The sequence below is a fragment of the Rhodococcus sp. ZPP genome, assembly GCF_017656075.1.
Taxonomy (GTDB): Bacteria; Actinomycetota; Actinomycetes; order Mycobacteriales; family Mycobacteriaceae; genus Rhodococcus_F; species Rhodococcus_F oxybenzonivorans.
The window spans coordinates 6,484,031-6,541,701 of record NZ_CP058638.1 but is presented as its reverse complement, the minus strand read 5'-3'; the positions used below and the strand labels follow the sequence as shown (position 1 = coordinate 6,541,701).

Annotated in this window: 52 protein-coding genes and 6 tRNA genes (2 of these 58 running past the window's edge); 25 read left to right on the top strand and 33 right to left on the bottom strand. The window is 66.4% G+C overall.

The window, feature by feature from the left end:
• Window positions 1–115 carry the beginning of an acyl-CoA thioesterase II gene (locus tag HYG77_RS30195; RefSeq protein ID WP_208961423.1) on the bottom strand. The gene continues 707 nt to the left of window position 1, outside the view, so 115 of the gene's 822 nt are visible here — the first part of the coding sequence; the start codon lies at window positions 113–115; the stop codon falls past the left edge of the window.
• Between the two features lie 210 nt (window positions 116–325).
• Here HYG77_RS30195 and HYG77_RS30190 point away from each other — a divergent pair, with 210 nt between their 5' ends.
• A complete protein-coding gene (locus tag HYG77_RS30190; protein ID WP_208961422.1) occupies window positions 326–1,129 on the top strand; it encodes a UbiA family prenyltransferase in 804 nt (267 codons plus the stop codon).
• A 60-nt stretch (window positions 1,130–1,189) separates the two neighbouring features.
• On the opposite strand, the gene pdxS is transcribed toward HYG77_RS30190, so the two are convergent.
• The 10 genes from pdxS to HYG77_RS30140 all read right to left on the bottom strand — a co-directional run bounded on the left by pdxS (window position 1,190) and on the right by HYG77_RS30140 (window position 10,840).
• The gene (gene pdxS, locus HYG77_RS30185; protein WP_005565691.1) at window positions 1,190–2,092 is read right to left on the bottom strand and encodes a pyridoxal 5'-phosphate synthase lyase subunit PdxS; all 903 of its coding nucleotides are present in this window, start codon (window positions 2,090–2,092) and stop codon (window positions 1,190–1,192) included.
• 151 nt (window positions 2,093–2,243) lie between these two features.
• Complete coding sequence (locus HYG77_RS30180) at window positions 2,244–3,266, bottom strand: NUDIX domain-containing protein (protein ID WP_208961421.1); 1,023 nt, start codon at window positions 3,264–3,266, stop codon at window positions 2,244–2,246.
• The gene (locus tag HYG77_RS30175; RefSeq protein WP_208961420.1) at window positions 3,263–4,390 is read right to left on the bottom strand and encodes a glycosyltransferase family 4 protein; all 1,128 of its coding nucleotides are present in this window, start codon (window positions 4,388–4,390) and stop codon (window positions 3,263–3,265) included. Before HYG77_RS30175 ends, HYG77_RS30180 begins: the two co-directional genes overlap by 4 nt.
• A complete protein-coding gene (locus tag HYG77_RS30170) occupies window positions 4,387–5,292 on the bottom strand; it encodes a phosphatidylinositol mannoside acyltransferase (RefSeq protein WP_208961419.1) in 906 nt (301 codons plus the stop codon). Before HYG77_RS30170 ends, HYG77_RS30175 begins: the two co-directional genes overlap by 4 nt.
• On the bottom strand, window positions 5,289–5,954 hold the full coding sequence (gene pgsA, locus HYG77_RS30165; RefSeq protein ID WP_208963571.1) for a phosphatidylinositol phosphate synthase: 666 nt from the start codon (window positions 5,952–5,954) through the stop codon (window positions 5,289–5,291). The genes HYG77_RS30170 and pgsA overlap by 4 nt, the downstream gene beginning before the upstream one ends.
• Before the next feature lie 79 nt (window positions 5,955–6,033).
• Window positions 6,034–6,609, bottom strand: a complete 576-nt coding sequence (locus tag HYG77_RS30160; RefSeq protein WP_109330588.1) for an HIT domain-containing protein — start codon at window positions 6,607–6,609, stop codon at window positions 6,034–6,036.
• Window positions 6,610–6,614: 5 nt separating this feature from the next.
• Window positions 6,615–8,672 carry a threonine--tRNA ligase gene (gene thrS / locus HYG77_RS30155; RefSeq protein ID WP_208961418.1) on the bottom strand — a complete coding sequence of 686 codons (2,058 nt, stop codon included), beginning with the start codon at window positions 8,670–8,672 and terminating at the stop codon, window positions 6,615–6,617.
• 94 nt (window positions 8,673–8,766) lie between these two features.
• Entirely contained in the window at window positions 8,767–9,177 is a 411-nt protein-coding gene (locus HYG77_RS30150) for a TIGR02611 family protein (RefSeq protein WP_208963570.1), read from the bottom strand.
• Between the two features lie 226 nt (window positions 9,178–9,403).
• The gene (locus HYG77_RS30145; protein ID WP_208961417.1) at window positions 9,404–10,606 is read right to left on the bottom strand and encodes an RtcB family protein; all 1,203 of its coding nucleotides are present in this window, start codon (window positions 10,604–10,606) and stop codon (window positions 9,404–9,406) included.
• Window positions 10,607–10,768: 162 nt separating this feature from the next.
• Window positions 10,769–10,840: transfer RNA gene (locus HYG77_RS30140), tRNA-Val, on the bottom strand.
• Between the two features lie 231 nt (window positions 10,841–11,071).
• Here HYG77_RS30140 and HYG77_RS30135 point away from each other — a divergent pair.
• The 5 genes from HYG77_RS30135 (at window position 11,072) to HYG77_RS30115 (ending at window position 11,549) form a co-directional block, all read left to right on the top strand.
• Window positions 11,072–11,144, top strand: a tRNA-Gly gene (locus HYG77_RS30135).
• Between the two features lie 24 nt (window positions 11,145–11,168).
• A tRNA-Cys gene (locus HYG77_RS30130) sits at window positions 11,169–11,239 on the top strand.
• A 1-nt stretch (window position 11,240) separates the two neighbouring features.
• Window positions 11,241–11,312 (top strand) — tRNA-Val (locus HYG77_RS30125).
• A gap of 71 nt (window positions 11,313–11,383) precedes the next feature.
• Window positions 11,384–11,459: transfer RNA gene (locus HYG77_RS30120), tRNA-Gly, on the top strand.
• Between the two features lie 15 nt (window positions 11,460–11,474).
• Window positions 11,475–11,549, top strand: a tRNA-Val gene (locus HYG77_RS30115).
• A 75-nt stretch (window positions 11,550–11,624) separates the two neighbouring features.
• Here HYG77_RS30115 and HYG77_RS30110 read toward each other — a convergent pair.
• Window positions 11,625–12,113: a 2-isopropylmalate synthase gene (locus HYG77_RS30110; RefSeq protein ID WP_208961416.1), complete on the bottom strand. Its 489-nt coding sequence runs from the start codon at window positions 12,111–12,113 to the stop codon at window positions 11,625–11,627.
• A 537-nt stretch (window positions 12,114–12,650) separates the two neighbouring features.
• Here HYG77_RS30110 and HYG77_RS30105 point away from each other — a divergent pair.
• Entirely contained in the window at window positions 12,651–13,181 is a 531-nt protein-coding gene (locus tag HYG77_RS30105; protein WP_109330596.1) for a GNAT family N-acetyltransferase, read from the top strand.
• A 10-nt stretch (window positions 13,182–13,191) separates the two neighbouring features.
• On the opposite strand, the gene zapE is transcribed toward HYG77_RS30105, so the two are convergent.
• Window positions 13,192–14,208 (bottom strand): cell division protein ZapE, encoded by a 1,017-nt coding sequence (gene zapE, locus HYG77_RS30100; RefSeq protein WP_109330598.1) that lies wholly within the window; start codon window positions 14,206–14,208, stop codon window positions 13,192–13,194.
• 34 nt (window positions 14,209–14,242) lie between these two features.
• Between zapE and HYG77_RS30095 the strand changes: the two genes are divergently transcribed.
• The 4 genes from HYG77_RS30095 to msrB are packed head-to-tail and all read left to right on the top strand — an operon-like array spanning window position 14,243 to window position 18,475.
• On the top strand, window positions 14,243–15,031 hold the full coding sequence (locus HYG77_RS30095) for a pyrimidine reductase family protein (RefSeq protein ID WP_208961415.1): 789 nt from the start codon (window positions 14,243–14,245) through the stop codon (window positions 15,029–15,031).
• A 23-nt stretch (window positions 15,032–15,054) separates the two neighbouring features.
• Window positions 15,055–16,620, top strand: coding sequence for an alpha/beta hydrolase (locus HYG77_RS30090; RefSeq protein WP_208961414.1), 1,566 nt, complete (start codon window positions 15,055–15,057; stop codon window positions 16,618–16,620).
• 57 nt (window positions 16,621–16,677) lie between these two features.
• The gene (locus tag HYG77_RS30085; protein WP_208961413.1) at window positions 16,678–17,982 is read left to right on the top strand and encodes a glycosyltransferase family 87 protein; all 1,305 of its coding nucleotides are present in this window, start codon (window positions 16,678–16,680) and stop codon (window positions 17,980–17,982) included.
• Between the two features lie 55 nt (window positions 17,983–18,037).
• Window positions 18,038–18,475 (top strand): peptide-methionine (R)-S-oxide reductase MsrB, encoded by a 438-nt coding sequence (gene msrB / locus HYG77_RS30080; protein ID WP_109330604.1) that lies wholly within the window; start codon window positions 18,038–18,040, stop codon window positions 18,473–18,475.
• Here msrB and HYG77_RS30075 read toward each other — a convergent pair.
• From HYG77_RS30075 to hemE, 4 genes are read right to left on the bottom strand one after another with little or no spacing between them, the layout of a single operon-like run.
• The gene (locus tag HYG77_RS30075; RefSeq protein WP_244373312.1) at window positions 18,435–20,783 is read right to left on the bottom strand and encodes a molybdopterin-dependent oxidoreductase; all 2,349 of its coding nucleotides are present in this window, start codon (window positions 20,781–20,783) and stop codon (window positions 18,435–18,437) included. The genes msrB and HYG77_RS30075 overlap by 41 nt on opposite strands.
• Before the next feature lie 15 nt (window positions 20,784–20,798).
• The gene (gene hemQ, locus HYG77_RS30070; RefSeq protein WP_109330606.1) at window positions 20,799–21,494 is read right to left on the bottom strand and encodes a hydrogen peroxide-dependent heme synthase; all 696 of its coding nucleotides are present in this window, start codon (window positions 21,492–21,494) and stop codon (window positions 20,799–20,801) included.
• Window positions 21,495–21,498: 4 nt separating this feature from the next.
• Entirely contained in the window at window positions 21,499–22,860 is a 1,362-nt protein-coding gene (locus tag HYG77_RS30065) for a protoporphyrinogen oxidase (RefSeq protein ID WP_208961412.1), read from the bottom strand.
• On the bottom strand, window positions 22,857–23,924 hold the full coding sequence (hemE, locus tag HYG77_RS30060; RefSeq protein ID WP_204164972.1) for a uroporphyrinogen decarboxylase: 1,068 nt from the start codon (window positions 23,922–23,924) through the stop codon (window positions 22,857–22,859). Before hemE ends, HYG77_RS30065 begins: the two co-directional genes overlap by 4 nt.
• Window positions 23,925–24,085: 161 nt before the next feature.
• On the opposite strand from hemE, the gene HYG77_RS30055 reads away from it, so the two are divergent.
• Window positions 24,086–24,679, top strand: a complete 594-nt coding sequence (locus HYG77_RS30055) for a DUF3000 domain-containing protein (RefSeq protein ID WP_109330612.1) — start codon at window positions 24,086–24,088, stop codon at window positions 24,677–24,679.
• A 3-nt stretch (window positions 24,680–24,682) separates the two neighbouring features.
• Here HYG77_RS30055 and HYG77_RS30050 read toward each other — a convergent pair whose 3' ends face one another.
• Window positions 24,683–25,930 carry an alpha/beta hydrolase gene (locus HYG77_RS30050; protein WP_109335154.1) on the bottom strand — a complete coding sequence of 416 codons (1,248 nt, stop codon included), beginning with the start codon at window positions 25,928–25,930 and terminating at the stop codon, window positions 24,683–24,685.
• Between the two features lie 159 nt (window positions 25,931–26,089).
• Here HYG77_RS30050 and HYG77_RS30045 point away from each other — a divergent pair, with 159 nt between their 5' ends.
• The 4 genes from HYG77_RS30045 (at window position 26,090) to HYG77_RS30030 (ending at window position 32,355) form a co-directional block, all read left to right on the top strand.
• Window positions 26,090–27,484 (top strand): wax ester/triacylglycerol synthase family O-acyltransferase, encoded by a 1,395-nt coding sequence (locus tag HYG77_RS30045; protein ID WP_208961411.1) that lies wholly within the window; start codon window positions 26,090–26,092, stop codon window positions 27,482–27,484.
• A 49-nt stretch (window positions 27,485–27,533) separates the two neighbouring features.
• Entirely contained in the window at window positions 27,534–28,892 is a 1,359-nt protein-coding gene (locus tag HYG77_RS30040; protein WP_208961410.1) for a ribonuclease D, read from the top strand.
• A 145-nt stretch (window positions 28,893–29,037) separates the two neighbouring features.
• On the top strand, window positions 29,038–30,246 hold the full coding sequence (locus tag HYG77_RS30035) for a thiolase family protein (RefSeq protein ID WP_109330614.1): 1,209 nt from the start codon (window positions 29,038–29,040) through the stop codon (window positions 30,244–30,246).
• On the top strand, window positions 30,247–32,355 hold the full coding sequence (locus tag HYG77_RS30030; RefSeq protein ID WP_208961409.1) for a 3-hydroxyacyl-CoA dehydrogenase NAD-binding domain-containing protein: 2,109 nt from the start codon (window positions 30,247–30,249) through the stop codon (window positions 32,353–32,355).
• A gap of 50 nt (window positions 32,356–32,405) precedes the next feature.
• On the opposite strand, the gene HYG77_RS30025 is transcribed toward HYG77_RS30030, so the two are convergent.
• Genes HYG77_RS30025 through HYG77_RS30000 form a run of 6 tightly spaced genes read right to left on the bottom strand, consistent with a single transcriptional unit; the run spans window position 32,406 to window position 39,235 of the window.
• A complete protein-coding gene (locus HYG77_RS30025) occupies window positions 32,406–35,105 on the bottom strand; it encodes a fumarate reductase/succinate dehydrogenase flavoprotein subunit (protein ID WP_208961408.1) in 2,700 nt (899 codons plus the stop codon).
• Window positions 35,102–35,899: an ABC transporter ATP-binding protein gene (locus HYG77_RS30020; RefSeq protein ID WP_208961407.1), complete on the bottom strand. Its 798-nt coding sequence runs from the start codon at window positions 35,897–35,899 to the stop codon at window positions 35,102–35,104. Before HYG77_RS30020 ends, HYG77_RS30025 begins: the two co-directional genes overlap by 4 nt.
• Complete coding sequence (locus HYG77_RS30015) at window positions 35,896–36,705, bottom strand: ABC transporter permease (protein WP_244461395.1); 810 nt, start codon at window positions 36,703–36,705, stop codon at window positions 35,896–35,898. The genes HYG77_RS30020 and HYG77_RS30015 overlap by 4 nt, the downstream gene beginning before the upstream one ends.
• Window positions 36,706–36,752: 47 nt before the next feature.
• Window positions 36,753–38,183: an ABC transporter substrate-binding protein gene (locus tag HYG77_RS30010; RefSeq protein WP_208961405.1), complete on the bottom strand. Its 1,431-nt coding sequence runs from the start codon at window positions 38,181–38,183 to the stop codon at window positions 36,753–36,755.
• An 18-nt stretch (window positions 38,184–38,201) separates the two neighbouring features.
• A complete protein-coding gene (locus tag HYG77_RS30005; protein WP_109330625.1) occupies window positions 38,202–38,429 on the bottom strand; it encodes a ferredoxin family protein in 228 nt (75 codons plus the stop codon).
• Complete coding sequence (locus HYG77_RS30000; protein WP_208961404.1) at window positions 38,426–39,235, bottom strand: GntR family transcriptional regulator; 810 nt, start codon at window positions 39,233–39,235, stop codon at window positions 38,426–38,428. Before HYG77_RS30000 ends, HYG77_RS30005 begins: the two co-directional genes overlap by 4 nt.
• A gap of 295 nt (window positions 39,236–39,530) precedes the next feature.
• On the opposite strand from HYG77_RS30000, the gene HYG77_RS29995 reads away from it, so the two are divergent.
• Both HYG77_RS29995 and HYG77_RS29990 read left to right on the top strand, forming a co-directional pair.
• The gene (locus HYG77_RS29995) at window positions 39,531–40,538 is read left to right on the top strand and encodes an iron-siderophore ABC transporter substrate-binding protein (RefSeq protein WP_109330629.1); all 1,008 of its coding nucleotides are present in this window, start codon (window positions 39,531–39,533) and stop codon (window positions 40,536–40,538) included.
• A gap of 93 nt (window positions 40,539–40,631) precedes the next feature.
• The gene (locus HYG77_RS29990) at window positions 40,632–42,029 is read left to right on the top strand and encodes a sugar porter family MFS transporter (RefSeq protein ID WP_208961403.1); all 1,398 of its coding nucleotides are present in this window, start codon (window positions 40,632–40,634) and stop codon (window positions 42,027–42,029) included.
• Between the two features lie 65 nt (window positions 42,030–42,094).
• Here the strand turns inward: HYG77_RS29990 and dxs are convergent, their stop codons facing one another.
• On the bottom strand, window positions 42,095–44,050 hold the full coding sequence (gene dxs / locus HYG77_RS29985) for a 1-deoxy-D-xylulose-5-phosphate synthase (protein WP_208963568.1): 1,956 nt from the start codon (window positions 44,048–44,050) through the stop codon (window positions 42,095–42,097).
• A 251-nt stretch (window positions 44,051–44,301) separates the two neighbouring features.
• Here dxs and glsA point away from each other — a divergent pair, with 251 nt between their 5' ends.
• The 3 genes from glsA (at window position 44,302) to HYG77_RS29970 (ending at window position 48,015) form a co-directional block, all read left to right on the top strand.
• Window positions 44,302–46,122 (top strand): glutaminase A, encoded by a 1,821-nt coding sequence (glsA, locus tag HYG77_RS29980; RefSeq protein WP_208961402.1) that lies wholly within the window; start codon window positions 44,302–44,304, stop codon window positions 46,120–46,122.
• A 94-nt stretch (window positions 46,123–46,216) separates the two neighbouring features.
• On the top strand, window positions 46,217–47,179 hold the full coding sequence (locus HYG77_RS29975; protein ID WP_109330635.1) for an ATP-binding cassette domain-containing protein: 963 nt from the start codon (window positions 46,217–46,219) through the stop codon (window positions 47,177–47,179).
• Entirely contained in the window at window positions 47,176–48,015 is an 840-nt protein-coding gene (locus HYG77_RS29970) for an ABC transporter permease (RefSeq protein WP_109330637.1), read from the top strand. The genes HYG77_RS29975 and HYG77_RS29970 overlap by 4 nt, the downstream gene beginning before the upstream one ends.
• A gap of 27 nt (window positions 48,016–48,042) precedes the next feature.
• Here the strand turns inward: HYG77_RS29970 and HYG77_RS29965 are convergent, their stop codons facing one another.
• From HYG77_RS29965 to HYG77_RS29955, 3 genes are all read right to left on the bottom strand, one after another.
• The gene (locus HYG77_RS29965) at window positions 48,043–48,546 is read right to left on the bottom strand and encodes a MarR family transcriptional regulator (RefSeq protein ID WP_208961401.1); all 504 of its coding nucleotides are present in this window, start codon (window positions 48,544–48,546) and stop codon (window positions 48,043–48,045) included.
• Between the two features lie 76 nt (window positions 48,547–48,622).
• Window positions 48,623–49,879, bottom strand: coding sequence for a TRAM domain-containing protein (locus HYG77_RS29960; RefSeq protein WP_208963567.1), 1,257 nt, complete (start codon window positions 49,877–49,879; stop codon window positions 48,623–48,625).
• Between the two features lie 46 nt (window positions 49,880–49,925).
• Window positions 49,926–51,920 (bottom strand): APC family permease, encoded by a 1,995-nt coding sequence (locus HYG77_RS29955; protein ID WP_109330641.1) that lies wholly within the window; start codon window positions 51,918–51,920, stop codon window positions 49,926–49,928.
• Between the two features lie 163 nt (window positions 51,921–52,083).
• On the opposite strand from HYG77_RS29955, the gene HYG77_RS29950 reads away from it, so the two are divergent.
• Window positions 52,084–52,749, top strand: coding sequence for a TrkA family potassium uptake protein (locus HYG77_RS29950; RefSeq protein ID WP_109330643.1), 666 nt, complete (start codon window positions 52,084–52,086; stop codon window positions 52,747–52,749).
• 47 nt (window positions 52,750–52,796) lie between these two features.
• Window positions 52,797–53,456: a TrkA family potassium uptake protein gene (locus tag HYG77_RS29945; RefSeq protein ID WP_109330645.1), complete on the top strand. Its 660-nt coding sequence runs from the start codon at window positions 52,797–52,799 to the stop codon at window positions 53,454–53,456.
• A 31-nt stretch (window positions 53,457–53,487) separates the two neighbouring features.
• Here the strand turns inward: HYG77_RS29945 and HYG77_RS29940 are convergent, their stop codons facing one another.
• Window positions 53,488–54,213 carry a DUF3159 domain-containing protein gene (locus tag HYG77_RS29940; protein ID WP_208961400.1) on the bottom strand — a complete coding sequence of 242 codons (726 nt, stop codon included), beginning with the start codon at window positions 54,211–54,213 and terminating at the stop codon, window positions 53,488–53,490.
• Between the two features lie 28 nt (window positions 54,214–54,241).
• Entirely contained in the window at window positions 54,242–54,619 is a 378-nt protein-coding gene (locus tag HYG77_RS29935; RefSeq protein ID WP_109330649.1) for an OB-fold nucleic acid binding domain-containing protein, read from the bottom strand.
• 136 nt (window positions 54,620–54,755) lie between these two features.
• On the opposite strand from HYG77_RS29935, the gene HYG77_RS29930 reads away from it, so the two are divergent.
• Complete coding sequence (locus tag HYG77_RS29930) at window positions 54,756–55,469, top strand: alpha/beta hydrolase (RefSeq protein WP_109330651.1); 714 nt, start codon at window positions 54,756–54,758, stop codon at window positions 55,467–55,469.
• A 5-nt stretch (window positions 55,470–55,474) separates the two neighbouring features.
• Here HYG77_RS29930 and HYG77_RS29925 read toward each other — a convergent pair whose 3' ends face one another.
• Both HYG77_RS29925 and dut read right to left on the bottom strand, forming a co-directional pair.
• On the bottom strand, window positions 55,475–56,326 hold the full coding sequence (locus HYG77_RS29925) for a DUF3710 domain-containing protein (RefSeq protein WP_109330653.1): 852 nt from the start codon (window positions 56,324–56,326) through the stop codon (window positions 55,475–55,477).
• Between the two features lie 2 nt (window positions 56,327–56,328).
• A complete protein-coding gene (gene dut / locus HYG77_RS29920) occupies window positions 56,329–56,850 on the bottom strand; it encodes a dUTP diphosphatase (protein ID WP_201453471.1) in 522 nt (173 codons plus the stop codon).
• Window positions 56,851–56,885: 35 nt separating this feature from the next.
• Here dut and HYG77_RS29915 point away from each other — a divergent pair, with 35 nt between their 5' ends.
• Entirely contained in the window at window positions 56,886–57,401 is a 516-nt protein-coding gene (locus HYG77_RS29915; protein WP_109330655.1) for a DUF3093 domain-containing protein, read from the top strand.
• 119 nt (window positions 57,402–57,520) lie between these two features.
• Here the strand turns inward: HYG77_RS29915 and HYG77_RS29910 are convergent, their stop codons facing one another.
• On the bottom strand, window positions 57,521–57,671 hold the final stretch of the coding sequence (locus HYG77_RS29910; protein WP_109330657.1) for a DUF4193 domain-containing protein. 152 nt of this gene lie beyond the right edge of the window; the window shows 151 of its 303 coding nt (coding positions 153–303); its start codon lies off the right edge, out of view — the gene reads right to left on this strand; its stop codon occupies window positions 57,521–57,523.

Genomic DNA, 57,671 nt, shown 5'->3' with positions numbered 1-57,671 from the left:
CCTGCCCGGCCACCTGCCCGCCGAAGGTACGGGAAAGCGTGGTCTCGGTGGCGATGCCGCGGAAGATGTTCTTCTCGAGACGTTCCACCTCGAGAATTTCTTCGATCGTCGCCATCTAGTTTCCCTTCCCGATGTTGTTCCGCTGACACTCTCACATCCCGAGCAGAGGCCAACGCAGGAAGGTACTACCGCCGCTCACCGGCCAGCGCAGCGAAGAGATGGGCATCGTGCGCCGAGAACACCCGGACCCGCGCAGACGTCACGCTAGACGATGCCGGATTCGGCAATCCTGCCGTCGCACGCACCGTCGTGGCAGCGTTGGGCCATGCCCCTCTCCACTGCCGTGTCGCTCGTGCGCACCGCGCACCCCGGCCCGGCCGCCGCGGTCACCGTGCTCACTCTGGTGATTGCGGTCGGTATGGATGCGAATCCGGGCACCGTGATGGTCCTCGGAACCGCAGTTCTCAGTGGTCAGCTCGTCGTCGGATGGACCAACGACCTGCTCGATCGCACCCGCGACCAGGTGGCCGGCCGTACGGACAAACCTCTCGCCACCGGACGCATATCCCGGACCGCTGTCCGCCGGGCCGTCGGCATGGCGTCCGCGACATGCGTGGTCGCGTCCTTGCTCTGCGGCCTGGCGGCGGGGCTTCTTCACCTGGCGCTCGTCGGTGCTGCCCTGGCATACAACGCGGGACTCAAATCGACGGTGTGGTCCTGGCTCCCGTACGCACTGGCGTTCGGAGGGTTACCTGTCGTCGTGTCACTGGCGTCCGACCCGGCGCAGATTCCGCCTCTGTGGATGGTGGTGGCCGGCGCACTGTTCGGGATCGCGGCGCACCTACTCAATGTCATGCCCGACCTCGCCGCGGACGCAGCCACCGGCGTGCGGGGACTGCCACATCGCCTGGGCGCCCGCACCATTCGGATCATCGCGGCACTGATCCTGGTGGCCGCCTCGGCCACCGTCTTTCTCGGAACCGGTAACTCAGCCTCGGTGTGGCACCGGGTATTGCTGGGCGCCGTTCTCATTCTTGCCGCGTTGACCGTCCGGGCGCCGAACAGAATACCGTTCTACGCAGCGATCGCCGTCGCCGGCGCCAACGGCGTGATGCTCCTTCTCGAGTGATCCGGGCCGACGACCCAGAAAAGTCGTCGGCCCGGATCAGTCACCGGTCGAGCCTGCAAATCACCAGCCGCGTTCGGCGAGGCGGTGCGGAACCGGGATGTCGTCGACGTTGATCCCGACCATCGCCTCACCCAGCCCACGCGAGACCTTCGCAAGCACGTCCGGGTCGTCGAAGAACGTGGTGGCCTTCACGATCGCCGCGGCCCGCTCCGCCGGATTACCCGACTTGAAGATCCCCGACCCGACGAACACACCCTCCGCGCCGAGCTGCATCATCATCGCCGCATCCGCCGGGGTCGCGATGCCACCGGCAGTGAACATGGTGACCGGCAACTTCCCGGCCTTCGCCACCTCGACCACCAGGTCATACGGCGCCTGCAGCTCCTTCGCCGCCACATACAGCTCGTCCTCGCTCAGCGACGTCAACCGGCGAATCTCCCCACCGATGGTCCGCATATGCGTGGTGGCATTCGACACGTCCCCGGTACCGGCCTCACCCTTCGACCGAATCATCGCCGCACCCTCTGTAATCCGCCGCAACGCCTCACCCAGATTGGTCGCACCACACACGAACGGGACGGTGAACTTCCACTTGTCGATGTGATTCGCATAGTCGGCCGGCGTCAGGACCTCGGACTCGTCGACATAATCGACCCCCAGGGACTGCAGGATCTGCGCCTCGACGAAGTGCCCGATCCGGGCCTTGGCCATCACCGGGATCGAGACCGCGGAGATGATGCCGTCGATCATGTCCGGATCACTCATCCGCGACACCCCACCCTGCGCGCGGATGTCCGCGGGCACCCGCTCGAGCGCCATCACCGCGACCGCGCCGGCGTCCTCGGCGATCTTCGCCTGATCGGGGGTGACGACGTCCATGATGACCCCACCCTTGAGCATCTCGGCCATGCCCCGCTTGACGCGCGCAGTGCCGGTGGTGGGGGTGGTGTCGGGGGTGCTCACAGCGAACTCCTGGGTAGTGGCGGGGTGGAACTTCGATGGCGGCATGCGTGAGCGACGACGTTCACGCTGCTTTGTTCGATTCTAGGACGACGGCCCGCGATGCTCTGTAGCCAGTCTCGGATTGCTGGCCTCGTCGAGTCCGCTCCGCGACTTACGTGATGGCGCGCACTTCGGGGTTGTCGGCGGCGGCTGCGACGGCTGCGGCCTCCTCGAGCAGATCGGCAAGATCGCGGGGATAGACGGCTTCACCGGCAGCCGTCAGTTCCCGGACGCAGTCGGCAGTACACCACCGGTGGCCGGTGATGGTGCGCTCCTCGAGTTCGGTGAACCCGCCGTGGTGAGGTTCGAAACCCTCCGTCTGCAGGGCGAAGAACAGTTCCTCGGAACGAATCAGATCACCGCCCCAAGAGAAGATCGCCACCCGGCGCCACATCGGGCCGCGCAGCGACTCCGCGGAAGCGGTGTACCCGGTCTCCTCGGCGATTTCCCGGACCGCCGCAGCACGCAGGTTCTCCCCCTTTTCGACGGCGCCACCGATCGTGAACCAGTAGTAGGTGTCGGGAATCTCCGGATCATGGCCCCTCAGCAACAGCACACGGCCCCGCTCGTCGAGCAGCACCACCCGCGCGGACGTGCGGACGGAGTCGAGCGACAAACCGTCGGTGACCGCCGCAGCCGACGCGCGTTCCGTGATCTCGAAATAGGTCGGTAGCGGTGCGGTGCCGCCCAGGTGCAACCATCGAACGGGTCTGCGGGCACGTAATGCCAGGGTGTCCCGCACGGCGTCGTTGTGGAAGCGGCGCGCGATCAGGACCCTCGCCTCCGCGTCCGCGAGTTCCGCGACGAGCTGAGGTCTGAGATCTTCGGGATCGAGCAGCGAGAGCGCGCTGGACAACGCGTTCTCCGCGCTTTCGCGGTCGGTGCGCTCCGACCGCTCGGCGCGGGCGGCCAGGGCAGTGAGCCTCCTTGCCTCGGGTGGGTCCATCGCCGCAGCCGCAGCGCGCACGACCACCGCCCGACGGGCCAGCGCGGAGTCGAGGGCCTGCCAGGACAGATCGGAACGCACGTGCAAACGGTCGAGGCGGTTGGCCGTTCCGTAGGCCCACAACCCGATCGCCAGAACGACCACTGCCACGAGGGCCAGAACGAAGATGGTCAGCGCGGAGAAGGTCACGATCCGACCTCGTGGACGCCGTCGCGCCCGACGGTTACCGTCTCGTACACCCGCAGAATCTGTTCGGCCACCACCGGCCAGTCGTATTCGGTGACGACCGTCCTCCCGACCTCGGTCAGTGCGGCACTGCGCGCCGGGTCGCCGAGCACGGAATCGATACCCTCGGCGAGCGCCGCGGAATCACCCACCGGCACGAGCACACCCGCCTGCCCGTCGCGGAGGACGCGGCGGAACGCGTCGAGTTCACTTGCCACCACCGCGGCGCCGGCCGCCATCGCTTCCACCAGCACGATCCCGAAACTCTCCCCGCCCAGATTCGGGGCGCAGTACACGTCGGCACTGCGCAGAGCCGACGCCTTCTCGGCGTCGCCGACCTGGCCGAGGAGGCACAGGTGCCGGAACAGCGGGCCCGCCTCACGACGTAGGCGGTCCTCGTCTCCCCGGCCGACCACCAGCACCTGCAGTTCCGGGTACTTGTCGACCAGCGCGGGAAGCGCGCGCAACAGGACAGACATGCCCTTGCGCGGCTCGTCGTATCGCCCGAGGAACACGATCGTCCGGCCCGGGCGGGGGTAGCCCGGCAACGGTTCGGCGTTCGCGAAGGCCCCCACGTCGACACCGTTGGGGATCTCGACGGCGTCCGACCCGAGCGATTCCACCTGCCATCGGCGCGCCAGTTCCGACACCGCGATCCGTCCGCTGATCCTCTCGAGGTAGGGCTGGAGGACTCCCTGAAAGGTGCTGAGCACCAATGATTTCGTCGTCGACGTGTGAAAGGTCGCCACGATCGGCCCCTCGGCCACCCGCATGGCGAGCATCGACAGGCTCGGCGCATTGGGTTCATGGATGTGCAGGACATCGAAGTCGTTGTCGGAAATCCAGCGCCGCACCCGCGCGCTCGCGGCAGGTCCGAAACTCAACCGGGCTACCGATCCGTTGTACGGAATGGCCAGCGCCCGGCCGGCCGACACGACGAAGTCGGGCAATTCGGTGTCGTCCGAAGCGGGGGCCAGGACGCTGACCTTGTGCCCGCGTTCGATCAACACCTCGGCGAGATCCACGACGTGGGCTTGTACCCCGCCCGGAACATCGAACGAGTACGGACAGACCATGCCGATCTTCACGGGCTCTCCATACGCGTGAGTCTCGCCTGCGACAGGTCGGACAGCCAGAGCGGCTGCAGCATGTGCCAGTCCTCCGGGTGTTGTGCGATGTTCGCCTCGAACCGTTCCGCCAGCGCCTGGGTGGCCGCCGCCACCCCGACTGACGTATCGATCGGGGGATCGATCCGGAAACCCCACCCGTCCCCTGTGAACCAGCAGTGCACGGGCAGGAGCGGAGCACCGGTGTCGATCGCCAGCTTCGCCGGACCTGCGGGCATCCGCGTCGGTTCCCCGAAGAATGTGACGGGAACGCCCTTCTTCGCGAGATCGCGTTCACCGAGGAGGCACACGATTCCGTTGGCGCGCAGGCGCGCCGACAGTTCGACGAACGGGGGATGCTCTCCCCCGCTGAGCGGGAAGATTTCGAATCCCAGCCCTTCGCGGTAGTCGACGAAACGTTGATACAGCGACTCCGGCTTCAACCGCTCGGCCACGGTGGACAGCCCGCCCCAGTGCTGCACGCACCACACCCCGGCCATGTCCCAGTTACCGCTGTGCGGCAGTGCGAGTACCGCTCCGCGGCCAGCGGCTTTCGCGGCGTCCAGATGCTCCTGTCCTTCGATGAGGGCGTCGAGAGCCGCCCCGGTCTTCTCCAAATCCATGGCCGGCAGCCGGAACGCCTCCCGCCAGTACCGCGCATAGGACCGCAGCGACGCACGTACCAGCGACTCCGGAACCTCCGCCGGAGTCACTCGCAGCACGCGAGAAAGGTTGCGGCGCAGCTGCTCGGGACCGCCGCCTTTGCGTGCGGCGAAGTCGGCACTCGTGTCGAACAGGGTGACAGCGACTCGCTCGGGCAGGGCACGGACCAGCCGCCAGCCGGCCGCGTAGCCGAGGTCGGCGACCCGTTCACCGAGGCTCACTGCGCCGTCGCCTGTCCGTCTTCGGGCGTCGTGCCGGGTGCCGGCAGCGGGAGGACGTCCCGTGCGCCGGCCGACCCCCGCACCGCCAGAACCCGCTGGAACACCGTGAGCACGCTGCCCGCAGCGAGGAGCCACATGGCGAAGTGGATCGCCCACGGCACGCCGAGCCCGGTGACACCGGCCCCGATGAGGACGATGACCAATCGATCGGGCCGTTCGATGAGTCCGCCGTCCGCGGACAACCCGCTCGCCTCGGCGCGGGCCTTGGCGTAGGAGATCACCTGCGAGGTGACCAGGCACACCAGAGTCGCGATCACGAGCGGCTTGCTCGCCTCGTGGTACACGGCCCACCAGGCGAGACCGGCGAAAATCGCACCGTCCGCCACTCGGTCACAGGTGGCGTCGAGGACGGCGCCGAATCGAGTTCCCCCACCACGGGCCCGGGCCATCGCGCCGTCCAGCATGTCGAACAGGACGAACACGGTGATGACAACCGCACCCCAGAACAGATGTCCGCTGGGAAACAGCAAGACCGCCCCAGCCACGGTCGCGACGGTCCCTATCACTGTGACCGAATCGGGGGTCAGCCCGGTCTTGACCAGAGCCCTCCCCAACGGCGCGGTCACCTTGGACACCGGTGCCCGTCCGAAAAAGCTCAGCACCTGCCCACCCCGTTCATCACGTCCTGCCACCGACCCTGCACGGAGGAGTGTGCGACCCCCGCGTCATTCATCTATCGAGTCATTCATTCCAAGCCTTCGCCAGCAGACCGCGGGTCTCGCGCAACAACTGTGGCATGACCTTGACGCCGGCGAGGACCGTGATGAAGTTGGCGTCCCCACCCCACCGGGGGACCACATGCTGATGGAGATGTTCAGCGAGGGAGCCGCCGGCGGCGGCCCCCAGGTTCAGACCCACATTGAAACCGTCCGGCCGTGACACCCGCTTGATGACGCGCAGCGCCTGCTGAGTGAAGGACATCAGCTCGGCGCTTTCTTCCTCCGTGAGGTCCTCGAGCGCGGCGACCTTGCGGTAGGGCACGACCATCAGGTGACCAGGGTTGTACGGATACAGGTTGAGCACCGCGTAGACGTGCTCGCCGCGCGCGACGATCAGCCCGTCCTCGTCGTTCATCTTCGGGATGTCGGTGAACGGTTCGTTCGGAGTGTCCGGAGACTTCGGCGCCTCGGCGATGTATGACATGCGGTGCGGCGACCAGATCCGTTGAAGATGGTCCGGCTGACCTGGACCACGGTCGACGAGACTACCGGGACTGTCTCGCATCCCGTCGGCGGTCACATCATCCCCTCCTGCCATGTGTGTCACCCTCTCCCACCGGGTTGGAGCAGCTCCGCGGTCGGGGACGCGTTCTCACGGCGCTCGACCCATTCGGTGACGATCCGAACGGCATCGTCGACCGCCACACCGTTCACCTGAGTGCCGTCGCGGAAGCGGAAGCTCACGGCACCCGCCTCGACGTCGCGGGCACCCGCGAGGAGCATGAACGGCACCTTCTGCGCGGTGTTGTTGAAGATCTTCTTCTGCATCCGGTCGTCGCTCGCGTCGACCTCCGCGCGGATCCCCGCCGCCTTCAACTGCTTCACCACGTCGAAAAGATGATCGGCGAACGCCTCGGCGACCGGGATGCCCACCACCTGAACGGGTGCAAGCCAGGCCGGGAACGCACCTGCGTAGTGCTCGGTCAGCACACCGAAGAATCGCTCGATGGACCCGAACAACGCGCGGTGAATCATCACCGGCCGCTTCTTCGTGCCGTCGTTCGCCGTGTACTCGAGGTCGAAGCGCTCGGGCAGGTTGAAGTCGAGTTGGATGGTCGACATCTGCCAGGTTCGGCCCAGGGCGTCCTGCACCTGCACCGAAATCTTCGGACCGTAGAAGGCGGCACCCCCGGGGTCGGGCACGAGGTTCAGCCCCGACGCCTCGGCGACCTCGGCCAGTGTCTGCGTGGCCTCTTCCCACACCGCGTCGTCACCGACGAACTTGTCCGGGTTCTTGGTGGACAGTTCCAGGTAGAAGTCGTCGAGCCCGTAGTCCTCGAGGAGCCCGAGAACGAACTGCAGGGTGGTGGCCAATTCGTCGCGCATCTGCTCGCGGGTGCAGTAGATGTGCGCGTCGTCCTGTGTCATGCCGCGCACGCGGGTCAACCCGTGTACGACACCCGACTTCTCGTACCGGTACACGGAGCCGAACTCGAAGAGCCGCAACGGCAATTCCCGGTACGACCGTCCGCGGGACCGGAAGATCAGATTGTGCATCGGGCAGTTCATCGGCTTGAGGTAGTAGTCCTGCCCCGGCTTGCGCACGGTGCCGTCCTCGTTCAATTCCTCGTCGATGTGCATGGCGGGGAACATGCCGTCCCGGTACCAGTCGAGGTGACCCGACACCTCGTAGAGGTGCCCCTTCGTGATGTGCGGGGTGTTGACGAACTCGTAGCCCTCGTCGACGTGCCGCTTGCGCGAGTAATCCTCCATCTCGGTGCGGATGATGCCGCCCTTGGGGTGGAACACGGGCAGGCCCGAGCCGAGCTCGTCGGGGAAACTGAAGAGATCGAGTTCGGCGCCCAACTTCCGGTGATCGCGCCGTTCTGCTTCGGCGAGAAGCTCGAGGTGCTGTTCCTGGGCCTCGGCCGACTCCCAGGCGGTGCCGTAGATCCGCTGGAGATCGGCGTTGTCCTGATTACCTCGCCAGTAGGCGGCGGAACTGCGGGTGAGCTTGAACGCGGGAATGTGCTTGGTGGTGGGGATGTGCGGGCCACGGCAGAGATCGCCCCAGATCTTCTCCCCCGTGCGCGGATCCACATTGTCGTAGATCGTCAGCTCGTTGCCGCCGACTTCCATGACCTCCGGGTCGTCGATGCCCGACTTGTCGTCGATCAGTTCGAGCTTGAACGGTTCCTTCGCCAACTCCGCGCGAGCCTCGTCGAGAGAGTCGACGACACGACGAGAAAACCGCTGAGAGCCCTTGATGATCTTCTTCATCCGCTTCTCGAGGTTCGCCAGATCCTCCGGAGTGAAGGGACGATCGACCGAGAAGTCGTAGTAGAAGCCGTCCTTGATGGGCGGACCGATGCCGAGCTTGGCCTCGGGGAACTCCTGCTGCACGGCTTGCGCGAGGACGTGCGCCGCGGAGTGGCGGATGACGCTGCGCCCGTCCTCGGTATTCGCGGCCACCGGCTCGACGGCGGTGTCTACATCCGGCACCCACGACAGGTCCTTCAGCTGACCCTCGGCGTCACGGACCACGACGACGACGTCCGGACCCTTGCTCGGGTAGCCGGCTTCCCGAACCGCGGTTCCGGCCGTAGTCCCTGCAGGCACCCGGACAGGGGCGGCGGGGGCGACGGATGCGGGCGTGGTCACAGCGATGTTCTCCTAGGTGAGGTATGCGGTGCAGACATGAAGAATGTGCCAGCCCATGCTATCGGCCCAGCTGTGCTACCCAATCATGCGTCCGCTAGAGGGGGCTCTCCAGCCACGGGTAGTCGAGGCCGACCCACGTCCCGACCAGACCGAACGTTCCCAGTAACCACAGGGTGGCCAGCACGATCAGACCCGTCAGCACCGCGCCGGCACCCTTGACGAGCAGCGACTGCCGGGAGAACCAGTCCATGAAGGCGTCGTACTTCGTCCGCGCGAAGCGGAGCAGTCGATGGGCCCACTCGAACTCGGACGCCAGGATGCCGAGTCCGGCGAAAACGATCAGCCATCCGGGACCGGGATACGGAATTGCCAGCACGCCGGCGGCCAGCACCAAGGCGCCGATCACGCCGACGGCGATGCGGTAACCGAGGTTCAGACTCGGCTTGGCGGCGATCCGAGCACGCAACCGCTTCCAGCGGCTCTCCGCCTCCTGGAACGGCGACAGGTCGGAATCCTCCGTGTCGACAGGGTCCGGACCCTCGGTGTCGGCCTTGTCTGCACGGTCGGCCTCGTCCGGCCGGACTTCCCCGGTGCTCACGATCTACCTGCCCCTCGTGTGTCGACCCAGTGTGAACGGCAATCCGTGACGAAGCAGGCACGGAGGCGCGAGTGAAACTGCCATCGTCCACCCTACCCAGTGCCCGGGGCACGGTCGCGCCGTCAGGTCCGGTCTAGCCCTTCACACACACGACCTGCCGCAGGTGTGCGACGACCTCGACCAGATCGGCCTGCGCATCGATCACCTGCTCGATGTCCTTGTACGCGGCCGGGATCTCGTCGATTACCCCGGCGTCCTTACGCGACTCGACGCCGGACGTTTGACGCCTCAAGTCGTCGACCGTGAAACGCTTCTTCGCCTTCGTACGGCTCATGGTCCGACCGGCGCCGTGCGAGGCGGAGTTGAAGGACAGTTCCGACCCCAGTCCGCGCACCACGTACGAACCGGTGCCCATGGAACCGGGAATGAGACCGAGATCTCCCTTTCCTGCGCGAATAGCACCCTTGCGGGTCACGAGCATCGTCTCCCCGTCGACGACCTCCTCGGACACATAGTTGTGGTGACACGAGATCGGATCGTCGAAACGGACGGGCCGAGTCGGCAGAGCGTCCCGGAATGCCTGCATGATCAGGGCGAGCATGACGGCGCGGTTGCGGGCCGCGTATTCCTGGGCCCACGACAGGTCGTGGCGGTAGGCGTCCATCTCGGGTGTACCTGCGAGAAAGACCGCCAGATCACGATCGACCAGCCTCTGGTTGTGCTGCAACGTCCGCGCCACGGCGATGTGTCGCTCGGCCAGTTCCTTCCCGATGTTGCGGGATCCTGAGTGAAGCATGAGCCACACCTCGTCTGCGTCGGACAGACACACCTCGATGAAGTGATTCCCGCCGCCGAGCGTTCCGATCTGCTTCATCGCCTTCGATTCACGAGACTGGACGCCCGGGTGCAGATCGCGGAACTGCTGCCAGAATCGCGTCCATCCCTTGTGGACGCCGGCGCCGGACACCGAGAGGGCACCGGTGTCGAGAGAGTTCTCGTGCATGGCGAATCCCACCGGAACCGCACGCTCGATGCGCGCGCGCAGCGACCGCAGACTGTCCGGCAGGTCGTCGGCGGTGACATCGGTCCTGACCGCTGTCATGCCGCAGCCGATGTCGACCCCCACGGCGGCAGGTGCGACAGCCTGACGCATCGCGATGACGGAGCCGACCGTCGCGCCCTTACCGACATGGACGTCGGGCATGACGCGGACACCGTGGACCCACGGCAGGTCTGCCATGGTGCGGAGCTGGGCAAGTGCGGCCGGCTCTATGGACCGTTCCTCCGCCCACATCAAGGTCGGCGCGGCAGTGCCTTCGAGGGTGACGGGAAACATTCGACTTCGATCCTTCGACAGCGGCCACCGCGGGTGCGGTTCGGCCTGCCCTGTCATTGTTCGCCGTTTCCGGGTACCCGGACAACCGAATATCAGCACGTGAGGGCGCACGCAGAAGAGGGCGTCTCCGAATTCCCGGAAACGCCCTCTTCGTGTTCTCGGTGGTCCCGGCTGGGATCGAACCAGCGACCTCCCCGGTGTGAACGGGACGCTCTTCCACTGAGCCACGGGACCGAGGCACGCCACATGCTCGCGCTCGAACGAGTTGGAACATTAACACGACGGACCGGCCGAACGAAAATCACGTCGTGGTGATTCGCGGTCACCCGCACAGACCACCGCTTTCCGCATGCGCCCCGAAGCCCGGCAGCAGTCATGACCTGCAGATTTGTAACTAACAGGCATGGTCGGCTAATGTTCTCAACCGCACCACGGAGAACATTCTCCGCGAGTTACACGGTGCATGCGGACGTGGCGCAGCTGGTAGCGCACAACCTTGCCAAGGTTGGGGTCGCGGGTTCGAATCCCGTCGTCCGCTCGAGAGGTTGGACTCAACCTTCACGGTGGAGTGGCCGAGTGGTGAGGCAACGGCCTGCAAAGCCGTGCACACGGGTTCGATTCCCGTCTCCACCTCGCGCGATTAGCTCAGCGGGAGAGCGCTTCCCTGACACGGAAGAGGTCACTGGTTCAATCCCAGTATCGCGCACCGAGATAGATCGTAGGACTGTAGTACTTGCACGACAGTGAACTCCCCCGGACTCGGGGGTTTTCACGCATGCGGACGTGGCGCAGCTGGTAGCGCACAACCTTGCCAAGGTTGGGGTCGCGGGTTCGAATCCCGTCGTCCGCTCCATTTCTTCTCGATCTCGCGCGATTAGCTCAGCGGGAGAGCGCTTCCCTGACACGGAAGAGGTCACTGGTTCAATCCCAGTATCGCGCACCATCTCTTCGGTTCATCCGAAAAGACGTTCCCAGCGGTTCGGCCCCGGTCATACGACCGGGGCCGAACCGCTGTCTGTCACGCCGAGTGCACCCTATTCGCACCGGAAATCATCGCGCGCAGCGCCGACTCGGTGTCGGATTCACCGATTCCCATCGTCCACAGTCGCACTCCCCCCGCCTCGCACCTCAGGAACGTTGCCGTGCGGTGCCCGATTCGATGCTGGTGGAAGGCGAGGATCTCGATCGAACATCCGGCGTCGTAGAGCATCGACGTCATCGCGGACACCGGGCCCGGCGCGAGTGCGCTCATCGTGCAGATCGATTCTCCGATACCCAAGGTCGCCTCGAAGACCCACAGGCCTGGGGCGGCTTTCTTCTCGGACCATCGACCGAGACGGAACGGGCCGGACATCGGCGCATACAGGCTCTCGAACGCGGTCCAGCTCATCCCGGCTGCCTCGTCCGCGAAATCGCGGGGGAGCGGCTTTCCGTGACGCGTCGCGAAGGGATCGGCGGCGCTGCTCGACGTGCGACAAGTTGCGGCAAACGAAGTGGAGGTGCTCATTCTCGTGGTCTTCCTGAAAGTGAAGGGAGGACCAACGCGTAGCTCAACGACCCGCAGCGAGGGGTCGGTCCGTATCAGACCCCGCTACGGCGGAGAACTACGAGAATGCGCTGCATGGGAAGACACTCTAGGCGAGGATCGTCCCGAAGGACAACCTGCCACCTCATCGAGGAATTCGGCCGCGCATCTTCCCGGTGACGAAATTGTTATCCACGGGCCTGGAACGTGAGGAAATCCTCATGTATCGTCGAACGTGCCATCCACCCCCCCGATGGCAATGAGCCCCAGCCATGACCCCCCATCCAAGGCTGGGGCTCAGTCTTGTTCCGGGTCACCTCCGTCGAACAAAGTCCCCGGACGGTCACCGATTCGGGCTGTCGTTCTCGCCTTGCGCCGGACTCTGCGCAGTCGACGACGAAGCATCGCATACGGTCGGTTTCACACGCCGCGCAGGGCGTGGCAGATTGCGGTGAGCACGCAGCTGCGGGACAGTACGCACATAATGGTGACGAACAGGAAAGACGCGGTGACTGAACGGTGACGGTCGAAATAAATTCCGCGGGGATCTGGGACTCCGAGGCGATCGCCGACGTAGCGGCGGCGACGTTTCCGCTCGCCTGCCCACCTGGCGCCACCCAGGACGACATCGCCACCTTCATCGATGATGTGCTGTCGGCGGAACGATTTTCCGAGTACCTCACCGACCCGCGCCGAACCGTGCTCAAGGTGACCCACGAAGGCGCCATCGTCGGCTATGCAATGTTGATCGACGGCGAACCTGCAGATCCCGAGGTGGCCCGGAGCGTGTCACTGCGTCCCGTCACCGAGATCAGCAAGCTGTATGTGCTGCCGGGCAATCACGGCACCGGCGTCGCGTCCGCGCTGATGAACGCCATCGTCGAGCGCGCCGTCGCCGGGGATTGTGCGGGACTGTGGCTCGGAGTCAATCAGGAGAACCTGCGGGCTCAGCGGTTCTACGAGAAGCACGGCTTCGAGACCGTCGGGACGAAAACCTTCCTGGTGGGGTCGCAGCTACACCACGATTTCGTGATGCAGCGGGCCCTCTGAGCCTGCCGGCTCAGTTCGCGGCTACCTCGAAGCGCGACAACGCGAGGAGCCGTGAGGTGGCGCGGAGATACTTCTTGCGGTACCCACCGGCGAGCATCTCGGGCGTGAAGATGGAGTCGAGCTTCGCGCCCGCCACCGTCACCGGGATGCTGGCGTCGTACAAGCGGTCCGCGAGAACCACGAGCCGCAGGGCCACCGACTGGTCGTCGGCCGGATGGACACCGTCCAGGAACACGGCCGGGATGCCCTCGACCAGCTTGTTGTATCGCGACGGGTGCAGGGTGCTCAGGTGCGCACACAGCGCATCGAAGTCGTCGAGTGTGGCACCGGGGATGGCGTCGGCACGCTCGAGGAGCTCCTCCGAGGAGATCGGGTCGGGCGCCGGCGGCAGGTCGCGGTGCCGGTAGTCGGGGCCATCCACCCGGATGGTCTCGAAGATCGAGCCCAGCTTCTTGATCTCCCGCAGGAAGTCCTGCGCTGCGAAGCGGCCCTCACCGAGCTGGCCGGGAAGGGTGTTCGACGTCGCGACGATGGACACACCACGCGCGGACAGCTCGGACAGCAACCGGGACACGAGCATGGTGTCACCCGGATCGTCGAGTTCGAACTCGTCGATGCAGAGGACACTGTGGTCGGACAGCTGCTCGACCGCCTTGTTGAACCCCAGCGCGCCGACCACGTGGGTCAGCTCGACGAAGGTGCCGAATGCCTTCGGCGACGGGACGCTGTGGTAGATCGACGCGAGCAGGTGGGTCTTGCCGACGCCGAACCCACCGTCGAGGTAGAGACCGGCACCGGTGGACGGCGTCTTCTTCCCGAAGAGGCCACGTCGGCCGCCGCTGCGGATCTTGCCGACCTTCTTCGAGAACTCCTCGGCCTTCTGCACAGCCACGGCCTGGCTGGGCTCGGCGGGGTCGGGGATGTACGACGCGAAGCTCACCTCGTCGAACATGGCCGGGGGCACCATTTGAGCGACCAACTGATCAGCCGGCACCACGGGGCTGCGATCGACAAGACGTGCATGCATACAAGCAGGGTATCCACGTGTTGTGATCACTAACATGCAGCGTGTACATATTGCGACCTACCTCACATCGGACTCCGGGCAGTCGGGGACGGATACCGGTGAAGTGACCGGGGACGCCTTGCGTGAGCTGTATGCGTACCCGATGGAGATGCCGCGACCGTGGGTGCGGGCGAATTTCGTGTGCAGCATCGACGGAGCCGTCTCTGTCGGCGGTGTGAGCGGAACGCTGGGAACGCCCGCCGACAAGAAGGTGTTCGACACCCTTCGGGAGGCGGCCGACGTCGTCCTGGTGGGAGCAGGAACCGTCCGCGCCGAAAACTACGGTGGCGTGCGAATTGACGCGGGCGGCAGGCAACGCCGTATCGCATCGGGATTGTCCGCCGTCCCGCCGATTGCGGTCGTCTCGGCACGGGCACACCTCGACGCCGACGCCCGACTGTTCACCGACACCGAGGTCGCGCCCATCGTGATCACCTGCGCCGCCGCCGATCCGGTTCGGGTGGCCGCCCTCGTCGAGGCCGGTGCTCACGTCGTTCGCACCGGCGGTTCGGAGATCACAGGTCCTGAGGTGATCGCCGCAGTGGAGGGACTGGGACTGCGCAGAATTCTCTGTGAGGGCGGGCCGAGCCTGTTCGGACAGCTCGTGGCCGACGACCTCGTCGACGAACTCTGCCTCACCACGGCACCCGTCCTGGTGGGGGGAACCGCCGGGCGCATCGCCACCTCCCCCCACGTCGCCACGGTCTCGATGACACCTGCGCACGTCCTCGCCGACACCGACGGCACGGTTCTGACACGCTGGGTGCGGCTTCCCCGCCCGTGAAGGAACCTGGCAGGCTGTCCGGCATGCGCAGATTGGGGTTGCTCGCACTGATTCTCGTGGTGTGCAGTGCGTGCGGAGCCGGACCGTCGAACCGGCCGCACGTCGCCGTCGAACGCGAGGGCGGCGGCAGCGAACCCACCCCGACAGAATCCCAGAACGCCGACGCTCCCCCGCCCCAGTTGCAGGTTCCGAAGACGGACCTCACGTGGACAGACTGCACCCCGGGCACCCTCGAGACGCTGGGCCCCGGAGTGGTGGCGCCTTCGGGTCTGATCTTCGAGTGCGCGTCGTACGAATCGGCCGTCGACGAGAGCGGAGTCCTTCCCGGATCGTTCACAATGGGCGCGATGCGGGCGCGCCTCGCGGACACCCCGGCAAACGCTGCCCCCCTCGTCCTGACATCCGGGTCGGACCGGTCGTCGACGTCGACGCTCGCCGCGCTGAGCACGGGAGGGTTGTCGACTCTGCTCTCGACGCGTCCGGTTGTCGCCGTCGATCGCCGCGGAATCGCGTCGTCACAGAAAATCGAATGCCTTTCGCCGCCGACCTCCGACCTTCGGCGCAGGCTGGCCGACCTGGGACAATTCGATCCGGGTGCCGGCGACCAGGTCGACAAGGTGGCCGCTCTCGGGCGAGATGCCACCATCGCCTGTACCGATTATCTGCAACCGCAAGAACTCGCCTTCGACAGCACCCACGCCGCAGATGACATCGAAACGCTGCGCCGCACGTGGGAGGTCGACTCCCTCGGGATACTGGCCACCGGAAACGGGAGCGCCGTTGCATTGAGCTACGCCGCCGAATACCCGGGACGGGTCGGCCGGCTCGTCCTCGACTCCCCCGCGGTGACCACCGTGGACGCCGCAACCGTCACCGAGCAGCAGGTGGCCGGACAGGAAGCGGCGTTCGACGCCTTCGCCCGGCAGTGCACCGCACTGAACTGTTCCCTCGGCCCCGACCCGCGGGCTGCGGTCACCGCAGCCGTAGCCGCGGCCGCGGCCGGTCGGATCCCCGGGGTGTCGTCGAATGCGCTGCTCACGGCGATCTCGGGGGTGCTGGGTACGGCCGGAGGTGACCAGCAGGGCCGGGTACGCATGTTGTCCGACGCCGTGTCGGCCGCCACCGCCGGCAACACCGCGCCGCTGCTGGCCCTCGCAGCGCAGGCGGAGGCGGCCTACGAGTCCGACGGCCAGTTCATCACCCGGTGCACGGACGGACAGCAGTGGCCTGCCCCGGATCGCGTGCGCGAACTCCAGCGCGTGTGGGGTGAGCAGTTTCCGTTGTTCGGCCCCGATGCGGCCGTGGGCCTCCTGCTCTGCACGTCGTGGCCTGCGACCGCACCGCCCGCGCTCCCCGGTGACCTCTCGATGCCCGTGCTCGTACTCAGCGGCGCGGCCGACCCCGTCGTCGGTAACGCCGGCGTCGGCACCGTCACCGGAGCAGTGGGCAGCGCGGGCGCCACCACCGCCACCCTGACGTGGCACGGCCGGGGTCACCCGGCCACCCACTCGGACTGCGCGCAGAAGGCCATCGTCTCGTATCTCGCCGACGGAACACTGCCTCCCGACGGCAGCGCCTGCCCCGCCTAGCCGATAACCGGGCCCGACACCCGCAGGGGGTGCGTGACCGCATGTCACGGCTAGCCGGTGTACCGTGCCGTGGTGTTCCTTCGACATCTCGAACCGCGCACCGGGCGGACTCCTCACGAGGTCATCAACTTCGCGTTGTGGCCGATCGCCGTCATGACCGTGCTGCATCGAGTGGTTGTCAAGGCGGTCAACGGCTACATCACCGACGACTTCCGGCCGGTCTACAACGCTGCCCTGGCGTTCCTCAACCGCCGCCCCGTCTACACCGCCAACTTCGACTGGGTGGACCCGCACTACCTGTATCCGCCGTCCGGAACGCTGCTGATGGCACCGATCGCGATCATCGATCCCGAGAAGTCGCGGTGGCTCTTCATCCTGGCCAACACGATCGCCATCGTCATCGCGTTGTACCTGCTGTTGCGGTTGTTCGGCCTCGGCCTGAACTCGATCGCCGCCCCGATCCTTCTCTTCGCGACGTTTTCGTCGGAAACTGTCACGAACACGCTGGTCTTCACCAACATCAACGGTCTGGTGCTGCTCGGGGAGATCGCGTTCCTGGTGCTGCTCATGAAGCGACGGGACATGTGGTCCGGCGTCGCCATCGGCCTGACGTTCGCGGTGAAACCGATCCTGGCGCCACTTCTCTTACTTCCCCTCGTCCGCGGGCAGTGGAAAGTGTTCGTCACCGCCCTCGGCCTCCCCCTCGTCCTCACCGCCGTGGCGTGGCCGCTGTCGGCGGATCCGATGGACTTCGTTCACCACACCGTTCCGTACCTGATGGAGTCGCGCGACTACTTCAACAGCGCGATCGTGGGCAACGGCAGGTACTACGGTCTCCCGACGTGGATGATCTTCACGCTCCGTGGAATTTTCGCCGCACTGGTGGCGGGGTCCCTCTGGATGCTGTACCGGTACTACCGGCACGACGAACTGTTCTTCGTGGTGACCACGTCCGGTGTCCTGCTGACCGCGTCCTGGCTGCTCGGTTCGCTGGGCCAGATGTACTACTCGATGATGCTGTTCCCGCTCGTCATGTCGGTGGTACTGAAGAACTCGGTGATGCGAAATTGGCCGGCGTGGCTGGCGGTGTACGGGTTCCTCAGTTACGACAGTTGGTTGTCGGGACGGTTCGTCGAGGCGGGCCGCACCGCCGAATACATGAAGACCACCCTCGGGTGGAGTCTGCTGTTGATCGTCATTTTCGGGGTGCTCGCAGTCCGCTACGTCACCGCGAAGCGTGAGGGTCGGCTGGATCAGGGCATCGATCCGGCGTTCCTCCTCGAACCTCGCCCGAAGACCCCGTCGACGGAACCCGAGCTCGCACCGGAACCGGAAGCGGAGTCGGCTGTCGCCAAGTCGTAGCCGTCTCGCCGGGCGCTGACGGACCCGCGAACTCGAAACGTATTAGCGTGGAGCCATGAGTTCGCAGCAGAAGGATCCCACCCAGTCCGCACCGAAGGTCGTCCTCTCCGACAGTGAATGGCGGGAGAAGCTGACGCCCGAGGAATACGCGGTGCTGCGGCAGGCCGGAACCGAACGTCCCTACGTCGGTGAATACACCGACACGACAACCGAGGGTGTCTACCACTGCCGCGCATGCGGCGCGGAGTTGTTCCGCAGTACCGAGAAATTCGAATCCCATTGCGGGTGGCCGTCGTTCTTCGACCCCGCCGATTCCGATGCCGTCATTCTCCGCGAGGACACATCGCTGGGTATGCGCCGCGTCGAGGTCATCTGCAAGACGTGCCACAGCCATCTCGGTCACGTCTTCGAAGGCGAGGGCTACCCCACCCCGACCGACCAGCGTTACTGCATCAACTCCATTTCACTGGTCCTCGAGCCGACCGAGAAGTGATCGTCGGCGGGTCGAAGGCGCGAATCGGCGGCAGCTCGTCCAGATAGCGTTCGATCTGCACCAGCACGTGCTGGCCCGTGCAGCCGCGGGACAGTGAAGAACTGCCCACGTCCGCGGTCAGCACGTTCGGGTTGCCGTGCACGCACAGCGACTCCGGGTCGGTGGGGTCGAGCGGGTCGTACCAGGCACCCGTCGACAACTGCACCACGCCTCGCCGGACACCGTCGTCCACCACGACACCGGCGAGGCAGGAGCCGCGATCGTTGTAGACCCGGACGACGTCACCGGCGACGACGCCGCGAGCCGCGGCATCGTCGGGGTGGATCCGGAGCGGTTCGCGGCCCTTGATCTTCGATTCCCGGCTGGTCGCGCCGTGATCGAGTTGGCTGTGCAGCCGACTCCGCGGCTGATTGGCGATCAGGTGCAGCGGATACAGCTGTGCTCGATCGCCACCGAGCCATTCCTCCGGCTCGTACCAGCGTGGATGGCCGGCGCAGTCCGCGTAACCGAAGCTGTCGATGTCGGCCGAGAAGATCTCGATGCGACCGCTGGGTGTCGCGAGCGGGTACGTGGCCGGGTCAGCACGGAAATCGCCGAACAGCACGAGGTCGTCTTCGGTGCGCATCCGCACCTGCCCGTCTGTCCAGAAGTCGTCGAAGCTCGGCGCCGGGCCGCCGTCCGCGCGGACGTATCCGCGCCATTGTTCGTAGAGGTGCTCGAGCCATTGCTGCGACGAGCGTCCTTCGGTGAACTTCTCGCCGACGCCCAGCCTGCGGGCGAGTGCGCTGAAGGTGTCGTAATCGTCCTGGGCATCGGCGTACGGGCGCACTGCGGCGTGCATGGCGACGAGCAGCGGGTCGTTGCGGGTGCAGCTGATGTCGTCCCGCTCGAGCGACGTGGTGGACGGCACCACGATGTCGGCGTGCCGTGCCATCGGGGTCCAGTACGGCTCATGGACCACGATCGTCTCGGGGCGTGCCAGCGCCCGCCTGAGCCGGCCGAGATCCTGATGGTGGTGGAACGGGTTGCCCCCAGCCCAGTACAGCATCCGGATATCCGGATAGGTCAGCCGCTGACCGTCGTAGTCGAAGGGTGCTCCCGGATTCAGGAGCATGTCCGAGACCGCCGCCACCGGGATGAAATCCGGGACCGGGTTGAGTCCCTGCGGCAGGGTGGGCAGGGGGTACGGCACGGGTGCGAGGCCCGGCTCGTTCATCGAACCATAGCCATGGCCGAAGCCCCCGCCGGGCAGACCGACCTGTCCGAGCATCGCGGCAAGAGTGACGCCCATCCACGGCGCCTGCTCCCCGTGCCGCACGCGCTGCAACGACCACGTGACGGTCACCATGGTCCGGCTCGCCGCCATCCGTCGCGCCAGTACCACCAGTTCGTCCGCGGCGATTCCCGAAATCTGCTCCGCCCACGCCGGCGATTTGGGCACTCCGTCGGAACGTCCGAGCAGGTACTCCTCGAAACGGTCGTAACCGACGCAATGGCTTGCCAGGAACGCCGTGTCGTGCAGGCCTTCCGTCGCCAGAACGTAGGCGAGGGCGAGCATGATGGCGACATCGGTGCCGGGGACGGGTGCGTGCCGTTCCGCGGCACCGTGGAGGTCGTCACGCAGCGGACTGAAGGACACGATGCAGCCACCGCGACGTCGGAGCGCGTCCAGCGCGCCTCGTGTCGGGTGGTCGCTCGTGCCGCCGTGGTTCACTCCGGTGTTCTTCAGCGGGACACCGCCGAAGCACACCAGAAGTTCGGTGTGCTCGGCGATGACTTTCCAGGACGTCGACCGCGCGAACAACTTCCAGTGCGTACCGACGACGCGGGGCATGATCACGCCCGTCGCACCGAGTGAATAACTGTGGACGGACCGTGTGTAGCCACCGAGCGAGTTGAGGAACCGGTGCACCTGACTCTGCGCATGGTGGAACCGCCCGGCGCTGGCCCAACCGTAGGAGCCGCCGAAGATCGCGCTGTTGCCGTACGTGTCGATCACTCGGCGCAGTTCACCGGAAAGGCGCTCCGTCAGCTCTTCCCAGTCGACGGACACGAACTCGTCCGAGCCTCGGGCACTGCTGGGACCGGGTCCGTTCTCGAGCCAGCCGCGCCGCACGGCAGGGCCGGTGATGCGCGCCTTGTTGCGGATCGAACCGGCGATGTTACCCAGCGCCGGCGAAGGGTCCGAGTCACCCGAATACGGGTGAACCGCGACGACCTCGCCGTCCGACACCTGGGCCTCGAACATCCCCCAATGGGACATGTGCTGGTAGCGGACCCCGCGGTCCGCCTCGTCGACGTCACTCATGGACGGTGCGGTGAATCACGGAAGAGCCGTGACGAGCTTCTCCACATCCACCCGGGGACCGGTGAAGAACGGTACTTCCTCCCGGACGTGCAGGCGTGCCTCGGTGGCCCGGAGATCGCGCATGAGATCGACGATGCGGTACAGCTCGGGCGCCTCGAACGCGAGGATCCACTCATAGTCCCCCAACGCGAACGAGGGCACGGTGTTGGCGCGGACGTCCTTGTAGGCGCGGGCGGCCATGCCGTGGTCGGCGAGCATCTTGCGGCGTTCCTCGTCCGGCAGGAGGTACCACTCGTAGGACCGCACGAACGGGTACACGCAGATGTAGTTGCCCGGGTCCTCCCCCGCGAGGAATGCGGGGATGTGACTCTTGTTGAACTCGGCAGGGCGGTGACAGGCCACATTGCTCCACACGGGTGCGCTCGCCCGCCCGAGCGCGGTGGTGCGCCGGAAGTCGGAGTACGTGGCCTGCAGCGCCTCGATGCTCGGCGAATGGGTCCAGATCATGAAGTCCGCATCGGCGCGAAGACCGGCCACGTCATAGAGTCCGCGGACGACGACCCCCTTCTCCGCCTGAGCCTCGAAGAAGATCCGAGCCTCCTTGATCACAGCTTCCCGGTCGTCCCCGAGAACACCGGGTTCCACCTGGAACACGGAGAACATCAGGTAGCGGATTTCAGAGTTCAATGCGTCGAAGTCGAGGCGTGCCATGGGTCTATCGTGCCACTCGCTCGGCGAGGCGTGTAGCCGCCGTCGTCGCAGAGGCGACACAGGCGGGAACCCCCACCCCGTGGAGCAACGCGCCAGACACCTCGACACCCTCCAGACCTGCGATGTCGCGCTCGATCTCGGCCACCCGGTCGAGGTGCCCGGGGCCGTACTGCGGCAACCCGCCGTACCACCGCTGGACCCGTGCCACCACCGGTTCGTCCGTTACTCCGGTGACCGTACCGAGGTCGCGTCGCGCCGCCGCGACGAGATCCGCGTCGGGCGCATCGACGATGCCGGCGTCACCGAACCTGCCGAACGACGCGCGGACCACTGCCACGTCCCGACCGGCGAGATGGGGCCATTTCCGGCTCGACAGCGTGAAGGCCTTGGCGGCGAGCGACGCGTCTGTTGCGACGAGGACTCCCGAGTTCTGCGGTAGGTCCGCCGCGGCGGGAAGAGCCAACGCCACAACAGCAGAGGAGGCGAGGGGAATCCGCCCGGCGGCCGCAGCCGCACCAGGCGCGATCTCGGCGAGCAGGTCCGCCAGTTGCGGTGCGGGTACGGCGAGGACGATGCCGTCCACGAGCCCGACCGGATCGGCCGACCAGCCGTCGGACTCGTGGGTGATGGTCCGTATCTGTTCGTGGACGACGTGCGCGCGTGCGGCGGCTGCGAGCGCGTCGAGGAGAACGCCGTAGCCGTCGCGCAATGCCCCGAAGACCGGCCCGGCGGAGGGCGGAGGGAGCGCCTCCGCCACGGCGGCAGACAGGCTTGCCGCTCCGCGATCGAGGGCGGCGGCAAGTGTGGGCAGGGCGGCCCGCACTCCGATCGTGTCCGCAAGACCCGAATACACGCCGCCGAGCAGCGGATCGACCGAGCGCCGCACGACCTGCTCCCCGAACCGCTCGCCCACCAGCGAACCCACCGCGACGTCGGAGCCGGGAACCCAGCGCAGGGGCAGCTCCGACTCCTCCTCGATCCGGGCGAGTGTCGCGTGGTCGACCAGTCCGGCGAGGTCCTCGGGCCGGGCGGGGATGCCCATCAGCGTGTTCTGCGGCAACGGGTGCAGCGAATTCTGGGACCAGATGAGCGGACGCAGGCCCGCCGGATGCACAAGTTGCTCGGTCAGACCCAATTCGGTCAGTAGCGCAGGCACCTCAGGGCGTCGTGCGATGAAGGCCTCCGCCCCCAGATCGAGGGGCTCCCCCGCCAGTAGGTCCGTGCGCAGCTTGCCGCCGAGTCGCCCAGCACCCTCCGCGAGGGTGATGCGCGCTCCGTCGCCCAATTGCTGACGCAGGCGGTACGCCGCGACCAGCCCGGAGATGCCGCCGCCGACCACGAGCACATTCGGCGACGACACCGTCACAGCGAGTGCACCAACTCGACGACGGCGGTGAGGACTCCCGGGTCGGTGTCGGGCAGAACGCCGTGACCGAGGTTGAAGATGTGACCGGTCGTCCCGGATGCCATCGCGGCATCGGCCTCCGCCACGATCCGGCGGACCTGCTTCTCGACGGCCGCCGGTCCGGCGAACAGCACCGAAGGATCGAGGTTGCCCTGCAGCGCCTTACCCGGGCCGACGCGATGGGCCGCGACGTCCAGGGGAATCCGCCAGTCGACGCCTACCACGTCGGCACCCGCTTCACCCATCGCACCGAGCAGTTCGCCGGTACCGACGCCGAAGTGGATTCGCGGAACACCGGCGCTCTGAATCTCGGCGAACACTCGTTCCGAGTGGGGCAGGACGAACTCGCGGTACTCCGCCAGTGACAGTGCGCCCGCCCACGAGTCGAACAGCTGGACTGCGTCCACCCCGGCGCGCAACTGGGCCTGCAGGAACGTGATCGTGGTGTCGGCCAGGGTGCTCAGTAGTGCGTGCCACGTCTTCGGGTCGGAGTGCATGAGCGCCTTGGTGCGCTCGTGGTTGCGGCTGGGGCCGCCCTCGACCAGATACGACGCGAGGGTGAAGGGGGCACCCGCGAAGCCGATCAACGGGGTCGAGCCGAGTTCGACCGTGAGCAGCCGGACTGCCTCGGCCACCGCGCCCACCTCCTCGGGGACGAGCCGTGGCAGCGCTGCCACGTCCCCGATCGATCGAACCGGGTTGGCCACCACGGGCCCCGTTCCCGCCACGATGTCCAGGTCGATACCGGCCGCTTTGAGCGGCACGACGATGTCGGAGAAGAGAATCGCGGCATCGACACCGTGGCGGCGCACCGGCTGCATGGTGATCTCACTGACCAGGGCAGGGTCGAAGCACGACTCGAGCATTCCGATGCCCGCCCTGATCTTGCGGTACTCGGGCAGTGAGCGCCCCGCCTGCCGCATGAACCAGACAGGACGGTGACTCGGCGTGCGACCGTTCGCGGCCGCGAGGAACGGTGCGTCGGGAAGCACCCTCCTCGAGGTGAACGTGGCCCGCTCGGCCATGCCTGCATTCGTGCTTTCCAACCCGCTCATCGGTCCTCACGCTCTCTGCCGGCTCGTATTTCGGCAGCTCTCATGCTGCCATGTCCTCGCGCCGTCGCCGATCGGCCCTGCTCGGCGCGCCTCCGACGAGATGCGAACGTCCGGGTCTAACGTCCCGAGCTGTGACGACTTCGGGATCGCGCGCCGAACCCGCCGAGTTCCGCGCCGCCGTCGATGCGATGAACTCCGCGCAGGTTCGTGCGGACATCGAGCTGGGCCCCATCCGGCCCCCTCAGCGACTGGCGCCGTTCAGCTACGCCGTCGGCGCGGAAGTCGTGCACGAGGACACCGGTGTCGTTGCCGAACAGAGCGAGGGCGACGCGTTCGGCCGGCTGATCCTCCTCTACGACCCGGAGGGCGACGAAGCCTGGAACGGCACGATGCGGCTGGTCGCCTACATTCAGGCCGACCTCGATGCCGCTGTCGCGGCGGACCCGCTGCTTCCCGAGGTCGCGTGGAGCTGGCTCGTCGATGCCCTCGAGTCGCGGTCGGAACCACTCACTGCGCTCGGTGGCACGGTCACCGCCACCACGTCCGTCCGCTACGGCGACATCGCCGGACCACCACACGCACACCAATTGGAACTCCGCGCGTCGTGGACCGCGACGTCCGTAGAACTCGCGGCCCACGTCGAGGCGTTCTGCGAGGTGCTGGCCTACGCCGCGGGCCTGCCACCGGCCGGTGTCGCGCAGCTCAAGACCCAGAACGGCGACTAGCCGCTACGCCGGTTCCTCAGCCGCCGGAACGTCGGTGGTGGCACTTCGCGACCATTCCAGGAACCGCCCGACCGCCTGGGTCACCGAGATGCTGCGAATCGACGGAAAGATGTCGAAGGCGTGCTGGGCTCCCCGCAGTTCGGCGTAGGCGACAGGATTGCGGGACACCTTGCGTAACTCGTCGACGAAGAACCGTGCCTCCGCGACCGGCACGAGGGAGTCGCTCGCGCCGTGGATGACGAAGAACGGCGGCGCGTCGGCCCGCACCTGTGCCAACGGTGACGCGGCCCGGTAGTCGTCGGGGAAGGTGGCGTGCCTGCCGAGGATCAACGGCATCAGTCCGGAATGGACACGCTGCAGGACGGCCCTGATCCCGGAGTCACCGGCGATGTCGTAGACGCCGTAATACGGGACGCACGCGTGTACGGAAGTGTCGGCGTCCTCGAAACCGGGCTGAAACCGTGGGTCGTTGGCGGTAAGACCCACCATGGAAGCCAGGTGACCGCCCGCGGACCCACCCGTGACAGCGATGAAGTCGGGGTTGCCGCCGTAGTTCTCGATATTCTTCCTCATCCAGGCCAGCGCCTGCTTGATCGCGACGAGGTGTTCGGGCCACTTGGCCCGCGGCGAGAGCGGATAGTTCACCGCCACGCACACCCATCCGCGCGACGCCATCTCGAACATCAACGGCAGACCCTGCTGGTCCTTGTTGCCGATGACCCACCCGCCGCCGTGGATCTGCAGCAGGATGGGGCTGCTCGCCGGGCGGTCCTTGTGGTGGTAGATGTCGAGTTGCGCACGACGACCGCCCGGGCCGTACGCGAGGTTGCGGATGCGGGTGACGTCTTCGTTGGCCATCCGGAACGGATTGAGCAGCTGACGCCATACCGGCCGTCCCGAACGTTCGATGGCCTCGTCGCGATCGGTGTAGTTTTCGCCGAGCGCCTCGACCAGCGCGCTTTCGGCTTCCTCACCTGCTCCACGGCCGGTGGCGATCGCGGCGGCCAGTCCGCTCATCGAGGCGAGTGCGAGTGCGACCCCGATGCGGTCGGTGCGCGAACGGATTCCGTGTCGCGCGACGTGGACGGCCGTGTCCGCAGCAGTCGCCGCGAGGAGGTGCGGCGCCAATTCGGTTGTCAGCCATCCGGAGAAGAAGGCGAACACCGACGTCGGTGCGCCGGGCAGGGGACGCAGCGCGTTGGCGGCGAGCGCGGCCCCCACGCCGTGCCGGAGAACGAAGCCTCGAGTCATCCCGACATCGTAGAACATGTTCTATCGATCGTCGCCAGGCGCCAGCGAGTACCGAGCTGAACACATCACTGCGCACGTCCTTCACGCCTCGGGGGCCGCCCATCTCGCATTCTTTCCTTTCCATGGACTGATTACTAGAACGTGTTCTACTATTTGAAGATGCAGCGACTCAGCGGGCTCGATGCCTCCTTCCTGTACCTCGAAACCTCGACGCAGCTCCTTCACGTCTGCGGGCTCATCGTGCTCGATACGTCGACGGTCCCCGGCGGCTACTCCTACGGCCGGCTGAAAGAGGAACTCGGCATCCGGACCGAAGCCATCCCTTCGTTCCGGCGGAAGCTGCAGGATTCCCGCTTCAATCTGGACCACCCCGTCTGGGTCGACGACGCCGATTTCGACATCGACCGGCACTGCCATCGGGTGGCCGTTCCAGCCCCCGGCGGACGGGAGGAGCTCGCCGAACTGTGCGGAAACATCGCGGGGCAACCGCTCGATCGCGCACGGCCACTGTGGGAGATGTGGGTCATCGAGGGCTTGGACGACGGGTCCGTCGCGGTCATGTCCAAGATGCATCACGCAGGAGTCGACGGAGTTACCGGCGCGAGCATGATCGCCCAGCTGTGCAGCCTCGAACCCGATTCGCCGAGGCCCGATCCCGCAGACTCCGCCCAGGGCGCCGGCGGCGCCAGCTCACTCGAGATCGCCGTCGGTGGATTGCTGTCCGTCGCGTCACGGCCGGTGAAGCTGTTGCAGATCATTCCCCGGAGCGTCGGCCTGCTCCCCCGCTGGATCGACCGTGCACGGCGTGGAGACGCAATGCCCGCGCCGTTCACCGCGCCCCGAACTTCGCTCAACGGCACGCTGACCAGCCACCGCACCATTGCCTTCACCCAGCTCGATTTCGACCTCGTCAAACAGGTGAAGAACGCCTTCGGGGTCAAGGTGAACGACGTGGTCCTCGCCCTCTGCTCGGGGGCATTGCGGACCTACCTCGATACGCGTCGGGAACTACCCGACAAGTCGCTCGTCGCCATCGTTCCGGTGTCGGTGCGCGGCAAGTCGGACCGGCCCGGCACCAATCAGGTGAGCGGGATGTTCACCGAACTGGGCAGCGATATCGAGGATCCTGCGGAACGACTGCTCGCCATCGCCGAACACAACTCGACGTCGAAAGAGCACAACGAGACGTTGGGCGCGACCCTCCTGCAGGACTGGTCCCAGTTCATCGGGCAGTCGGTATTCGGAGCCGCCATGCGCCTCTACTCCACACTCGGACTGGCCGAACGTCATCCCGTCGTGCACAACCTGGTGATCTCGAACGTGCCGGGACCAACAGATCCGCTCTACTTCCTGGGCGCCCTGATCAAGGCGATGTATCCGATGGGACCGATTTTCCACGGGGCCGGCCTCAATGTGACGGTGATGTCCTTGAACGGGCAGCTCGACATCGGCTTGATGAGCTGCCCGGAGCTCGCTCCACAGCTCTGGGACCTTGCCGACGCGTTCCCCGACGCTCTGGACGAACTCGCCAAGGCCGCGGCCACCCGTGCCTGACACCGCCGAATCGCTGCAGGAATCGGGCGGCGACGTAGAGTCAGGTCTCATGTCCGAAGTCACCGACGAGACCTCGTCCCCTGTCACCGACGAGACCTCGTCCCCTGTCACCGAGGAGACCTCGTCCACTGTCACCGACGAGACCTCGTCCACTGTTGCCGACGAGCAGACCGCCCTGCAGGTAGTGCCGCTTCTCGCCCCGCGTGATGGGGTACCGCAGGTCGTGACCACAGCGGAGGGTGTAGCGAAGGCGGCTGCCGCGTTGAGTGAGGGCACCGGGCCTTTGGCTGTGGACGCCGAACGTGCTTCCGGTTTCCGGTATTCGGCTCGGGCGTATCTGGTGCAGCTGCGCCGGGAAGGCGCGGGGACGGTGCTGCTCGATCCGATTCCGACGGCGGCCGACCTCGCACCGCTCGCGGAGGCGATCAATCCGCTGGAGTGGATTCTGCATTCCGCTGATCAGGATCTGCCGGGGCTGGCCGAGCTGGGGCTGGCACCGGCGGCCTTGTTCGACACCGAACTCGCCGGTCGTCTCGCGGGCTTCGAGCGGGTGGGACTTGCCGCCATCGTGGAGCGGACCTTGGGCCTCGAGCTGAGAAAGGGGCACGGTGCCGCGGATTGGTCGAAGCGACCTCTTCCCAACTCGTGGCTGAATTATGCCGCACTCGACGTCGAGGTTCTCATCGAGTTGCGCGAGGTCATGGCCGCGGAACTCGAGAAGCAGGGTAAGACCGAGTGGGCGGCGCAGGAGTTCGAGCACATCCGGCTGGCCGGTCCGCCGAAGCCCAAGCCCGACCGCTGGCGTCGAACCTCACACATCACGTCGTTGAAGACGCAACGCCAGCTCGCCGCGGCGCGCTCCCTCTGGCAGGCGAGGGAGAACCTTGCCCGCACTCGTGACGTCTCGCCCAGTCGGGTGCTGCCCGACTCCGCGATCATCGAGGCGTCGGTGAAGAGTCCGCGGAGCATCGACACTCTGCGCGCCCTTCCGGTGTTCGGCGGCCCGCGTCAGCGGCGGCACACGCGAATCTGGTTGGCGGCGCTGGAGGAGGCACGGGCGTTGCCGGACACCGAGCTGCCACCCAAGACTCAGCCCTTCACGGGACCACCTCCGCCGAGCCGGTGGGCGCGGCACGATCCGGCCGCTGCCGACCGGTTGACGGCGGCTCGTGCTGCGCTGGCAACTCTCGGTGAGGAGGTGTCGGTTCCGGTGGAGAATTTGCTGACCCCGGATCTCGTGCGCCGACTGTGCTGGGACTGGACGCCGCCCGTGGACGGGGACGTCGGGGCATCCGTCGACCGCATCCTCGCAGCGGGTGGCGCGCGTCCGTGGCAGCGGGAGTTGACGGTGCCGGTGCTCGGCGCGGCACTGTCGGCGACCCCCGGCGACGAGCCGCCCAGCGCCTGACCGGCACGATCGCCCGGTTCTACGGGCAAAATCCTGATGAAGTACCCATTAAGTTACCCGCGAGTAACGATAGGGGTAGTCTGTGCCCGAGGCCGGACGCTTGGCCGTGATCCGGCACCAGACTGCTCCATCAGGAGGAATTCGCGTGGCTCCATCCACCACATCGCAACGCAACGTCGTGTTCGTCGACGGGATCCGGACCCCGTTCGGCAAGGCCGGCCCCAAGGGCATGTACGCCGAGACCCGGGCAGACGACCTCGTCGTCAAAACCATTCGTGAACTACTCCGCCGCAATCCGCAGCTCGATCCCGCCCGGATCGACGAGGTCGCCATCGCCGCGACCACGCAGACCGGTGATCAGGGTCTGACCATCGGCCGCACCGCCGGCATCCTCGCCGGCCTGCCCGAAACGGTGCCCGGTTTCGCGATCGACCGAATGTGCGCCGGCGCCATGACGTCGGTCACCACCACCGCGTCCGGCATCGGTTTCGGCCAGTACGACGTGGTGATCGCCGGAGGCGTCGAGCACATGGGTCACCACCCGATGGGTGAGGGCGCCGACCCGAACCCGCGATTCCTCGCCGACCGCCTCGTCGACCCCAGTGCCCTGGTGATGGGCAACACCGCCGAGAACCTGCACGACCGGTTCCCCAGCATCACCAAGGACCGCACCGACGCGTACGCCGTCGCCAGCCAAAACAAGTACGACGCCGCCAAGAAGGCCGGCTTCATCGCCGACACCCTCGTTCCGGTGGCCACCCGCTCCGCCGCGGGGTGGGGACTCGCCACCGAGGACGAGCCGCCGCGCCCCGGCACCACGATCGAAGACCTCGCCAAGCTGAAGACTCCGTTCCGTCCGGCGGGCCGCATCACCGCGGGCAACGCGGCCGGTCTCAACGACGGCGCCACCGCGGCGATCCTCGCGGGTGAGGACACGGCACACGAGCTCGGACTGCCGATCGGCATGCGCATGGTCGGATTCGCGTTCCAGGGTGTCGACCCCGCCGTGATGGGCATCGGTCCAGTCCCTGCCACCGAGAAGCTGCTCGCCCGTACCGGTCTGAAGATCGAGGACATCGGCCTGTTCGAGATCAACGAGGCATTCGCCGTACAGGTGCTCGCCTTCCTCGAGCACTACGGCATCGCCGACGACGATCCGCGGGTCAACCAGTGGGGTGGCGCCATCGCCTGCGGTCACCCGCTCGCGTCCTCCGGCGTGCGCCTGATGACTCAGCTTTCCCGCCAGTTCGCCCAGCGTCCCGACGTCCGCTACGGCCTGACCACGATGTGCATCGGTCTGGGCATGGGTGGAACGGTGATCTGGGAGAACCCGATTTTCGACGGAGCGAAGTAAATGACTTCTATCACCACAGCATTCGCCGACGAGGTCGTGACGAACGCGTACACCAAGATCGTGGCAGTCCCGGGCATCGAGGGTCCGGTCGCCCTGATCACGCTCGACAACGGTTTCGACCACACCAAGCCGTCGTCGTTCGGCCCGGGCGGCCTCGCTGCCCTCGACGCAGCCCTGGACGAGGCCTTCGCGGCGAACCCGGTTGCGGTCGCGATCACCGGCAAGCCGTTCATCTTCGCTGCCGGCGCCGACCTCAAGGGCGTCCCGAGCATTACCGACCGCGAGCAGGCGCTCGAGCTCGGCCGGTTGGGTCACAGGGTGTTCCGTCGCCTGCGTGAGTCCTCCGTGCCGACCTTCGCCTTCGTCAACGGGGTCGCGCTCGGCGGCGGTCTCGAGGTCGCGCTGCACAGCCACTACCGCACGGCATCCGAGAGCGCCGGCGCGCTGGGTCTGCCCGAGACCTTCCTCGGTCTGGTCCCCGGCTGGGGCGGAACACAGCTGCTGCCCAATCTGATCGGGCCCTCGAACGCGGTGACCGTCGTCCTCGAGAATGCGCTGAACCAGAACAAGATTCTCAACCCGAAGAAGGCTCTCGAGCTCGGTGTCGTCGATGCCGTGTTCGGTTCGGCCGACTTCCTCGAGCAGTCCTTCGCTTGGGCGGCACAGGTTCTCGCGGGTGAGATCACTCCGTCCCGTCCCGAGATCGATCGGGGTCAGGGCTGGGACGAGGCAATCTCGCGCGCGAAGGCCATCGTCGAAGGCAAGACGAAGAACAACGCTCCCGGACCGGTCAAGGCCGTCGAGCTGCTGGAATTGGCTCGCAACACCGACCTCACCGATCCGGCGTCGCTCGACAAGGGTTTCGCCGCCGAAGACGAAGCTCTCGCCGACCTTCTGCTGGCGGACGAGCTCCGCGCCGGGCTGTACGCATTCGACCTGGTGAACAAACGGGCGAAGCGTCCCGCGGGCGCGCCGGACAAGTCCCTCGCACGCAAGGTCACCGGCGTCGGCATCGTCGGTGCCGGCCTGATGGCCAGCCAGCTCGCCATGCTGTTCGTGCGGCAGCTGAAGGTTCCGGTGATCCTCACCGACATCGACCAGGAGCGCATCGACAAGGGTGTCGGCTACGTCCACGGTGAGATCGACAAGCTCCAGGGCAAGGGGCGGCTGTCTCCCGACGCCGCGAACCGCCTCAAGGGCCTGGTATCGGGATCGCTGGACAAGTCCGCCTTCGCGAAGACCGACTTCGTGATCGAGGCCGTGTTCGAAAACCTCGATCTGAAGAAGAAGATCTTCGCGGAACTCGAGGAGTACATCGCTCCCGAGACGATCCTGGCGACCAACACGTCTTCGCTGTCGATCACCAAGATGGCCGCGGACCTGAAGCACCCCGAGCGGGTCGTCGGCTTCCACTTCTTCAATCCTGTTGCGGTCCTCCCGCTTCTCGAGGTGATCAAGGGTGAGAAGACCGACGACGCCACTCTGGCAACGGCATTCGCGACCGCGAAGGCGCTGAAGAAGTCGGCCGTCGGTTCCGCCGACCTGCCCGGCTTCGTTTTCAACCGGCTTCTGATCCGCACCCTCGGTGAGGTGATGAACGCGGTGGACGAGGGCACCCCGTTCGAGGTGGCCGACAACGCCATCGCCGAACTGGGCATGCCGATGACGCCCTTCACGCTGCTCGCACTCGTCGGACCGGCGGTCGCGCTGCACACCGGCGAGACGCTCGCCGAGGCGTACCCCGAGCGGTTCCACAACTCCCCCGGGCTCGAGGCATTGGTCGAGGCCAAGAAGCCCGCGGTGTGGAGCTACGGCGCCGACGGAAAACAGGTCGTCGACCCCGAGGTCGCCGAATTGTGGAAGCAGGGCGACAAGGCGTCCACGTCCGAAGAGGTTCTGGAGCGCACTCGTCGCGCGTTCGCCGAAGAGATCCAGATCATGCTCGACGAGGGTGTCGTCGCCGCGGCCGAGGACATCGATCTCTGCCTGATCCTGGGCGGCGGGTTCGGTTTCTGGAACGGTGGCATCACGCCGTACCTGGACCGCACGGGCACCTCCGAGGCAGTCAACGGGAAGCGGTTCCTGGCGCCGGGCGTCGCAAGCGTCTGACTTCCTGGTGGGAGCGAAGGACGCCACGGCGTCCTTCGCCCCCACCTGTGTCAGGCGACTGGGACGCTGTTCGCCGCGCTCAACGCCTGCCGGGCGTAGGCCCGTACGTCGGCATCGGTGTCGCCCAGGGCCTCGGTCAAAGCCTGAGCCGCAGTCCGATCGCCGGCCCACCGTCCGAGTGAGAGCACGGCTGCCTTCCGCACATCGAGGTGCGGATCCTCCAATATTTCCGCGAGAGCGGGCACGGCAATGCCCGGGTCCGCTCCGGCCAGTCCGCGTGCTGCCCCCTGCCGTATCTGCCAGGCGGATTCGCGCAGTGCCGTGACGACGAGGGCGACATCGTCGTCGCGGCACCCCAATCCGGCGAATGCCGTCAGTGCCGCTGCACGCACCAGCGGGTCGCGGTCATCGGTCAACTCTCGCACTGCGTCGAGTCCACCGAGACCGATGGTGGCGAGCCCGTGCGCCACCGTGATCCGCACTTCCCGGTTCTCGTCGTGTGCCCCCGACGCCACCGACTCCCACTTGTCCAGCGACACCAGGCCTCGCACCGCTTCGATCCGAACGTGGTGATCGGAGTCGGACAACGCCGTCAGGAACTGCTCTGCCGACCCCGCGTGCAGTGCGCGCAGCACGTCGATCACCGCGGCCCGAACCACGGCGTCACCCGACCCCAGATGCGCCTCGAGCCCAGCGGAAGAGGTGAGCACCTCGACCAGTTCGCGCAGCCCTTCGGCGGCGGCGCGGCGAACGGTGACGGCCTCGTCGGCGAGAGCCGCGAAGAGTGCTCCGGTGAAACCGTCGGGAGTTCCCTCGGTCAGCACCGACAGTGCGGTCACCCGGACCTGGGGGTCGTTATTTCGGAGGTACGGCTCCAGCTCGCCGATGCTGGGAGCATCGAGGCCGAGCAGCGCGACGAGGGCGGGCGACGACGGTTCCTGCCGGACCGGCGCGGCGATACGCGAACGCTCCTCGACCGGCGCGCGTCCTCCGACCAGCGGCGGCTGAGTCACCGCGACCACCGTCTGGTCCTGCGGCGGAAGGGAATCGAGGCCCGGAACCGAAACGAAGTAGGGTGCGACCGGCCTCTTGAAGAACTCCATCTCCCCGTTCGCCCCGCGACGCAGGTTCAGGTGATACCCCCATTCCTCGTCGCTCGGCTCCGGTAGGTCGGCGCGCTCGTGGTAGAGCCCCCAGCGGCTCTCGGTTCTGGTGAGGGAACTGCGGGAGGCCATCTCGGCGCAGTCGCGAATGAACGTGACCTCCGCGCAGCGCATCAACTCGTGCGGGGTGGTGGCGCCCATCTCGGCGATCTCGCGCTCCATCCGTTCGAAGGTTTCCACGGCAATGGACAGCTTGGTGGCCGTCTTCGGCGGCGCGACGTAGTCGTTGACGAATCGGCGCAACTTGTATTCCACCTGCGGCTGCGGGGGGCCGTCGGGGTGGCGCAGGGGCCGGTAGATCAGCTCGTGCGCCTCCTTCAACTGGTCTTCGGGCAGCAGGGTGGGCGCGGGGATACCGGGCAGCGTGCCGGTCGCGTGTGCCCCGGCGAGGTCGCCGTAGACGAACGCGCCGATCATGTAATTGTGCGGAACGCAGGCGAGGTCGCCCGCGGCGTACAACCCGGGAACGGTGGTGGCGCCGTGCTCGTCCACCCACACTCCGGACGCGGAATGCCCGCTGCAGAGTCCGATCTCGGAGATGTGCATCTCGATGTCGTGACTGCGGTAGTCGTGACCGCGGCCCGCGTGGAACGTGCCGCGGGTGGGACGCTCGGTGGTGTGGAGGATCGATTCCAGGGTGTCGAGCGTTTCCTCCGGAAGGTGACTCACCTTGAGATAAATCGGCCCACGGGCCGACTCGATTTCGCTCTTGACCTCGCTCATCATCTGCCCCGACCAGTAGTCGGAATCGACGAACCGTTCACCGTGCGCGTTGACCTGGTAACCACCGAACGGGTTGGCGACGTAGGCGCAGGCAGGCCCGTTGTAATCCTTGATGAGCGGATTGATCTGGAAGCACTCGATGCCGCTGAGTTCTGCGCCGGCATGGTAGGCCATCGAGTAGCCGTCGCCGGCGTTCGTCGGATTCTCGTAGGTGCCGTACAGGTATCCGGAGGCCGGTAGTCCCAGTCGGCCGCAGGGACCGGTCGCCAGGATCACCGCTTTCGCGCCGACTGCCACGAACTCCCCCGTGCGGGTGTTCAGCGCAGCGGCCCCGACGGCCCGGCCGTTCTCCGTGAGGACGCGAACGGGCATCAACCGGTTCTCGATGCGGATCTTCTCCCGCATCTTCCGCTGCCGCAGCACCCGGTACAGAGCCTTTTTCACGTCCTTGCCCTCGGGCATCGGCAGCACATAGGAACCGGAGCGATGCACGCGCCGCACCGCGTACTCTCCGTACTCGTCCTTCTCGAACTTCACTCCGTACTTCTCGAGGCGCTGCACCATGGCGAAGCCGCGGGTTGCGGTTTGATAGACCGTGCGCTGATTGACGATTCCGTCGTTTGCCCGGGTGATCTCCGCGACGTAGTCCTCGGGTTCGGCCTTGCCGGGAATGACCGCGTTGTTGACGCCGTCCATGCCCATGGCGAGGGCCCCGGAGTGCCGCACGTGTGCCTTTTCCAGCAGCAGGACATTTGCGCCGTTCTCGGCCGCTGTCAGGGCAGCCATCGTGCCGGCTGTGCCACCGCCGATGACCAGTACATCGCAGTCGAGACGCACGATCTCGGCAAGGTCGGGGATGTTCATCGGTTCTCCGGATCGTTCGTCGTCGGGGCGTCATCGGTCTGTTCCAGCGCCGCCAGTACCTTGCCGCGTGCGGCTCGGGTTTCGGCGTGGCCGAGGAACTCCCGCCTGCGCGGGTGGGGAATGTCCACGAGCGCCCGCAGTGGTCTGCCCGCGCCGCCCAGGACCGCCACCCGGTCTCCGAGCAGGACCGCCTCGTCCACGTCGTGGGTCACGAAGACCACCGTCGTGGGGTGCGTGCTCCAGGTGTCGACGAGAAGCCGCTGCATCACGCCGCGGGTCTGCGTGTCGAGAGCGCCGAACGGCTCGTCCATCATCACGGCGCGGGGTGCGCCGGCGAGACCACGCGCCAACTGCACACGTTGTCGCATGCCGCCGGAGAGGTTCTTCGGGAGAAAGTCTCCGAACCCGGTGAGACCGACTTCGTCGATCCAGCGGTCGGCAGTGGCCCGGCGACCCTTCCGCGGCTCACCGCGAAGCGCCAGAGCAAGTTCGATGTTCGAGCGCACGCTGCGCCACGGCAGCAGAGCGTTGTCCTGAAACACCACAGCCCTGTCCCGGGACGTCGACACCACCGACTCACCGTCCGCGACCACCCGGCCGGCGGTGGGTGCCAGCAACCCGGCCAGAGCCCGGAGCACTGTCGATTTACCGCAGCCGGACGGCCCCGTGAGGACGAGAATCTCACCCGGCACCACGGTCAGCGACAGCGAGCGGATGACCGGGGCTCCGGTGTACGACAGTGTGACGTCGTCGAGTATGAGTGACATTCCGGTCGCGAGCGTGGTGGCGGTCATGCGCGCTCCCCTCGGGGCAGCCAGCGGGTGACACGCCTGCCGAGCAGCTCCACCGCTGCCGATGTGGCGAAGCCCAGGATGCCGATGGTGATCATGCCGACGAATACACCGGGATAGTCGACGATCGTGTAGGCCTGCCAGGTGCGGTAGCCGACGCCGAGCCGGCCGGAGATCATTTCCGCGGAGATGACGCAGATCCACGCGACACCGATCCCGACCGACAAGCCACCGAACACTCCGGGCAGGATCCCCGGAAGCACCACCCGGGCCAGCACATCCCAGCGCCCGCCGCCGAGGGTGCGCACCGAGTCTTCCCACAGCGTGGGCAACGCCCGGACCGCGTGCCGGGTGCTGACCATGATCGGAAAGAATGCGGCCACGAAGGTGATGAAGACGATCCCGGCCTCGTCGCTCGGAAACAACAGGATCGCAACGGGGACCACGGCGATCGCCGGAATCGGCCGGGCCAGTTCGGTCAACGGTCCGAGGACGTCGGCGAACAGCGTCGATCTGCCGAGCGCGATCCCGGCGGCCACACCGATCACGGTGGCGAGTCCGAACCCGCTGAGAATGCGGATCAGGGACTGGCCCAGGTCGAGGTAGAAGAGGTCGTTGCGCAGCTGGGTGCCGAACGCGGACACGACATCGGTGACGGTGGGAAGGGTGTCGAATCGCAACCACAACCGCACGTCGTTGGCCGTCAGCAGCTGCCACGCTGCGATGGCGGCGACGACGGACGTGATGCGCAGAAGGCGGGATCGCCACGACGATGCCGACGCGGGCAGCGGTGCCGGATCGGGCTGCAGTACCGAAGCCTCGGATTCGATCGATATGATCGACGACTGCAGGGTGGTCACTGCCGAACCTCCTCCACAGCGCGGTCGTACGTGACAACCGTTCCCGCCGGGTGGACGCGCAGGTAGCGGCCGGCGGCGGCGTCGGTGGTGAAAGGCAGGAAGGTGTCACCGTCGCGCACCCACACCGCCTTGTCCGCGAACCAGCGGGTGCCCAATTCGGCATCGGGAATGTACGCGCTGCGGACGTCACGGCCCTCGGCGCGTGCCTGTTTGACCGCCCGGAGCAGGCACGTCGGGCTCGCCGCAGGCTGGGTCTGCGTCGCATCTGCGAACCAGACTTCCCCGGCCAGAGCCGGATCGGTCGCAGGCGTGCCGCACACAGGATCGGTGCCGGTCACCGCTGTGGGGCTGCCAGGCGTCGTGACCGTGGCATCGTAGTTCTGCCCCTCGGCATCGAATGCCGCGCGCAGAGGCGCATCGTCGACGAACCCCTCGACATCGAGATCCGCGAAGTCACCGATCGATTTCAGATACGGGACGTCTGCCTTCAACGCTTCGACCAGTTCGGGTCGGAGCGTGGTGTCGAACGTCGTACCACCGGGCCCGTTGTACAGGTAGACCACCTCCTGCGGCAGTCCGCTGTCTTCGGCGACGATACGTGCGGCCTCGAGTGGCTCGGTCCGGACGAAGTGCGTGGCGTCGAGTTGTGCACGGAGGAACGCATCGACGACTTCGGGGTGCTCGTCCGCGTAGGCCTCCCGCACGACGACCCCGTGCAGGGTGGGTGTGTTCAGCTCTGCGCCGTCGTAGAGCAATTTCGCCTTGTCCTGGAACACGAGAAGCCCGGGCCAGGCCACGAACTGTGACAATGCCTCGACCTGACCGGATTCGAGGGCGGAGGATCCGACCGGCGGTTGCTGGTTGAGAACCTCGACGCCGGTGCCCGGGTCGATTCCGGCGCGGTCGAGTGCACGGACGAGGGTGCCGTGCCCGGCAGAACCGACGCTGGCAGACACTTTCCGGCCCGCGAGATCGGCGAGCGTGGTGGCGGGAGAGCTAGGAGGGACGACCACCATGTTCAGGGCACCCTCCGGGTTGTACCCGGTGACCGACACGATCTCGGTTTTCGATCGCGGATTCGCCTGTGTGCGTGAGCCGTTGATCAGCATGGGATAATCACCCATCGAGCCGATGTCGATCTTCTCGGCCACCATCTGCGCGGTGATCGGCGCGCCGGTGTCGTAATCCTGCCATTCGACGGAGTACTTCGTCCCCGTCTTCTCGGTCAGTTCTTGCAGACGCTGTTCGAGGTAGCCCTGGGCTCGCAACAGTGTTCCGGCGGTGACCGTGTTGATCGTCTTCGATTGGTAACCGATCACTACGGGCACTGCATCGTCGCTCCCGGCGGTGGTGTCTTCCAGCGAGCAGCCGGTCGCGAGCAGTGCGACCGCAGCGGTCAGCACGAGAGAGGAGTAGGGACGCAACATGTTTTCGAAGTCTTTCGCTCAGCGGAGGAGGTACGGCATGTTCACGGTGACGGCGCCGGTGGGACAGCGGGCTGCGCACGGGCCGCAGTACCAGCATTCGTCGACGTGCATGAAGGCCTTGCCGTTGTCCGGGTTGATGGCCAGCGAGTCGAGAGGACAGATTTCGACGCACAGCGTGCACCCCTCGATGCACAGTGACTCGTCGATGGTGACCGGTACGTCGGCGCGTGCGTTGACAAGTGTCATGTGAGCTCCCAGTTCGAAATTTCGGGACGTCGGATGAGGTTGCTGCGCATGGTGATTCGATCACCGCGCATGCGGATGTACTCGAGGTCGACGGGACGTCCGTCGACGAGTCGGGTGAGACGCTCGAGCAACAGGAGCGCGGCCCCGTCCGGGGTCTGTAGGTTCGCCGCCGAGTGCGCATCCGCATTCACCGATTCGATCACCACATCCGCTGAACCGAGTGGTTGCCCACAGACCTCCTCGATCAGCGTGAAGACGTCGTTGCGCTCGAGGTCGCGGCCGAGGATGTTCCGCCCGATGTCGGGCACCAGATAGGTGAGGTCGAGACTGAGCGGGAGGTCACCGAGATAGCGGACACGTTCGATGTAGACCGCGGATTCCCCTGCTGCCAGCTGCAATCGACGCACCACGGCCGGTGGTGGCGTGATCTCCCTGGCCACGCGCACGTCGTTGCGCACCTCACCGTGTTCCTTCAAGGTCTCCCTCAGTCCCAGCAGGGCGTCGAGCCCGTGGTCGTACTTGCGCCGCGCCACGTGAGTGCCCACCCGGGGCGCACGGTCGATCAGACCCTCCTGCTTGAGGAGCGCGAGCCCGTCCCGCACCGCGTTCCGAGACACCCCGAATTCGTGCGCCAACTCCGATTCCGGAGGCAGTCCGCGGTCGGCGAAAGAGTCCGCGTGGATCTGCTGCCGCAAGAGGTCGGCGAATCGGCGAGCCTCGTCGGCGCGAGATCTGCGGGCAGAGGGCTGGCCGTGCAGGGCAGTCGGAGCCACCACCGCCTCTGCATCGTCCGCGGCGAGCGCCATGCGTTTCCTCCGTCGATTGTGCAGTGTGCTGAACGACAAGAGACGCTAACTGCTGTTCGACCACCGGAAGTCGCGCCTACGGACCACCCGGCGCGGCCTCCGCGAATCTGCCGGTTGGGTCCCGTGGAGTGCCCTGCTCACCTGGGTAAACGCGAATACGGCGCCCCATTACGCCACCGCTGAACCGGAAGCAGAGTTCGAATCACGGTGATCCGAAGTCGAGCGCAGAACCCGGTCCCGGCCCGATATCTAGGTTAGGCTTACCTTTTACTCGCTCGTCGAAGGAGTCGTTGCCGTGTACACACCCCCACGCCCGATCGCTGTAACACTCGCCGTGGCCGGCACCGCGCTGCTCGTCGCCGCCTGCTCGTCCGGCGACGGCGGCACGAGCGCGGAAGGCGGCGGAGCCGGCTTCCCGGTCACGATCGAGAACACCTTCGGATCCACCACGATCGACGCCGCCCCGGAGCGCATCGTCACCCTGGGCTGGAACGCCCAGGACGTCGTCTACGCGCTCGGCGAGACCCCCGTCGGCATGCCAAAGTACTCCTACGGCGCCGAGGCGAACGGAGTGATGCCCTGGCTCCAGGACCGCTACGACCCCAGCCGGACCACACTCCTCGACACCGCCACCACCATTCCCGTCGAGCAAGTGGCCTCGCTGGCACCCGATGTCGTCCTCGCACCCTACGAGGGATTCGACCAGGGCACCTACGAAAAACTTTCCGCGCTCGCCCCCACCGTCGCCTACCCGGACAAGGCGTGGCAGACCAGCTGGCAGGACCAGACCACCCTGATCGGTCAGGCGCTCGGTAAGACCGCCGAGGCAGAGGCTCTCGTCACCGGCCTCGACGACCGGCTCGCGCAGACCGCCGCAAAACACCAGGAGTTCGCCGGAAAGACGGTGTCGGTGGTGAACTTCGATACCGACGCTGCCACGGTGAACGTCTACATGCCCTCCGACCCCCGCGTGCAGGTGCTCACCGAGCTCGGATTCACAGTCGCACCCGGTGTGTCGAAGCTCGCCGAGTCGAATCCGGACAAGTTCTTCGCCGACATCTCGGTGGAGAACATCGCCGATATCGACGCCGATGTCGTGGTCGCGTTCGTCGCCGACGACAGCACCGTCGCGGCCAACCCTGCCTACGCGAATCTCGGCGCCCTCGGCCGGGGAAGCGCGGTGACATTGTCGGATACGAAGGTGATCGCAGGACTCAGCCAGACCAGCGTGCTTGCCACTCCCTGGGCGCTCGAGAGGCTGACGCCGCAACTGAGCGAGGCGGCGAACAAGGCCGGTGCGTGAAGTCCCGCCTGATCAGGCATCGCGAGCGTAGCGTGATTCCACACGAAATTTCGTAGCCGGCCCACAGCCACGCTCGCCGAAAGCAGGTATGCGATGACACAGATGTCCGAAAGACACACCGCCAAGGTCATCGGGGTCACGGTCGCGGCAGCGGTCGGGGGTTTCCTGTTCGGATTCGACAGCTCGGTGATTAACGGAGCCGTCGATTCCATCCAGGGGCACTTCGAACTGAGTGCGTTCTTCACCGGCTTCGCGGTGGCCATCGCGTTGCTCGGATGCGCTGTGGGCGCGTGGTTTGCGGGCCGCCTCGCAGACCGGTGGGGCCGCAAGAAGGTGATGCTGCTGGGTTCGGTGTTGTTCGTCGTCTCGTCGATCGGCGCCGGACTCGCCTTCAGCGTTCCCGACCTGATGCTCTGGCGCATTCTCGGCGGCCTCGGAATCGGTATCGCGTCCGTCATTGCGCCGACCTACATCGCGGAGATCGCACCGGCACGCTACCGCGGCGCGTTGGCGTCGCTGCAGCAGCTGGCGATCACTCTCGGCATCTTCGCCGCGCTGCTGTCGGACGCGGTGCTGCAGAATGCCGCAGGCGGCGCATCGAACGAGTTGTGGCTGAACCTCGAGGCGTGGCGCTGGATGTTCATCGTCGGCGTGGTCCCCGCGGTCGTGTACGGCATTATCGCGCTGATGATTCCCGAGTCTCCGCGCTACCTGGTCGGCAAGCACCTCGACCAGGAAGCGGCCGACATCCTCGCGAACATCACCGGCGAAGTCGACCCGCAGGGGCGCGTATCCGAGATCCGGGTGACCCTTCGCCACGAATCGACGGCGTCGTTCGACGACATTCGCGGCCCCAAGTTCGGGCTGCAGCCCATCGTCTGGGTCGGTATCTTCATGGCCATCTTCCAGCAGTTCGTGGGTATCAACGCGATCTTCTACTACTCAACCACGCTCTGGAAGTCGGTGGGCTTCACCGAGAACGAGTCGTTCGTTACGTCGGTGATCACCGCGGTCATCAACGTCGGTATGACATTCGTCGCCATCCTGTTCGTCGACCGGATCGGCAGGCGCATCCTGCTCATGGTCGGCTCGCTCGGCATGTTCGTGAGCCTGCTGACGGCCGCAATCGCCTTCTCCCAGGCGAAGGGCAGCGGTGACGACGTCGTGCTCCCCAGCCCGTGGGGGGCAGTCGCCCTGATCGGCGCCAACCTGTTCGTGATCTTCTTCGCCTCCACCTGGGGCCCGGTCATGTGGGTGATGCTGGGCGAGATGTTCCCCAACAACATGCGCGCCTACGCACTCGGCATCAGCACGGCGGCGAACTGGATCGCCAACTTCACCGTCACGCTGTCGTTCCCGCCGCTGACCCGTTCGGTGGGCCTGTGGTTCCTGTACGGCCTGTTCGCGTTCTTCGCGCTGCTGTCGTTCTTCTTCGTCCGGTCGAGGGTCCGGGAGACGAAGGGGATGGAACTCGAGGAGATGACGACCTGACGTGGTCTACATACAGATCCGGCCGAATCGTTCCGATTCGGCCGGATCGGTTTTTCACGGGTGTGTCAGCTCTGCCGGCCGCTGTTCTCGATGTGTTCGGCGCTCTCGCGCGCAACCACCCCGTTGGCCGCCGACGGGGGGTGGTTCCCCAGACTCGCCACCCAGCCGGTGATCTGGCGGGCGACATCCTGCGCAGTCAACCCCAGTTCGGCGTGAACCTGGGTGCGGGAGGCGTGGTCGAGGAACCGTTGCGGAACGCCCAGATCCCGGCACGGGATATCGACGCCCGCAGAGCGCAGGGCCGCCGACACGGTGGAACCGACGCCTCCATGCAGGCCACTGTCCTCGACCGTGACCACCATGCTGTAGTCCTCTGCGAGCTTGACCAGAGATTCCGGCACCGGGAGGACCCAACGCGGGTCGACGACCGTCGCAGAAATACCTTGCTGCTCGAGACGATCGGCCGCAGCCAGAGTGAGTCCGGCGAACGCCCCGACCGACACGAGCAGGACGTCCTTTCGGCCGGAGGAGTCCCGCAGGACGTCGACGACACCGTCGATTCGGCTCAGCGCGGGCACGTCGTCACCCACGGTGCCCTTGGGGAAGCGCACCGCCGTGGGTCCGTCGTCGACAGCCAGCGCCTCGTCCAGTTCTTCGCGCAGAGTCGCGGCGTCGCGCGGAGCCGCGACCCTCATGCCGGGCACGATGCCCAGCAGCGACATGTCCCACATGCCGTTGTGGCTGGCACCGTCGTTTCCGGTGATCCCCGCGCGGTCCAGCACCAGGGTGACCGGCAACTTCAGCAGGGCGACATCCATCAACAGCTGGTCGAATGCACGATTGAGGAAGGTCGAATACACCGCGACAACCGGGTGCAGTCCTCCGAGTGCCAGCCCCGCCGCCGAGGTGACGGCGTGCTGCTCGGCGATGCCGACATCGAACATCCGGTCGGGATAGGCGTCACCGAACGCTGCCAGTCCGGTCGGACCCGCCATCGCGGCAGTGATCGCAACGATGTCCTCGCGGCGACCGGCCTGCTCGATGAGCTCGGCCGAGAACACGGAGGTCCAGTCGGCGGATGCCGTCGCCGTCGACTTCCCGGTCAGGGGGTCGATCACACCGGTCGAATGCATCTGGTCGGCGACGTGATTCTCTGCTGGTGCGTACCCCATGCCTTTGCGGGTGACGGCGTGCACGATGACCGGTCCCCCGAACGCCTTGGCACGGCGCAGCGCAGACTCGAGGGCAGCTTCGTCGTGACCGTCGACGGGACCGAGGTACTTGATTCCCAGATCCGTGAACATGACCTGCGGGGCGACCGCGTCCTTGAGACCTGCTTTCATCCCGTGCAGGACGGAGTAGGCGGTACGGCCCACCCACGGCAGTTTCTTGACGATTCTGCGACCGTTGTCGAGCACCCGCTCATAGGCGGGCTGCAGCCGGAGGGTGGCGAGATGATCGGCGAGACCCCCGATCGTCGGCGCGTACGACCTGCCGTTGTCGTTGACGACGATGATCACCGATCGGCTCTTGCCTGCCGCGATGTTGTTGAGCGCTTCCCAGCACATACCGCCGGTCAGTGCGCCGTCACCGACGACGGCGACCACGTGGCGAGCCTGGCCGGTCAATTCGAATGCCTTCGCGAGACCGTCCGCATAGGACAGGGATGCGGAGGCGTGCGAGGACTCGACCCAGTCGTGTTCGCTCTCGGCGCGGCAGGGGTACCCGGACAGTCCGCCCTGCTTGCGGAGCGACTCGAAGTCTCCCTTGCGACCGGTGAGGATCTTGTGGACGTAGGCCTGGTGACCGGTGTCGAAGATGATCGGATCGGCGGGCGAGACGAACGTGCGGTGCAGGGCGAGCGTCAGCTCGACGACACCGAGATTCGGTCCGAGGTGGCCGCCGGTCGCCGATACCTTCTGGACCAGGAACTCACGGATCTCCGCGGCGAGTTGCTTCATCTCCGCGGGGTTCAGCTGACGCAGATCGTCAGGCGTCTGGATACGGGCAAGAACACCCAACGAGATCGCTCCCTCCGTGATGCACGCCGCATTACGTGCCTCTGCGTCGTGGCTTCGTGTCACGTCACAGTGCACCCAGTCTACGGAGCCGCGGGACCGGGCGACACACCATGTGCACACAGGCGTCCTCCGAACACCCCCGCATCCTCGACAGCCGCGCGACCGGCCGTGACCGGGTTCACACGACTGCGGCCACACGGGCACCCCTCGGAACCCCCGACTTCGCCGTCGTCAGGCTCTAGGGTCGTCTCATGAGCACCGTCGTCGACGCGTTGATCGGGAAGATCTTCTCCGAGACCTGCAGCAACCGCGGCGGTGAGCTGGCCGACTACATTCCGGAGCTGGCGGCCGTGCCCCCCGATTCGTTCGGTATCTGCATAGCCACGGTCGACGGATACGTATACGAGGTGGGCGACACGCGCCTGCCGTTCACCATCCAGTCGATTTCGAAACCGTTCACCTACGCCCTCGCGCTCGCCGACCGAGGCGCGGAGGCCGTCGCGGAGAAGATCGACGTCGAACCGTCGGGGGAACCCTTCAACGAGATCAGTCTCGACCCGATGACCGAGCGGCCGCGCAATCCGATGATCAACGCCGGTGCGATCACTGCTGCGTCGTTGGTGGCCGGGCCCGACGTGGACTCGCGATTCGAACGAATCCGCGAGGCCTACTCGCGGTATGCAGGGCGAGAGCTCACCTTCAACGAGGCGGTGTACGCGTCCGAGTCGCACACGGGCCACCGGAACCGCGCCATCGGGCACATGCTGCGCTCGTTCGACATCATCACGGGCGACCCCGACGAGGCGGTAGACCTCTACTTCCGGCAGTGCTCGATCGACGTGACCTGCCGAGACCTGAGCCTGATGGCGGCGACGATGGCCAACAACGGGGTCAATCCCGTCACGCACGACACGGTGCTCGCCCCCGTCCTGGTCGAGCGGGTGCTGAGTGTGATGTCCACTTGCGGCATGTACGACGGCGCCGGTAAGTGGCTCTACGAGGTGGGCCTGCCCGCCAAGAGCGGCGTCGGAGGCGGGATCGTGGCGGTTCTGCCGGGCCAGATCGGCATCGCTATCTACTCGCCGAGGCTCGATGCCCACGGAAACAGCGTCCGCGGAGTCGAGGCATGCAGGGCACTGTCGGCCGAACTCGAGTTGCATTTCCTCCACGTCACTCGGGCGGCGCGCGCCGCGATCCGCGCCCGCTACTCCGCGTCGGATGCCCCGTCGCGCATGCGGCGCACCCCGGTCGAGCGGGCCACCCTCGACGATGTCGGCAAACGCAGTCGCATCTACGAACTGCACGGCGATCTGTTGTTCGCCGGCGCGGAGACCGCCGTCCGTGAGATCGGCGGCGTCGACGAGGACCTCGAGGTAGTGGTGGTCGACGTCCGGCGAGTCGACGATGTGAGCGGGGTGGCCTGCCGGATGATCGACACCCTGCGCGGCACGCTCGCCCAGCGCGGGTGCGCCGTGGCGTTCGTCGACCCCGGCGGATTGCTCGGCAACTCCCGCTCGGACCTCACGGGAGACACCGGACGGGTATTCGCCGACCTCGACGCCGCCGTGCAGTGGTGTGAGGACGTTCTCCTGGATCGGCACTGCCGGTCGGCCCGCCAGCCGGCCTCCCTCGCTGTCACCGAGCATCCGGTCCTGTCCGCACTCGACCCCGAACAGCTCGATCGGCTCACCCGCGACCTCGAGATCCGAACTTTCGACCGCGGCGAGCACATCGTTCACCGGGGGGATTCCGCCTCAGGGCTCTTCCTCATTCTCTCGGGCAAGGTGAGCACCACGATCACCGATCAGGCGGGGTCGACGTACCGCATCATCACCTTGTCAGCCGGGATGAGTTTCGGTGAGATGCCGATGATGCTCGATTCCCGCTTCCTCAACGACGTCCGGGCCGACACCGCGGTGACCGTCGCGGTGCTGACTCCCGAGCGGTATGCCGACATGGCGTCGAAGGAACCCGCACTGAAAGTCGCGCTGCTCGAGCGACTGGCGTCGGGCGCCTACGAACAGCTCGACCTCATGCTGCGGTCGCTGCTGAGGCAAGGGAACGGCAGCTGAGCGGCATACCGAAATCCGCTTGCCGGAATCGGGAAAATCGGACAGGCTCGGGGTCTCGGGATTCGACGCCATTCGAACGCGAAGGCAGGGTGCAATGCTGACAGCCACGAAGCTGGCCATCGAGACGACGGGACTCGTCAAGACTTTCGGTTCCACCCGCGCCGTCGACGGACTCGACCTCTGCGTACCCCTCGGGGGCGTCTACGGCGTCCTGGGTCCCAACGGTGCCGGCAAGACCACCGCGATCCGCATGCTCGCCACGCTGCTGCCCCTCGACGGCGGATCGGCCACGGTACTCGGACACGACGTCGCCACCGAACCGGACGCCGTTCGCGGCAAGGTATCGCTGACGGGCCAATTTGCTTCGCTCGACGAGGATCTGACGGGTACTGAAAACCTCCTGCTACTCGGCCGCCTCTTCGGTTATTCGCGCGCGGCAGCGCGATCGCGATGCGAGCGGCTGCTCGCGGCGTTCGGCCTCGAGGAGGCCGGAAATCGACAGGTGAAGAACTACTCGGGCGGGATGCGTCGCAAGCTCGACATCGCGGCGAGCATCATCGTCACACCCGAGATGATCTTCCTCGACGAACCCACCACCGGACTCGATCCCCGCAGCCGCAACCAAGTCTGGGACATCGTGCGCGCCCTCGTGGCCGGGGGGACGACAGTGCTGCTGACCACGCAGTACCTCGACGAGGCAGACCAGTTGGCCGACCGGGTGGCCGTGATCGATCACGGCAAGGTGATCGCGGAGGGCACCACCGGCGAACTCAAGGCGTCCGTCGGATCCGGGTCTCTGCATGTGCGCGTGACCGATGCGGACACCCGGCCGGCCGCAGCGAGGTTGCTCCGTGACGTACTCGGTGTCCCGGTTACCGAGGAGAACGACCCCGTCGCGCTGACTGCCCGCATCGACGATCCGCGAAGGGTCGCGCAGGCACTCCCCGCCCTCCACGACGCCGGAATCGCCGTCAGCACATTTGCGTTGGGGCAGCCGAGCCTCGACGAAGTATTCCTATCCCTGACCGGCCGACCCACCGAGGAGCCTGCGTCATGACCTCCACCGCCGACCGGACCACCGACACCACGAAGGCGGTCGCCGACGTCCTGAAGATGCCCGGACCGCGCCCTTCGCGTCCCACTGCGTGGTCGACCTCCCTGTCGTTCGGGTGGCGTGCCTTGCTGAAGATCAAGCACGTTCCCGAGCAACTCTTCGACGTCACCATGTTCCCGATCATGTTCACGTTGATGTTCACGTACCTGTTCGGCGGGGCACTCGCCGGATCGACCGACGCCTACGTCCAGTTCCTGCTGCCCGGCATCCTCGTTCAAACCGTCGTCATGATCACCATGTACACCGGCCTGACGCTGAACAAGGACATCGAGAAGGGTGTCTTCGACCGCTTCCGTTCGCTTCCGATCTGGCGTCCGTCGCCCCTCGTCGGCGCCCTGCTCGGTGACGTGGTGCGCTACACGATCGCCTCGATCATCGTCCTGATCCTCGGTCTGGTCCTGGGTTTCCGGCCGGATGGCGGGATCGTCGGAGTCGCGGCGTCGATCGGACTGCTGTTGCTGTTCTCCTTCAGCCTGTCCTGGATCTGGACGATGTTCGCGATGCTCATGCGAACCGAGCAGGCGGTGATGGGGGTGTCGATGTTCATCCTGTTTCCGCTGACATTTGCCAGCAACATCTTCGTTGATCCCGCCACGATGCCCGGATGGCTCCAGGCGTTCGTTGGGGTCAATCCGATCAGCAAACTGGTGACGGCCATTCGCGGACTGATGGCCGGATCGGTGCAGTCGGCTGACCTCGTCGTGGTCTTCGGCTGGTGCGCCGGTTTCATTGTCATCTTCGGACCCCTGACGATGCGCCTCTACAACCGGAAGTCCTAGTGCCCGGCACCGGCCGGAAGCGGGTGTCTAGTCCTTCTCGGTCCGGACCGGGCGCTGAGGCGGCGCAGCACTCTGCACGCGACCGTTTCGCTGTTGCACAGACGCCGTAAACGTCTCGTTGAGTTGCAGCAGCGACGTCACCGCGGCCGATGCCTGCTCCTGCGACCAGCCGTCCAACATGGCCCGCAGCCGTTCCGCGCGACGTTCGGTTGTCTCGCGGAGGACGTCGAATCCCTTGGGCGACACCTGAATACGCGAAGCGCGTTTGTCGTGTGGGTCAGCCGTGCGCAGGACGTATCCCGCATCGACGAGTTCGGCGATCTGCCGGCTCAGGGACGACTGACTGACGCACAGGTCGGCGGCGAGTTCGTTCTGCCGACACTCACCACGGGTGGACAGCACGAACAACACGCTCGTCAGAGCGGGCGCGATCACCGTCTCACCGCTCGTGAAGACCACTGCACGCAGGGAGCGCCCCAGTGCGAGTACTGCATCGGCGAGCGCCCGCGCTGTATCTGGCTGTACCGACATCCGATCCCCGTCCTAGTCCCGCTGTTGCAGGGAAAACTATACGGAGGTCGTGGTGCGGCACGCCGATGCAGTCCGGTCAGCGCGTGAGCAGGGCGATGCACTCCACGTGGTGAGTCAACGGGAATGCATCGAAGGCCCGGACGGTATCGAGCCGGTAGCCCTCACCGAGGTAGAGACCGACGTCCCGGGCAAAGGACGCCGGATCACATCCGACGTGCACGATGCGTTCGGCGTCTGCGGAGGACACCGCCGCGATCACGTCTCGCCCCGCGCCGGTGCGCGGCGGGTCGAGCACCACCACCCGGGGCGGCCTCGCCAGTTCGGACAGCGCACGTTCGACCCGCTCCGGACGGAAACGGACCTGCGGTACATCCGCCAGCGCTGCCCTTCCATCGGCGACAGCCTGCTTCGAGGACTCCACCGACTCCACGAGCCCGGCGCCTGCCAGTGCTGCCGCGAACACACCCACCCCTCCGTAGAGGTCCCATGCCGTATCACTCGCGGTCACACCGGCCCACTCCGCTACCACGGTCGAATACGTCTGCGCCGCTCCGCGATGCGCCTGCCAGAAACCGGTGGCAGCTAGCGTCCATTCTCGGTGATGTACCCGTTCCCGCGGCCGCCCAGACCCCTCGAACAGCCGCTCGACTCGCGGCGCCGCGACAGCCGCACGTCGCGCTGCGGCACCCCGTCGACCGGGACTCGTTCGTCCCGTCTTCGACACCTTCGGGGGCGCGATCTCGACAACGTGGCGCTCTCCGGCACCGTCGAGAACGATCTGCACCTCGCTGCCCGGCGTCCACTCGTGCTCGGCGATGCCGTCATACGCAGCAGTCTCGATCTGCGGGCACTCGAGGTCGGTGACGATGCCCGAACTCCGGTACCGGTGATATCCCGGCAGCCCGTTGCCATCGACAGCCAACCGCACCCGGGTGCGCCAGCCGGTTCCGTCACCGGTGCCGGGCAGTTCCTCGACGTCCACGTTCCGGTCCACCCGCGCGAGCCGCAGCAGCTGCTCGGACACGATCTGCGACTTCATCTGTCGCTGGAAGGCGAGGCGGGCATGAGACATGTCACAGCACCCGGCGCCTCCCGGTCCCGATATCGGGCAGATCGGCGCAATTCGCTCCGGCGAACCCGCGAGAATGTCGACGGCCTCCGCGCGGCAAAACGATCCGCCGCGATCTTCGGTGACGATCGCGATGACCCGCTCCCCCGGCAGGCCATGACGCACGAACACCACCCGCCCCTCGTGCCGTGCGACGACGAATCCACCGTGGCCAGGATTGCCGAGGGTCAGCTCGAGGCGCCGGCCGGTCCAGTTCTCACTCAACGCTGCCATCCGTCCAACACTGCCATCCGTCCAACACTGCCATTCGTCACTTCTCTTCGGGGTCGTACCCACGCCGGGTGGCGCCGGCGGTGTACTCGACGCCGAGCGTCTTTGCCTTCTCCGACGAGTTCAACTGCCAGGGAACGCTGGTCACCATCACACCTGGTTGGAACAACAGCCTGCTTTTCAGTCTCAGCGCGCTCTGGTTGTGCAGGATCTGCTCCCACCAGTGCCCGACGACATACTCGGGAATGAACACGGTGACGACGTCACGCGGAGCGTCCTTGCGGACCCGCCGCACGTAGTCGAGGACCGGTTTGGTGATCTCACGGTAGGGCGATTCGATGACCTTCAGGGGCACCGCGATGTCGCTCTTCTCCCACTGCCGCACCAGCGCCCGCGTATCCGGTTCGTCGACGTTGACGGTGATCGCCTCGAGGGTGTCGGGGCGAGTGGCGCGGGCGTACGCGAGTGCTCGCATGGTCGGCATGTGGAGCTTGGACACCAGGACGATCGAGTGGGTCCGGCTCGGCAGCACACCGTCCCACTCCTGCTCCTCGAGCTCAGCAGTGACACTGTCGTAATGCTTCCGGATCATCTTCATCACCACGAAGATGGCCACCATGGCAACGATGGCGATCCAAGCCCCGGCCGCGAACTTGGTGATCAACACGATGATCAGGACCGCGCCGGTCATGGTGAGACCGATCGAGTTGATCACCCGCGAACGCTGCATCCGGCGGCGTTGCCGCGCATCGGTCTCCGACGCGAGATGCCGGGTCCAGTGCCGGATCATCCCGGTCTGGCTCAGGACGAACGAGACGAACACCCCGACGATGTAGAGCTGGATCAGCTTGGTGACCTCGGCGTCGAAGAGGACGACGAACGCAATGGCCGCACCAGAGAGGAACAGGATGCCGTTGCTGAAGGCGAGCCGGTCACCACGGGTGTGGAGCTGACGCGGCAGATACCTGTCCTGCGCCAGGATGGAGCCCAGGACCGGGAACCCGTTGAACGCCGTGTTGGCCGCCAGCACGAGGATGAGCGCCGTGACGATGGCAATGAAGTAGAAGCCGATGGGAAATCCGCCGAAGACCGTCTCGGCCACCTGAGCGATCAGCGTCTTCTGCTCATAGCCGCTCGGCGCGCCGATCAACTGTGCAGCGGGATTGTGTGCGTAGACGATTCCGATCTTCTGCGCCAGGATGATGATGCCCATCAGGAGGACGATCGCGATCGTGCCCAGCAAGAGCAGCGTCGTGGCCGCGTTCCGGGACTTCGGTTTACGGAACGCGGGAACACCGTTGCTGATGGCCTCCACACCGGTGAGCGCCGCGCACCCCGACGAGAACGCGCGCGCGATGAGGAAGGCGAAGGCGATGCCGTACAGGTGGGAGTCCTCTGCCGCGAGTTCGAACCCCGCAGATTCCGCCTGTAGGTCTTCGCCGAGAACGTAGATCCGGAACAGCCCCCAGGACAGCATCAGCACCATGCCGAAGACGAACGCGTACGTCGGAATCGCGAACGTGATACCCGATTCGCGGATGCCACGAAGGTTGATCGCAGTGAGCAGGACGATGGCCGCCACGGCGAAGAGAACCTTGTGCTGAGCCACGAACGGCACAGCCGAGCCGATGTTGGACGCTGCCGACGAGATGGATACCGCAACGGTCAGCACGTAGTCGACCAGCAGCGCGCTGCCCACGGTGAGACCGGCAGTGGGACCCAGATTGACCGTGGCGACCTCGTAGTCGCCGCCGCCCGACGGATAGGCGTGCACGTTCTGCCGATAGCTCGCCACCACCACCGCCATCACGGCGGCCACGGCAAGTCCGATCCACGGCGTGTACGCGTACGCGGAGATGCCTGCCACCGACAGCACCAGGAAGATTTCCTCAGGCGCGTACGCGACCGAGGACATCGCGTCGGACGCGAAGACCGGTAGTGCGATCCTTTTGGGAAGCAGCGTGTGCCCGAGCTTGTCGCTCCGGAAGGGTCTGCCGAGCAGTAGCCGCTTGGTGGCGGTCGAGAGCTTTGACACTGGCAAAGCGTAAGCCGTCCGCGAAGAAACTGGACCGTCGCCCACCGAAGTGTCCGGATTGCGATCTGTGTCTCGGTTGCTCTTTCGCCTGGGCACTGTACGGTTCGATTCGGTATGCACGTGCTCGGGACGTGACACCACAAGTCCATGAACGGAGTAACAGGTGTATGTGGTCATCATGGGATGCGGCCGAGTCGGCTCGTCCCTCGCCGGATCGCTGACCCGCATCGGACATGACGTCGCGGTCATCGACCGCGATCCGGCCGCATTTCTGCGACTCGATCCCGACTTTCCCGGACGCACGGTCGTCGGGATGGGATTCGACCGCGACGTACTGGTGAAGTCCGGTATCGAACGGGCCGAGGCCTTCGCGGCCGTGTCTTCCGGCGACAACTCCAACATCATCTCGGCACGTGTGGCGCGGGAGACGTTCGGAGTCGAGCGCGTAGTCGCCCGCATCTACGACGCGAAGCGCGCCGCCGTCTACGAGCGGCTCGGAATCCCCACCGTGGCCACCGTCCCGTGGTCGACGGATCGTTTCCTGCACACCCTGACTCGTGACAGCCAGACGGCCAAATGGCGTGACCCCTCGGGAACCGTTGCCGTCACCGAGTTGTCGCTCCACGAGGACTGGATTGGCAGGCCGATCGCCGAACTCGAGGCCGCCACCTCGTCACGGGTGGCATTCATCATCCGTTTCGGAACGGGCATCCTCCCCGACCGCAAGACGATCTTCCAGGCTGACGATCAGGTGTATATCGCGGCAGTGTCCGGAACCGTCGCCGAAGCCGTCGCTCTCGCGGGCAATCCCCCACCCTCGGAGAACTGAGTGTCAGTGAGAAATTTCACGATCGAACACCCGAACGGAAGCAGCCGATGAGAGTCGCAATCGCAGGCGCGGGTGCCGTAGGACGCTCCATCGCGCGGGAACTGGTGCGCAGCGAACACGATGTCATGCTGATCGAGCGCAAGCTCGAACACATCGAGCAGGAGTCCGTACCCGAGGCCACCTGGGTTCACGCCGACGCCTGTGAACTGAGCAGCCTCGAGGCCGCCACCCTGGAAACGTACGAAGTGGTGATCGCTGCCACCGGCGACGACAAGGCGAATCTCGTCCTCAGTCTGCTCGCCAAAACCGAGTTCGGGGTTCGCCGCGTCGTCGCCCGGGTCAACGACCCCCGCAACGAATGGCTGTTCGACGAATCGTGGGGCGTCGACGTGGCGGTGTCGACGCCACGGATGCTGGCGTCACTCGTCGAGGAGGCGGTGTCGGTCGGCGACCTGGTTCGCCTCATGACCCTCCGTCAAGGGCAGGCCAACTTGGTCGAGGTCACGCTGCCCGACAACACCCCACTTGCAGGCAAAGCCGTGCGCAAGCTCCAGTTGCCGCGTGACGCAGCGCTGGTCACCATTCTTCGCGGTGGTCGAGTGATCGTGCCTCAGCCGGACGACCCGCTCGAGGGCGGCGACGAACTTCTCTTCGTCGCCGGAGTCGACGTCGAAGACGCTCTGCGGACCGCTGTCGGCCTCTCGTAAGGCTCGCGGATGAGGCGGTCGGGGCGACCGCCTACGACGACCGTGGATCCTCGCGGGGTCCACCCGCCTCCGTGTCGTCGGTCGGCATGACCGCGCCCTCCGGATGATCGGTGGGCTCCGCCGCCTCCGGATGATCGGTCGCCTCCAGGGGCCGCGGCTCGACGATCCGATCGGCGCGCCGCACGGCCCAGATGGTCACCAGGAGAGCCAATCCGGCGAGCGGCCACCCCATCGCTATGCGGGCGACGGCGAGCCAGCCGGTCTGGTCGGAATCGTACAGCTGGGACTGCACGAGGTACCGGGCACCGAAGACCAGCGCCCACGCCCCGGTCGCCACGTCATAGGCCCGCACGGCGCCCCGGTGGCGACGCCACAGATTCCCGTGGCCGTTCAGGAACCCCCAGATGATGCCGACGATCGGCCAGCGCACGAGGATCGAGCCGAGAAACACCGCCGCGTACGCGAGGCTGGTGTAGATCCCGAAGAGGAAGTAGCCCTTCGCATCACCGGTGCGATAGGCGATGAAGGCAGAAATTCCGACCCCGAAGAAGCCGGAGATGGCCGGTTGGACGGGACTGCGGCGAATGATGCGCCACACAAGGATCGACGCGGCAACCCCCAGGGCGGCCCAGATCGCCGGACCGAGACCCCATACTCCGTTGACCGGCACGAAGACGAGAATGGGCAGGGTGGAATAGATCAGTCCGCTGAACCCACCGAGCTGCTCGAGAACGGACTGCTGCTTCGTTTCGGTCACTCGACGAGAGTGCCACACGAACCGGGACCTACGATTCGCCCCGCAACTCGTAATACGGGTTGAAGATCACCTTCTGGCCGTCGCGATCACCGACACGACCCCGGACCAACAGGGTTTTACCGGGTTCGATCCCCGGAATCCTGCGTCTTCCGATCCAGACCAGCTTGACCTGTTCGGTGCCGTCGAAGAACTCCGCTTCGATGCTGGCATTGCCGGACTTGGGACACGCCTCGACGCTGCGGAGCCGGCCCAGCATGGTTACTTCCTCGCCGCGGCTGCAGTCGCAGGCCCGCTGCGCGCCGGACGCCTGAGACGTCTCGGCCATTTCCTCGGCGTCCAGCTGATCGAGGTCTTCGGTGAGCCTGCGAGTGAGCCGACGAAAATATCCTGCCGTGGCGGGTGCCATTGCGCGCTCCTGGAGCATGTGCGGCGCGAGATCTTCGCGCCGCTCGTAGGGCTGTGTAATCGCCACTGTAGACCCAATGCTTCGCGGCAACCACACGACCACAGTGGCATCACGACGGACCAGGCAAGATCACCTCATGCCTTCGACATACCGGCCACGCACGGCCGTGGTCCTGCCAGGAACGGGATCCGACGCGGACTTCGTTGCACGGGCCTTTACGGAGCCACTTGCCCGGCGCGGGGTTCGCACGCTGGCCGTCGACCCGGACCCCCGAAGGGTCGTCGGAAGCTACGTGGACGCACTGAACACTGCCGCCGCGGCCGGTGAACCGATTCTGGTCGGTGGAGTCTCCCTCGGCGCCGCGGTTGCGCTGCAGTGGGCTGCGACCCACCACGAACACACGGCCGGTGTGCTGGCGGCTCTCCCGGCCTGGACCGGAACGGCCGAGGATGCGCCAGCGGCTGCGAGCGCACGCTTCACGGCGGCCCGGCTGCGCGCGGACGGCCTCGAACAGGTGACTGCCGAAATGGTCGCATCCAGTCCGCCCTGGCTCGGCCGCGAACTGGCGAAGTCGTGGCGGTCGCAGTGGCCGCATCTTCCGGCTGCCCTCGACGAGGCGTCGCGGTATCACGGTCCCGCCGAGGACGACCTCGAACGGATCGACGTGCCGGTAGGCATCGCCGCGGCCACCGACGACGCCGTTCACCCGATCGAGGTGGCCCGAACGTGGGCCGCTCTGCTACCGCACGCGGGCCTGGTGACCGTGTCACTCGACGACATCGGCGTGGACCCGGCGGTACTCGGATACGCGAGCCTGCGCGGGCTGGACTCGGTACTGCGCCGGCCCTGAGTGCGTCAGCGGCCCAGCTGCTGCATCGCGGAGCCTGATTCGCCGCGCCGTTGTTGGGGCGGAGCCGGTGCCGGCTGCCCGTCCTGGGGTTGCGCGGAAGCCGTTTCGGGCTGCGCGCCGGATTGCTGCGGAGCAGGCTGGGCGGCGGCTTGCTGCTGAGCCAGCTGCTGCTGGTGGGCCGCCGCGAGCTGCTGGGCGAGAGCCTGCGGCAGGACGACCGGGAGCGGGGTCCGGACCGGGTGCGGTTCGGTTCCCCGCTTGACCACGGTGTCCCGCAGAATGGCCCGGGCTGTGGCGACGAGGTCGGAGTCGGCGGTGTTTCCGCCACTGGGACCGGCGACGACGCACCGCACCATCCACCGGTAACCGTCCACTCCGATGAAGCGAAGGTCTGCGTTGGGCGTCACGGCGAAGACCTCACGTCCCCACGGCCCGTTCTCGATGCTGACGGTGGCGTTGTCACCCCGCAGGGACTCGGCGAGGTCACCGGCCACTTCCCGCCACTGGCCGGGTGACTTGGGTGCGGCGTACGCCGCGACCGTGATCCGTCCGAGCTGGGTGACCAGATGAACAGCCTGCGGAGAACCGTCGGGCGCCATCTCTACCTGCAACTGAGCGCCCTGAGGCATCGGGACGAGCACCGACCCGAGATCGAGCCGGGTCCCCACCTCGCCCACCGTGAGGTCGGCATCCGATTCGAGGTCGTCGGCGTCGTAGGGGCCGCCGTCCACGTCGCTGATCGCGTCGTAATCGTCCTCGGCATCGTCGTAGTCGTCAGCGGTGGTTGCCGCGTCGGCGTCGTCGAAGAAACCGGGACGGTCCTCCTCGGATTCGTTCTTCTTGCGGCGTCCGAACATGATCACGCTCCTTCTCTGGCGTTGCCGACAAGGCTGGCATGGCCTCCGCTCGACCCGTGTCCGTCGGTGCCGCGGGTGGTGTCGTCGAGCGACTCCACCTCGACGAAGGACACCAATTCCACACGCTGAACCAGCAGCTGTGCGATGCGGTCGCCGCGGCGGATCTCGATCGGTGTCTCACGATCGTGGTTGATCAGGCAGACCTTGATCTCGCCGCGGTACCCGGCGTCGATGGTGCCGGGCGTGTTGACCACCGACAGTCCCGACTTCGCGGCCAGACCGGACCGGGGGTGAATCAGCCCGACGGTGCCCAAGGGCAGGGCGATCGCGATTCCGGTACCGACGAGGGCGCGCTGACCCGGTTCGAGGGTGAGATCGGACGTGCTGCACAGGTCGACACCGGCGTCGCCGTCGTGCGCGCGTCGCGGTACCGGAATGGCTGGATCCAACCGCTGGAGGGCAACAGGGGGAAGGGCTGCAGTTCCTCCGAGAGGAAGGCCGGGAGATAGGTCGCTCACGTGCACCGAGCCTACTCGTAGGCAGCGACTATCCTGGTGGCGTGTCAGAAACGTCCAGGCCCGAAGCCGCGCCCACCGACCACACCTCGCCGACGCTGTACTCGGAACGCCTCTGGGTACCCGTCTGGTGGTGGATCGCGGGCCTCTTCGTCGCCGGACTGCTGGCTGCAGAGGTACACATGGGTGCGCCCGGCGTTCGTGCCTGGTTGCCCTACGTCCTGCTACTTCCCCTCCCGATCTGGGGATTGGTGTGGCTCAGCAGAACGAGAGTCGAACTCGTCGACGAGGCGGACGGCGTCCACCTCCGGGTCGGACAGGCTCACCTGCCGGTCGATGTCATCGCGCGGGTTGCCGAGGTTCCGGCCACCGCGAAGAGCGCAGCACTAGGACGGCAGCTCGACCCGGCCGCCTTCGTGCAGCATCGGGTGTGGGTGAAGACGATGGTGCTGATCGTCCTGGACGATCCCGAGGATCCGACTCCGTACTGGTTGATCAGCACCCGACGGCCGGCCGAATTGCTGGCCGCTCTCGATCGTGCGCGCCCCGAGGAACACTGAACCGGGTCCCGTACCGGCGGTACCGGCACGGTCCGCTCCGCAGACACAACGGACGGATCAGTCCCCGGGCACATAAAACGGACGGTGGTATTCCACCGTCCGTCGCATGCGCTCGTACGTCAGGCTGCGCAGTCCCTGCACACGAGCACTCCGCCTGCATCGGTGGCGAGGCGGCTGCGGTGATGCACGAGGAAGCAGCTCGAACAAGTGAACTCGTCGGCCTGCTTGGGGATGACCCGCACCGAGAGTTCCTCGCCGGACAGGTCGGCG

Excerpts from the sequence above, each read along its gene's own strand:
- HYG77_RS30190 (WP_208961422.1), top strand. The coding sequence starts at position 326 with ATGCCCCTCTCCACTGCCGTGTCGCTCGTGCGCACCGCGCACCCCGGC.
- HYG77_RS30160 (WP_109330588.1), bottom strand. The coding sequence starts at position 6,609 with ATGGCAGGAGGGGATGATGTGACCGCCGACGGGATGCGAGACAGTCCC.
- HYG77_RS30145 (WP_208961417.1), bottom strand. The coding sequence starts at position 10,606 with ATGTTTCCCGTCACCCTCGAAGGCACTGCCGCGCCGACCTTGATGTGG.
- HYG77_RS30110 (WP_208961416.1), bottom strand. The coding sequence starts at position 12,113 with ATGAGCACCTCCACTTCGTTTGCCGCAACTTGTCGCACGTCGAGCAGC.
- zapE (WP_109330598.1), bottom strand. The coding sequence starts at position 14,208 with ATGCATGCACGTCTTGTCGATCGCAGCCCCGTGGTGCCGGCTGATCAG.
- HYG77_RS30095 (WP_208961415.1), top strand. The coding sequence starts at position 14,243 with ATGCAGCGTGTACATATTGCGACCTACCTCACATCGGACTCCGGGCAG.
- HYG77_RS30090 (WP_208961414.1), top strand. The coding sequence starts at position 15,055 with ATGCGCAGATTGGGGTTGCTCGCACTGATTCTCGTGGTGTGCAGTGCG.
- msrB (WP_109330604.1), top strand. The coding sequence starts at position 18,038 with ATGAGTTCGCAGCAGAAGGATCCCACCCAGTCCGCACCGAAGGTCGTC.
- HYG77_RS30075 (WP_244373312.1), bottom strand. The coding sequence starts at position 20,783 with ATGAGTGACGTCGACGAGGCGGACCGCGGGGTCCGCTACCAGCACATG.
- hemQ (WP_109330606.1), bottom strand. The coding sequence starts at position 21,494 with ATGGCACGCCTCGACTTCGACGCATTGAACTCTGAAATCCGCTACCTG.
- hemE (WP_204164972.1), bottom strand. The coding sequence starts at position 23,924 with ATGGCCGAGCGGGCCACGTTCACCTCGAGGAGGGTGCTTCCCGACGCA.
- HYG77_RS30050 (WP_109335154.1), bottom strand. The coding sequence starts at position 25,930 with ATGACTCGAGGCTTCGTTCTCCGGCACGGCGTGGGGGCCGCGCTCGCC.
- HYG77_RS30045 (WP_208961411.1), top strand. The coding sequence starts at position 26,090 with ATGCAGCGACTCAGCGGGCTCGATGCCTCCTTCCTGTACCTCGAAACC.
- HYG77_RS30040 (WP_208961410.1), top strand. The coding sequence starts at position 27,534 with ATGTCCGAAGTCACCGACGAGACCTCGTCCCCTGTCACCGACGAGACC.
- HYG77_RS30030 (WP_208961409.1), top strand. The coding sequence starts at position 30,247 with ATGACTTCTATCACCACAGCATTCGCCGACGAGGTCGTGACGAACGCG.
- HYG77_RS30025 (WP_208961408.1), bottom strand. The coding sequence starts at position 35,105 with ATGAACATCCCCGACCTTGCCGAGATCGTGCGTCTCGACTGCGATGTA.
- HYG77_RS30020 (WP_208961407.1), bottom strand. The coding sequence starts at position 35,899 with ATGACCGCCACCACGCTCGCGACCGGAATGTCACTCATACTCGACGAC.
- HYG77_RS30010 (WP_208961405.1), bottom strand. The coding sequence starts at position 38,183 with ATGTTGCGTCCCTACTCCTCTCTCGTGCTGACCGCTGCGGTCGCACTG.
- HYG77_RS30005 (WP_109330625.1), bottom strand. The coding sequence starts at position 38,429 with ATGACACTTGTCAACGCACGCGCCGACGTACCGGTCACCATCGACGAG.
- HYG77_RS30000 (WP_208961404.1), bottom strand. The coding sequence starts at position 39,235 with ATGGCGCTCGCCGCGGACGATGCAGAGGCGGTGGTGGCTCCGACTGCC.
- HYG77_RS29990 (WP_208961403.1), top strand. The coding sequence starts at position 40,632 with ATGACACAGATGTCCGAAAGACACACCGCCAAGGTCATCGGGGTCACG.
- glsA (WP_208961402.1), top strand. The coding sequence starts at position 44,302 with ATGAGCACCGTCGTCGACGCGTTGATCGGGAAGATCTTCTCCGAGACC.
- HYG77_RS29975 (WP_109330635.1), top strand. The coding sequence starts at position 46,217 with ATGCTGACAGCCACGAAGCTGGCCATCGAGACGACGGGACTCGTCAAG.
- HYG77_RS29970 (WP_109330637.1), top strand. The coding sequence starts at position 47,176 with ATGACCTCCACCGCCGACCGGACCACCGACACCACGAAGGCGGTCGCC.
- HYG77_RS29965 (WP_208961401.1), bottom strand. The coding sequence starts at position 48,546 with ATGTCGGTACAGCCAGATACAGCGCGGGCGCTCGCCGATGCAGTACTC.
- HYG77_RS29945 (WP_109330645.1), top strand. The coding sequence starts at position 52,797 with ATGAGAGTCGCAATCGCAGGCGCGGGTGCCGTAGGACGCTCCATCGCG.
- HYG77_RS29935 (WP_109330649.1), bottom strand. The coding sequence starts at position 54,619 with ATGGCACCCGCCACGGCAGGATATTTTCGTCGGCTCACTCGCAGGCTC.
- HYG77_RS29930 (WP_109330651.1), top strand. The coding sequence starts at position 54,756 with ATGCCTTCGACATACCGGCCACGCACGGCCGTGGTCCTGCCAGGAACG.
- HYG77_RS29925 (WP_109330653.1), bottom strand. The coding sequence starts at position 56,326 with ATGTTCGGACGCCGCAAGAAGAACGAATCCGAGGAGGACCGTCCCGGT.